Raw genomic sequence first — 56,638 nt, 5'->3', positions numbered from 1 at the left:
GCGCTTCGACCAGGTCGTTACGCGGGGTCAACAGTTGGTTATGGGTGTCGAGCATCACCACCACATCGGGGTGAGCCTGCACGAGCGCATCCAGCGTGTCGTAAACGGTCACCGACAAAAACGTGCCTTGCAACGAATTCATCAACCAGTCAATCGCCAACTCCGGGTCGGAACTGTTGACGAACGCCGCCCGGATGCGCCCATCAAGGGCATCTCTGGCGCCATTTAAGGCTGTGGCGTGGTAGCGTTCAAGGTAGCTGAGGTTGTCGACCGTGTTTTCGCTGTACAGCACCCCCACTGACTGCTCGTGCCGCAGCGAGTCTACGCTAGCGCCGAGTGACAGCAAATGGCCTGCACGCAGTTCATCGGCGATTACCGGGTTGATCATGACCACAGTGCTCATCATCAGGGTCATTAAAGCCAGTTGAATAAACGTCCTCATCGCGCGATTTCCTTGAACTGCGTCTTGATGGGGAGATTTTCCGCCTTTGTGGAAAAAACAGAACTTGCAATCTCTGATGCTGACTATTATCTGAATCAATAGTGCTTACATAAAATCTATAAGGACCACGCTATGAAACCCCACCAGAAAACCTTCGACCGCATCCGCGAAGCCGTATTGCCGGATTTTCGCGATCGGGTCGCCGATTACCTGGTTGTCTATGAAGATGTGCTGCTGGACGAGGCCGCCGACCCGGACCAGGCCTACGCCATCGCCCAGCAATTGCTCGGTTACCTGCGCGGTTTGAACACCACCCGCGTGCTGGGCATGGCGGACTGGGAAGAGCTGGACCGACGCGTCGCGCAGGAATGGCCTAAAGCGCGGGCCTTGGCAGATTGACCCATTCCTGCACCGATGGCCGCTGCCATTGGCGCTGCGCATAGCTCACCAAGTCGGCCGGCACAGGGTCGCCGTTGAGGATCAGGCGGTTGAGCATCACCGCCAGGTCCACATCGGCAATTGACCACTCCCCGAACAAGTACGCCGGATTCCCCGCCAACAGCACCTGCGCCGCACCGATCAAGCGATGGGCGGCAGCTTCGGCCAATGGCGACAACGGCGGCATCTTCTGCCCATAGAACACCACCAACGTCGAACGCTCCTGGCGAATCGGCAGCAAATCGCTGCGCAACCACGCCTGGACCTGCCGCGCCCGCGCCCGCTGCTTCGGGTCGGCCGGGTACACCGCCGTTCCGGGGTAGGCCTCGTCGAGGTATTCGCTGATCGCCGAGGACTCCGACAGGGAGAAATCGCCGTCCACCAGCGTCGGCACGCGTTGGGTCACGGACAGTTGGGCAAAGCCCGCCGTCTGGTGTTGCGCGGCGTCGAGGTCGAGGGGCACGGTGTCGAACGCCAGGCCTTTTTCGCGCAGGGTGACGAACACCGACATCGCGTAGGGGCTGGTGAACAGCGAATCAACGTAGAGGCGCAGCGCAGCTTGGTTCATGGTGGATCTCCTTGAGTGAAACCCCACGCTACGAGATCGGCGGCGATAAAGACAATGCGCAGTTTTTATGGGGGCATTCCCCGGCGGAATAGCGCCTCAACCGGCAAACCCGCCCTGCTCCAGAAACGCCCGTTCCGCCTCCGTGGTCGTCCTGGCCAGCACCTCATTGCGGTGGGGAAAGCGCCCGAACCGTTCGATGATCCGCGCGTGTTCCTTGGCCCAACGGTAAGTGTTGGCATCCAACTGCTGGTTGAGGAGCAGGGAGCGTTGCTGGTCTTGCGCGTCTTCGGAATGCTCAAACGGCAGATAGCAAAACGCACGCAATGCCGGTTCGACCAATTGATCCAGCCCAGCATCCACCATGCGCCGCGCATACAAGCGCGCCAACGGGTCCGTGGCAAACATATGCGCCGTGCCGCGAAACGCGTTGCGCGGGTACTGATCGAGCAGGATCAGCAAGGCCAGCGCACCTTGCGCCGAGTCCAGCCAGCCCTCCAGCTCACGCCGCGCCGCTTGCAAATGGGTGGTGTGGAAGGTGTCGCGAAACGCCGCGTCGAACGCTGCGTCCTTGGCGAACCAACGCTTGGGGCCGGCCTGCGTCCAGAAATCGACGACGGCGTGCGGGGTGTCGTTGTGTGGTTTGCTCATGATCAGCCTCTCCCGATGCCAGACGCGAACCTGTTCGCTCTCGATGACTTCGCGCAGCGGCGCGCGCATACGTTATAGGATAACATTCGTTTTCCATCCTGCCCTTGTGATCCACGCCCATGACCGACGCTGCTCCCGTGCGCCAACGCCTGCTTTCCATCGACGCCCTGCGCGGCCTGGTGATCCTGTTCATGCTGCTGGACCATGTGCGCGAAACCTTCCTGCTGCACCGTCAGGTCAGCGACCCGATGAGCCTCGACAGCACCGAGCCCGCGCTGTTTATCAGCCGTACCCTCGCCCACCTGTGTGCGCCGGTGTTTGTGTTGCTCACCGGGCTGTCCGCCTGGTTGTACGGGCAAAAATACCAGGGCCGTGGCGATGTGTCGGCCTTTCTGTTCAAGCGCGGGCTGTTCTTGATCGTGCTGGAGTTCAGCCTGGTCAACTTTGCCTGGACCTTCCAACTGCCGCCCAGCGTCATCTACCTGCAGGTGATCTGGGCGATTGGCCTGAGCATGATCGCCCTCGCCGCGCTGCTGTGGTTGCCGCGCCCGCTGCTGATCAGCTTGGCACTGGTGATCATGGCCGGGCATAACCTGCTGGACGCGCTGCACTTCGCTCCAGGGACAGCGCTGCAGACTGTGTGGGCGCTCCTGCATGAGCGTAGTTGGGTCGAGGTGTCCGATCACCTGCGATTGCGCATCACGTACCCGGTGTTGCCATGGATCGGTGTGATCGCGCTGGGTTACGGACTGGGCCCATGGTTTGCCACGGCCATGGCGCCTGCCCTGCGCCAGCGTTACCTGTTGCGGGCGGGGCTCGGTGCATTGCTGGGATTCGTGTTGTTGCGGGCGGCCAATGGCTATGGCGAGCAGCCGTGGCACGCGTATGACAGCGGCGTGCTGACGTTGATGAGCTTTTTCAATGTCACCAAGTATCCGCCGTCGCTGTTGTTCCTCGCGTTGACGCTGGGCATTGGCCTGTTATTGCTGCTGGCGCTTGAACGCGTGGGGCAGCGGCGCTGGATCGGCGTGCTCGCGGTATTCGGCGCAGCCCCGATGTTCTTTTATCTGTTGCACCTGTATGTGCTGAAGATGCTCTATGTCGCGTGCGTGGCGCTGTTGGGCCTCAACCATGGCGCCTACTTCGGCTTCGACGGTGTTGGCGCGGTATGGCTGGTCGCGCTGCTCTTGCCGATGGCGCTGTATTGGCCGGTGCGCTGGTTTGCCGGGCTGAAGGCGCGGCGGCGGGATGTGGCGTGGCTTAAATACCTGTGACCTGTCACTGCGCCTGCGGTGAAAGGGCGCAAGCGCCCTCCCACCTTGTCAGGCCGTGTTACGCCAGTTCGGCGCGCAGTTGCCGCGCCGCCGCGACCATATGGATCAGGGCCGCTTCCGTCTCCGGCCAGCCGCGCGTTTTCAAGCCGCAGTCGGGGTTCACCCACAAGCGTTCTGCCGGAATGCGTTTGGCGGCCTTGCGCAGCAGGTTGGCCATTTCCGAGGCGTCCGGCACCCGTGGCGAGTGGATGTCATAGACGCCCGGGCCGATGTCGTTCGGGTAGGCGAAGGCTTCGAACGCGTCCAGCAGTTCCATGTCCGAGCGCGAGGTTTCGATGGTGATCACGTCGGCATCCATCGCCGCGATGGACTCGATCACATCGTTGAACTCGCTGTAGCACATGTGCGTATGGATCTGGGTTTCGTCACGCACGCCGCAGGCGCACAGGCGGAACACTTCGGTGGCCCAGTCCAGATAGTGCTGCCACTGCGCCTGGCGCAACGGCAAGCCTTCACGGAACGCGGCTTCATCGATCTGCACGATCTGGATGCCGGCGGCTTCCAGGTCGACCACTTCGTCACGGATCGCCAGGGCGAGTTGACGCGCCTGCACTTCACGGCTCACGTCTTCACGCGGGAAGGACCACATCAGCATGGTCACCGGGCCGGTCAGCATGCCTTTCATCACCTTGCGGGTGAGGCCTTGGGCGTAGCGGATCCACGCCACGGTCATCGCCTGCGGGCGGCTCAGGTCGCCGAAAATCACCGCCGGTTTCACACAGCGTGAACCGTAGCTCTGCACCCAGCCGAAGCGGGTGAAGGCGTAGCCGTCCAATTGCTCGGCGAAGTACTCGACCATGTCATTGCGCTCGGCTTCACCATGCACCAGTACGTCCAGGCCGAGGTTTTCCTGCACCTCAACGGCGTGACGAATCTCGCTGTGCATCGCCTCGACGTATTCGGCTTCGCTCAACTTGCCTTGTTTGTAGGACTGACGCGCCAGGCGGATCGACGCGGTTTGTGGGAACGAACCGATGGTGGTGGTCGGAAACAGCGGCAACTTGAGACCGGCACGTTGTGTCTCGATGCGCTGGGCAAACGGCGATTGGCGCTGGCTGTCCTGAGCGGTGATTGCCGCCACGCGGGCTTGCACCGCCGGTTTATGAATGCGCGGCGATGCGGCACGGGCCGCCTGTACGGCGCGGCTTTCGGCGAGCGCGGCGAGCACGTTCGGCGCGTCGGGCTGGTCGACGGCCTGGGCCAGCACGGCCACTTCGGCGCACTTCTGTACGGCGAACGCCAGCCAGCTTTTCAACTCGTTATCGAGCTGGTCTTCACGGCCCAGGTCGACCGGGCTGTGCAACAACGAGCAGGACGGCGCCACCCACAGACGCTCGCCCAATTTTTCATGGGCGTGCCGCAAGGTGGCCAGGGCATTGTCCAGGTCGCAACGCCAGACGTTACGCCCGTTGACGACCCCAAGGGACAACACCTTATAGGCCGGCAGGCGGTCGAGAATGGTCGGGTACTGCTCCGGTGCGCGCACCAGGTCGATGTGCAGGCCATCCACCGGCAGGTTGGCGGCCAGGCCGAGGTTTTCTTCCAGGCCACCGAAGTAAGTCGCGACCAGCTTTTTCAGCGGGTCACGCTGGATCAGGTTGTAGGCACGCTCGAAGGCGTTTTTCCAGGCTTGCGGCAGGTCGAGTACCAGAATCGGCTCGTCGATCTGCACCCACTCCACGCCCAGGTCAGCCAGGCGCTGGAAGATCTGGCCGTACAGGGGCAGCAGGCGGTCGAGCAGCTCGAGTTTGTCGAAATCACCGCCCTTGGCCTTGCCCAGCCACAGGTAGGTCAGCGGGCCGATCACCACGGGTTTGACGGTGTGCCCCAGGTCAAGCGCCTCCTTGACCTCGTCGAAGAGCTGGTCCCAGCCGAGGTGGAAGTGCTGGTCGACGCTGAACTCAGGCACCAGGTAATGGTAATTGGTGTCGAACCATTTGGTCATTTCCTGGGCGTGCGCCCCGCCGCAGCAATTGTCACTGACGCCACGCGCCATGCCGAACAAGGTCTGCAAGGTGGCTTTGCCATCGGCCGGGCGAAAACGCTCAGGGATCACACCGAACATCAGCGAATGGGTGAGTACCTGGTCGTACCAGGCAAAATCACCGACGGGCAACAGCTCGATGCCAGCCTGTTTTTGCAAGGCCCAATGCGCCTTGCGTAAATCGCGGCCGACAGCGTGCAGGCCGGCTTCGTCGAGTTCGCCCTTCCAAAACGCTTCCTGCGCTTTTTTCAGTTCACGATCGCGTCCAATGCGCGGAAATCCGAGGGAATGAGCGACTGCCATGACTTACAACTCCACTGTAGGTAGTAATGGCAGCCATTGTCGGCAGATGACGATAGTGAGACAAACTCATTTTATTCCTGATGATCACAAGATTTACTCATGTTAATACCGCGCTCGCGGCGCCTGAACACCTGACCCTTGTAGGAGCGAGCTTGCTCGCGAAAAACCCAAGTGCGCCGCGTACCGTCAGGCAGCCCGCATGATCGTTGGCGTTCTTCGCGAGCAAACTCGCTCCTACAGGCTGTTACATCAATGGAATCGAATAGCTCACGAACAGCCGATTCTGATCCTGGTCCCGCGCGACCTCACTGCGCGACATACCGTTGCGCCAGCCGAACCCGACGTTCTTGAAAGTGCCGCTCTGCACCACATAATCCAACGAGATATCCCGTTCCCACTCGCTGGCGTTGTTCCCGCTGGCGGTGAGGATATGGTCGCCTTTCAAATACATCATCGACGCCTTCAAGCCCGGCACGCCCAACGCCGCGAAGTCATAGGCGTACTGCGCAAAGGCCGTGCGTTCGCCGGCCTGGATAAAGGTTTGCACCGTCCGGTCGGTGTAGAGGTACAGGCTGGAGCCGCCCTCCCCTTTGTTCACCAGGCCGCCCTGGTTGAGTTGGGCAAAGTTGCTGTCATCGGACACTTGCTGGTAACCGGCGGTAATCGCGTGAGACCCCAGGGAGTAGATGAAGGCCGCACTCCAGGTGTTGTTGTCGATTTCACCGCTGCCGTTTTTGGTATAGCCGCTGAACTTGTAGCCTTCGGCGCGCCCGGCGGCGCTGCTGTTTTTGCCGTCGGAGGTGGTCTTGAAGTAACGCAGGTCGGTTTTCAACGAACCGTAGTCGCCCAGCGGCAATACATGAATCAAGCCGGCAAAGTGTTGTTGGTAATAGTCTTCGAGGTTGGCGTAGTAGTACTGGACCATCAGGTCCTTGGTCAGTTGGTAGTCGGCACCGGCGTAGGTGAATTTATTGCTTTCCTGGGTGCCGCCCGCCGCCGCCAGGCCGCTGCGGTCGCTGGAGCCGCGCCCGGTGGTGTGTTGAAGCTGACCGCCGATCAGGGTCAGGTTGTCGATGTCTTTGCTGGTGACCTGCCCGCCTTCGAACGATTGCGGCAACAGGCGGCCATCGTTGCTCACCAGGATCGGCAGGTTCGGGCGCAGGTAGCCGTAGCGCGCTTCAGTCTTGGCGAAGCGTGCCTTGGCGGTGGCGCCGCCGCGAGCCCAGTTGTCCACGGCCTTGCCGTCGTCGGTAGGGATCATCGAGCTGCCCACATGGCGCCCGGCGCTGCTGTCGAGGGTCATGCCGAGCATGCCGACCGCGTCCAGGCCAAAGCCAACGGTGCCGTCGGTGAAGCCCGATTGGTAATTGAGTATGAACGCCTGGCCCCACTCTTCAGTCTTCGACGGTGCGGCGCTGCCGTCACGGTTGTCGTTGTTGAAGTAGAAGTTGCGCATGCTCAAGTTGGCTTTGCTGTCGCTCAAGAAATCGGCCGACGCCAGGGGGCTCAGGGCGATGCCCAGGCTGCCGGTCAATAGGCTTAATACATTCAAAGTAGCTTTCATCAGGACGAACTCCGGCGCGGAATCCAAGTTCCGGGCGCTAAAAATGGACAGCAGGAAGCACACGGCCACACATGAGTTGGCCGTTGCGTTAACTAACGTTCAGTTACTTGGTTGGGTGAAGTGAACCTCCGTAGAACCTCAGTCAATCAATCCATGAGCGTCATAAAACGGATATGGCCCCGGGTAGTCCCCGAATACGCCGTTGTGGCTGACCAACCCCTGTTGCGCATCCCAGCGATGCAACAAGTAACCCGCCGGTTCCAGGTTGAAATGCGCCGGCGCGGCGTCTTGCAGGTCCAGCACGATCTGATGCGACGTGCCAGGGCATACACAGCTCAAACTGCCGCCGAAACGCCGCTGCATCGACCGGTGCAAATGCCCGCACAGCAAGCGTTCCACCTGCGGGTGGCGCGCCACGACGGTTTCGAGGGCGGCGGCATTGATAAAGTGCTCGCGGTCCATATGGCCGATGCCGCTGATAAACGGCGGGTGATGCAGGATCAGCACGGTCGGCACTTGCGGACGCAGTGCCAACTGTTGGTCGAGCCACTGCAACTGGCTGTCCAGCAGTTGGCCGCCATGGCCGCCGGGGATGGTGGAATCGAGGCCGATCAGGCGCAGGGGGTGGGCGTCGACCACCCAATCCAACGGGCCCGCCGCCGAACTCGGCAAGTAGGTGTGATCGCGGAACGCATCCAGCAACGGCCCGCGCGTGTCATGGTTGCCGGGCACCAGGTAGCAAGGCATGTGCAGGCGCGCCAGTTCAGGGTGCAGCACGGCGTATTCATCGGCGCGGCCGAAGTCCACCAGGTCGCCGCTGATCACCACGATATCGGGACGCGGGTGGCTGGCGTTCAGATGGTCGACGGCACGGCGCAACGCGCCCAAGGTGTCGACCACGCCGTAAGTCAGGCGCTGGCCGGCTTTAAGGTGCAGATCGCTGATCTGCGCAACAAGAAACGGACGGTTCACAAGGCAACTCTCACGCATTCAGGGTGAACAACATGTGCGGCGCGATGGCCAAGGCAATCGGCGCGCCGACGGCGTACAGCTGGTTGTCGCTGCTGTCGACCAGCAACGGTTGCGGGCCGCCCACATCCACCAGCAGGCGGCTTTGCGCGCCCTGGAAAAACTGCGCCAGCAGATGGCCGTGCAGATGCCCTTCGTGTTCCATCACCCGCAAGTGTTCGGGGCGGCAGTACACGGTGCCGGGCAACTGCGCTGCATGCCACGGCAATTCGCCGCCGCAGACTTTCAAACCATGGGGCGACGGCTCAATGACCTGGAAGGCATTCAGGTTGCCGACAAAGCCTGCGACGAAGGCGTTGGCCGGTTTCTGGTAGATGTCCCGCGGGCTGGCCAGTTGCGCGACGCGGCCGTGTTCCATCACCAGGATGCGATCCCCCAGGGCCATGGCTTCGCCCTGGTCGTGGGTGACAAACACCGAGGTGATACCGAGGCCGCGCAACAGTTGGTTCAACTCACTGCGCAGGCGCTCACGCAATTGCGCATCGAGGGCGGCCAGGGGTTCGTCCAGCAACAGCACCTTGGGGCGCGGCGCCAACGCACGGGCCAAGGCCACGCGCTGGCGTTGCCCACCCGACAGTTCATGAATGCTGCGCTTGCCGTGGTGTTGCAAACCGACCAGTTCCAGCAGTTCCTCGCAGCGCTTGTTGCGCTCCGCTGGCGACACGCCGCGAATCTTCAGGCCATAGACGATATTCCCGGCCACATCCAGGTTGGGAAACAGCGCATAGTTCTGGAACACCATGCCCACATCGCGGCGCTCGATGGGCAGGCGCGTGACCTCCTGGTCGCCAAAGAACACCTGGCCCACGTCCGGGCGTTCCAGGCCGGCGATCAAGCGCAACGTCGTGGTTTTGCCGCAACCGGACGGGCCGAGGATGGCCAGGGTTTCGCCGCCTTCGACGGTCAGGTCCAAGTCATGCACGGCGACGGTGCCGTCGGCGAACGCCTTGCGGCAACCTTGCAGGCGGATAGTGATAGCGGTCATCGACGCTCTCCACGGGACAAACGAGCACTGATGGCCTGCAACGCAATCAGCAGCGGCACGATCATCAGCAAAAAGATAAGGGTGTAGGCGCTGGCGATTTCCAGGCGCGCCGAGGCGTAGCTGTCGGCCAGGCCCACCGGCAGGGTCTTGGTCATGGGCGTATGCAGCATCCAGGTCAGGTTGAATTCACCCAGCGACAAGGTGACCACCATCAGCACACCGGCGAGAATGCCTGCCCGGCAGTTGGGCACCACCACGCTGAAAAAGCGCTTGATGGGACCTGCCCCCAGGCTCGCCGCCGCTTCCTCCAGCACCGGCAGTTGCTGGCGTTGCATCACCGCCATCACCGGGCGCACCAGGAACGGCAAGGTGAACAGCACATGGCCGACCAAAATGAACAGCCAACTGCTGCGAAACGCGCCGAACTGGCCGTAGGTCAAGAGTAAGGCCAACGCGCTGGCCAGCCCCGGCATCGCCACCGGCAGCACCATAAGTTCCTCGAAGGCGCGACTGAAGCGATTGTTCATGCACACCAGGGCGTAGGCCGCGGGCACGCCGATCACGCAGACGCACACCGCGCAGGCTAGGGCCAGTTGCAGCGACAACCACACCGTCGGCGAATAGGCCTGCCAGACCTGAATCAACCAATCGAAGGTCAGGCCGCTGGACAGGCCCACAAAGAAATTGCGCGTGAGCCCGGCCAGCAACGACATCAACACCGGCACCAACATGAAGGCGCACACCAGCAGGGTAAACAGCAGTTGCATCACGAACAGCGATGAGCGCTTCACAGGACCGTCCCCGCGTTTTTCACCCAGCGCCGGGTGAGCAGCAACACTGCCCAGGTCAGCGCGCCCAACACCACGGAAAGCGCCGCGGCGACGGCAAAGTTGGCGTAGTTGGTGAACACGTTGTAGATCGCCACCGGGGTCACGTTCAGCCGCGTGCCCAAGGTGAACGCCGTACCGAAGGCGCCCATGGACGTGGCAAAGCAGATCGCCCCGCAGGACGCCAACGCCGGTGCCAGGCCCGGCACGATCACATCGCACACCACGCGCCAATGCCCTGCGCCCAACGAGTGCGCGGCTTCTTCCAGGCTGCGGTCGAGGCTTTCGCAGGCGGCCATCACCGTGAGGATCACCCGTGGGATCGAGAAGTACAGATAGCCGATAAACAACCCGGCCAGCGAGTAAGCGAAGATCCAGCGCTCACCGGCCAACTGCAGGCCCAGGGACGCCAGCAGGCCCTGGCGCCCGGCCAACAGGATCACCAAAAAGCCCACCACGACACCCGGGAATGCCAACGGAAACGTCAGCAACGCAACCAGCGCCGAACGCCCGAAAAACTGCTGGCGCGCCAGGAATACACCGCTGATGCCGCCGATCAGTAACGCCACGAGTGTGACGAACACCGCAAGCGCACAGGTTTGCGCCAGGCTGCCTAGATACTGCGCGCTGCTGAGGACCTGCCAGTAACCGCTGCCGTTGCTGTCGCGGCTCTCGGCGCCGAGCACCATCAGGTGCGCCAGCGGCAACAGCCAGAACGCGAGCAGCACCGCAAAGGCCGGGGCCAGGGCCCAGGCGGTATGTCTTGCCGATGCGGCCACTTACTTGACCTCGTTCAGGTAACGAGCGGCAAAGGCTTCCTGCACGGCGGCCATTTTCTGGTAGTCCACCACGCCGGCGCGGGCGTAATCGCTGTCGGGCAGGAACTGCGCGGCGACTTCGGTCGGCATCTGCACCGGGCGTATCGGGCGCAGGTAAGCCTTCGCCCACAGCGCCTGGCCGGCATCGGACAGCACGAAATCCAGCACTTTTTCGCCATTGGCGCGGTGCGGTGCGTTGGCCACCAGGCTCATCACGTAGGGCACGCTGATGCTGCCTTCCTGGGGAATCACGAACGCGACGTTGGCGTTGTCTTTGTAGCGTGCGCGGTAGGCGTTGAAGTCGTAGTCCACCAGGATCGGCAACTCACCGGACAACACCCGCGCATAGGCGGTTTGCTTGGGCACGATGGGGGCGTTTTTCGCCAGTTTCTGGAAGTAGTCGATGGCCGGGGCGAAGTTGTCCAGGTCGCCGCCCAGGGCGCGGTTGATTGCCACCGCCGACACGTAGCCGACGAAAGCGCTGGACGGGTCGAGGTAGCCGACCATGCCTTTGTATTCAGGCTTGAGCAGGTCGGCCCAGCTTTGCGGCACCGGCAAGCCACCCAGCGCATCGACGTTGACCATGATGCCCAAGGTGCCGGAGTGGATCGCGAACCAGTGGCCGGTCGGGTCTTTCAAGCCGGCGGGAATCTGCTCCCAGCCTTTGGGTTTGTAGCCATCGACCACCTCGGCCTTTTGCGCCTGCAGGCCGAAGGTCACGCCGTAATACACCACGTCGGCCACCGGAGCGGCTTTCTCCGCCACCAACTGCGCCAGGGACTGGCCGGAGTTCTTGTTGTCCAGCGGCACCTGCACGCCAGTGCTGGCGGCGATGGCCTTGAGCTGGGTGCCCCAGTCGGCCCAGTCCGGCGGGCAGTTGTAGCAAATCGCCGTGTCGGCGGCCTGGGCCAGGCTGGCCATGCCGCACAGCAGCACGGCGGCCAGGGTTTTACTGAATACGCGCATCAAGGGTCTCCTCATGGGGTTGAGTGCTTTCACCCGGCCGGATATGGCAAGGCAGGCAATGGGAAATCGGGGCGTTGCCGGCGATCTGCGCCAGCAACTGGTCAATCACGGTGCTGGCAAGCAAGGCGATGGGCTGCACCACGCTGCACAGCGTCGGGTGCATCTGGGTGCCGAGGGCGATGCCGTCGAAGCCCATCACTGACAGTTGCTCGGGTACGTTCCAGGCGTTGCGGCGCAGCTCGGCGATCAGGCTGATCGCCAGGAAGTCGTTGGAACACACCAGCGCGGTCGGTGCATCAGGGCCGTTGAGAAACGGTGCAATGACGGCGAACTCGGCCTGGGTGTGGGCCGGCATTTCGATCACCGCGCGAGGTTGGAGGCCATGCTCTTTCATCCCATCGCAATAACCGGCGTAACGCAGACGTGCGCGGTCGGACTGCAACGCGGGGCCGGCGACCATGCTGATGCGCCGGTGCCCCGCTTCGAGCAAATAGCGCGTCGCCAGGGCCATACCGGCGCGGTTGTCGACGGACACGGCGCTGTAGTCGGGGTTGCTGGGTTGGTGGTAGGCCAGCACGAACGGCGTCTGCTCGGTGGCCAGGCTGTGCAGCACGCTGTTGCTTTCGGCATCCGTCACCGTCAGCACCAGACCGTCGACGCGCTGGCGCAGCAACTCTTCCACCACAATGCTTTCGCGCTCGCTGTTGTAGTCGGTGGTTGCCAGCAACAGGCTATAGCCGCGCAAACGGGCCGCCCGCTCCATGGCCTGCAATTGCTCGGCGAAGACCGGGTTGAGCAGGTTGGGCACCACCACGCCGATCAGGTTGGTGGTTTGCAGGCGCAGTTGGCGGCCGAGCAAGTTAGGCCGAAAACCCAGCTCGCGGGCAGCGGCGAACACCTGTTCGCGGGTCGCCGGGCGTACTTGGTCGGGAGAGGCAAAGGTGCGGGCAGCGGTGGCACGGGAGACCCCGGCCAGCCGTGCAACGTCTTTCAAATCAGTCATGGTCACTCGCTTGAGATCGATCTCATTGGCGAGGACATTAGCGACGCAATGTGGCAGGAACGTGGTGGACAGATGACGGTTTGATGTCAGCGCCCTGGACACACCGCGATCCGAATGTGGGAGGGGGCTTGCCCCCGATGGCGGTGGATCAGCTGGCCTATCGGGCGTCTGACACAACGCTATCGGGGGCAAGCCCCCTCCCACATTGGGTCGATGCATGCCGTTGGAGAGTCATATTCCGGGGCTATGCTTGGAAACCCGACGCGCAAAATCCGCCCGCTAACCTTTCGATCTGCTCCAAGTGCGGGCACAATGCGTGTCCTTTTTTGGCAGGCACCGCCGCAGGCTCTCAAAAATGATCAAAACGCCGTACTACCTCATCGATAAACAGAAACTTCTGGTCAACATGCAGAAGATTGCTTACGTGCGCGAACAGTCCGGCGCCAAAGCGTTGCTGGCGCTCAAGTGCTTTGCCACCTGGTCGGTGTTTGACCTGATGCAGCAATACATGGACGGCACCACGTCGTCGTCGCTGTATGAATTGAAGCTCGGTCGCCAGAAATTCCAAGGCGAGGCGCACGCCTACAGCGTGGCCTGGGCCGACGATGAAATCGAAGAGATGCTGGAAAACTGCGACAAGATCATCTTCAACTCCATCAGCCAACTGCAGCGTTTTGCCGAACGTAGCGAAGGCAAGACCCGCGGCCTGCGCGTCAACCCGCAGGTGAGCAGTTCGGATTACCTGCTGGCCGACCCGGCGCGTCCGTTCAGCCGCCTGGGCGAATGGGACCCGGTGAAGATCGAAGGCGTGATCGAGCAGATCTCCGGTTTCATGTTCCACAACAACTGCGAAAACGACGACTTCAGCCTGTTCGACAAGATGCTCGGCACCATCGAAGAACGCTTCGGCGCGCTGCTGCACAAGGTCGAGTGGGTCAGCCTCGGCGGCGGTATCCATTTCACCGGTGAAGACTATGCCGTGGACGCATTCTGTGCGCGCTTGAAGGCGTTCTCCGAGAAGTACGGCGTGCAGGTGTACCTGGAACCCGGCGAAGCGGCGATCACCAACAGCGCCTCGCTGGAAGTCACCGTGCTCGACACGCTGTACAACGGCAAACACCTGGCCGTGGTCGACAGTTCCATCGAAGCCCACCTGCTGGACCTGCTGATCTACCGCCTCAATGCCAAGCTGGCGCCGAGCACGGGTGAACACACCTACATGGTGTGCGGCAAATCCTGCCTGGCCGGGGACATTTTCGGCGAGTATCAATTTGATCGTCCGTTGGCCATCGGCGATCGGCTGTCGTTCATCGACACCGCGGGCTACACCATGGTCAAGAAAAACTGGTTCAACGGCCTGAAAATGCCGTCCATCGTAGTGAAACAACTCGACGGTACAGTCGAGGTGGTTCGTGAATTTGGTTACGACGACTACCTGTCCAGCCTTTCGTAAGCTGGCGGATAAAGGAGAGATAAAGCAATTGAAAAAGAACGTTCTTATCATTGGTGCAGGAGGTGTCGCCAAGGTGGTGGCCCACAAGTGTGCGCAGCACAACGACGAACTCGGTCGTATTGCTATTGCGTCGCGCAACATCTCCAAATGCCAGGCCATCATCGACAGCGTCAAGGCCAAGGGTAGTCTCAAAGTACCCGCCGACATCCAAGCCTTCGCGCTGAACGCCCTGGACGTGGAAGCGACCAAGGCCCTGATCCGCGAGACACAATCGCAGATCGTCATCAACGTCGGCTCCGCCTTCCTCAACATGTCGGTGCTGCGTGCCTGCATCGATACCGGCGTGGCTTACCTCGACACCGCCATCCACGAAGAGCCGGGCAAAATCTGCGAGACCCCGCCGTGGTACGGCAACTACGAATGGAACCACCTGGAAGAGTGCAAACAGAAGAACATCACCGCCATCCTTGGCGTGGGCTTCGACCCGGGTGTCGTCAACGCGTATGCCGCGCTGGCGCAGCAACAGCATTTCGACCGCATTGATTCGATCGACATTCTCGACGTCAATGCCGGCTCCCATGGCAAATACTTCGCCACCAATTTCGACCCGGAAATCAACTTCCGCGAATTCACCGGACAGGTGTGGAGCTGGCAGAACAGCCAGTGGACCAGCAACACCATGTTCGAAGTCAAACGTACCGACGACCTACCTGTGGTCGGTTCGCAGAACCTGTACCTGACCGGCCACGATGAAGTTCACTCGCTGTCGAAAAACCTCGACGTGCCCAACGTGCGTTTCTGGATGAGCTTCGGCGAGCATTACATCAACGTGTTCACCGTGCTGAACAGCCTCGGCCTGCTCTCCGAAAAGCCGGTCACCACCGCCGAAGGCCTGCAAGTGGTGCCGTTGAAAGTGGTCAAGGCCGTGCTGCCCGACCCGTCTTCGCTCGCCCCCGGCTACACCGGCAAGACCTGCATCGGCGACCTGGTCAAAGGCACCAAGGACGGCCAGCCGCGCGAGGTGTTCATCTACAACGTGGCCGATCATGAAGAAGCCTACGCCGAGACCGACAGCCAGGGCATCTCCTACACCGCCGGCGTGCCGCCGGTCGCCGCTGCGCTACTGGTAGCGCGTGGTGAGTGGGATGTGAAGCGCATGGCCAACGTCGAGGAACTGCCGGCTGAGCCGTTCCTGAAAGCGCTGGACGTGATGGGCCTGCCGACTCGGATCAAAGACGAGCACGGCGATCGGGCCTGGGATGCGATTGCCTGATAGGCGATAGCAGACCGAACCAAAATGTGGGAGGGGGCTTGCCCCCGATAGCGGTAGATCAGTCACAGCTGTATTGACTGACACACTGTAATCGGGGGCAAGCCCCCTCCCACATGTGGATTCGTGATGCTTCCTGCACACACGGGAGCGGCCTCAAAACACCGACCACCCAATCCGCTCACTCAACAATTCCAACGCCTTGATCCCCGCCAGCGAATTCCCCGCCGCGTTCAACTCCGGCGACCACACGCACACCGTGAACTGCCCCGGAACCACCGCGACAATGCCGCCGCCGACCCCGCTCTTGCCCGGCAAACCCACGCGATAGGCGAAGTTCCCCGCCTCGTCATACAGCCCGCTGGTGGCCATGATCGAGTTGACCTGCTTGGTCTGGCGCGCAGTCAGGATCTGCTCGCCGCTGTGGGCACTCACCCCCTCGTTGGCCAGGAAACTGAACGCCCTGGCCAGGTCCCGGCAGCTCATCTGCAACGCGCAGTAGTTGAAGTAGCTGTGGAGCACCGCGTCGACGTCGTTATGGAAGTTGCCGAACGACTTCATCAGGTAGGCCATGGCCGCGTTGCGCGCGCCGTGTTGTGCTTCCGATTCGGCGACGACGCTGTTGACCAGGATCTGCGGGTTGCCCGACAGGCGCCGCACAAAGTCGCGCATCGACAGAATCGGCACGGCAAAGCGTGACTGGTTGATATCGCAGATCACCAGCGCGCCGGCATTGATAAAGGGGTTGCGCGGGCGGCCGCGTTCGAATTCCAGCTGCACCAGGGAGTTGAACGGTTGCCCCGAGGGCTCGTGGCCGAGGCGCTCCCAGATGGTTTCGCCGCCGTGGTCGATGGCTTGCACCAGGCTGAACACCTTGGAAATACTCTGCACCGAGAACAGGGTATCGGCATCCCCGGCGCAGTAGGCTGCGCCGTCGTTGCCGTACACGGCGATCCCCAGTTGATCGGCGGGTACGTCGGCCAGCGCGGGAATGTAGTCGGCGACGTTGCCGAGGCCGATCAGTGGACGAACTTCGTCGAGAATCGACTCCAACAGCGCCTGCATGTCTTGTCCTGTCATCGTTCTTTGAATCAGTGGTAAGCGGGGCGCGGAGGATACTTCAATGCGCTCGGCAGTCCCACTGGCGGGAGGCGGTGCATCGCTTAGAAATACGTCACATCCGACACCTGCTCATCCAGCACATCCCGCGCCAGCGCCCACGCCTGGTCATTGGACGCCACCATCAGCAGCGGATAACCCCAGGCATTGCCAAACGTCGCGGCGAACGGCTTGAGTGCCCGGCGCTTGGCCGCGCAGGGCTCCACCTGGATCATGCCTTTGACATACGCACGCAGGGCCTGCCGGTGTGTCTTCATCCAGTGCGAGGCGTGCTCGCGCTCTTCATAGGAATGCGCGTGATTCAGTTCGTCCAAGGCTTTTTCATACAGCAACACAAAAGATTGCTGACGTGCCAGCAGGCCTTCGAACATCACGAAGCTGTCCTGCGACCCGCCTTCATTCGGCGCATCAAAAATGATCTTCACCACGGGAAATGCTGAACTGTCGAGTCGCATGGCAGAGTTCCTTAATGAGAGGGAATCTCACTATAAGGCTGACGAAGCTGGACGGCATTGCACAGAATAGCCAGAATGTTTCGCAATTCAGCCAAGCTGCGAGCTCACCATGAAACGCCATCGCCTGGACCTGCATGATCCGTCGTTAGCCAAGGATGCCGATCTGGTCCCGCGTGCGGTGGTGGCCGTGAGCGCGACCAGTACGTCCGAGCGTTGGGAGCACGTTCAGCACACCCACCGCAAAGGCCAGTTGATGTACACGCTGCGTGGGGTGATTCATTGCGAAATCGAGGCCGGCATCTGGATTGTGCCGCGCCAGTGTGCGCTGTGGATTCCCGGCGGCATGCCCCACGCCGCGCGTGGCGCCGGCGAAGCGGAGGTGTATTGTCTGCTGATCGACCCGGAGGCTGCCGGCGCCCTGCCCTCGCAATGCTGCACCCTGTCGGTATCCGGCCTGTTGCATGAGTTGATCAGCAAGGCGGTGAGCTTCCCGCAGTTGTACGACGTGAACAGTGCGCAGGGGCGTTTGATCGACACGCTTTTGGACGAGCTGGCCCAGGCGCCCATCGAAGGCCTGCACCTGCCGATGCCCCAGGACCCGAGGCTGCGTCGCCTGGCCGACAGCCTGCTGGCCAACCCCGGCGACAAGGCCACGCTCGGCCAATGGGCGGCGCGCATCGGCATGAGCGAGCGCAGCATGACGCGCTTGTTGCTGGAGGAGTCTGGCCTGAGCTTCGGCCGCTGGCGTCGGCAGTTGCATGTGATCCTGTCGTTGCAACGACTGGCCAGGGGCGAAAGTGTGCAGCGGGTCGCCCTGGACTTGGGCTATGAAAATGCCAGCGGTTTTATCACCATGTTCCGCAAGGCCGTGGGCCAGCCGCCAGCGCGTTACCTGGCGGGCCGCGTCGGGGTGTCGACGTCAACCGAGGCCCCGGCGGCCATCGCATTGCACTCGCTCCAGGCGCTCGATCAGCGCTGAACCGGAATGCGGATATCACCGTCTCGGCACTGGGTTTTCACACTCTTGGGGCAGCCGGCAAAACGCAGTTCCTTGCTCAGGCACACGCGCACTTCGGACAGCACCTTGCCCTTGCAGATCACCGCCACGCCATGGTTACCCATGGCCGGGTTACTCTCGCGAAAGAGCGCCTCGATCTCCCGTGCCTCCAGGTGACCCGGCACGTTGAATGGCTGCAATTGCTGCGGGATCTGCACCGTGGCCAAGGCCGCATCGGTGGCCTGCAGGTAACGCGTGGCTTCCAGGCCGCTGCAGGTGCCATGTTTGGACCATTCATGCTTGAGCAGTGCCTGCGTCGGGAATATCAACGCGCCTTTGGCCAGCTCATCCGCCGACAGCCGCGACTGCGTATCGCACGACGCCGGCCAGCCACCCCGTGCGTATTGCGGCCATAGGCCATGCAATACAAACCCGTAGCCTTTGCCGCTGCATTGCTCGTTGTTCGGGTGCGCCAGGCAGAACGTTGGCGACCACGACAGCGACAGCACATAAAAATCAAAGTCCCCCGCCGGCCGTTGCTCGCGTGGCGCCGCCTGCGTCGCCATGCTTGCCAGTACCCACCCCACGGCCAGCCAGGCTGCCTTGTATTTCATCCGTCTGTTCCTTGAAAAAAATAAGCCCGCATTGTGAGTGCAGGCCAGGGTCCGGCGAAAGTGGTGAATGCAACGCCGACGCCAGGAAAACTACTCAGGATGATAGGGATTGCGTTGCAGCACCTTGTCCAGAATCCGGTCGGTCTTCAATGCCTCGATCGCCAGTGAGGGGTGCTCGGCTTCGCCGCGAATATGGGCGTTCATGCCCAGCACATGGTGCCACTGGATATGCGTGTGGCAAGGCACCTCCAGCACTTCGTCGACCGCCCCTTCAAGCCGCAACGGCTGGTCGTCGAACACCGCAAACGTGATCCGCCCCAGGGTGCCGATCAGCTCGACGCGATCTTCATGGCGGTCCGCGACAAAGTTCCAGCAGCCCATGCCCAGCGCGCCGGAGCTGAAAGTCCAGCAGGCGGTCACCGCGTCTTCCGCCGCATACTGTCCGGCCTGTCGCGCGCTAAACCCGGCAACCTCGACAATGTCGCCGGCCAGGTACTGGAACAGATCAAAGCCGTGGCTGGCCAGGTCGGCAAAGTAGCCGCCGCCGGCAATGGCCGGGTCGGTGCGCCAATTGGCGGCACTGGTGTCTTCGATGGCTGGCGGCTTGCACAGGGACCAGGTCAGGTGACGCAGTTGGCCGATGCGCCCATCGCGCAACCAGTCGCGCACTTGCTGGAAGCGCGGCAGCGAGCGGCGATAGTAGGACACAAACAAATGCAGCCCGGCACGTTCGAAGGTGCGCTGCATCAATGCGCCCTGCTCGGCATTCAGCGCCATGGGTTTTTCGACACAACAGTGCTTGCCGGCGGCCGCGACCATCAGGCTGTATTCGAGGTGGCTGTCGGGCGGTGTAGCGATGTACACCGCGTCCACCTCAGGGTCGTTGATCAGTGCCTGGGCGTCGGTATAGAAACGGCCAATGCCGTGGCGTGCCGCATAATCGCGCACAGCCTCTTCGCGGCGCCCCATCACGGCCACCAGGGCCGAACCTGGCGCTTTGTAGAAAGCAGGTCCACTCTTTAACTCAGTGACGCTGCCACAGCCGATCATGCCCCAACGTACCGTCTTCATCTGCTCCCCTCGTGCGTTGTCGTCAATCGACCAGTATCTATATCCTCACGCAGATACGCCACCACCATCCAGCATGACATTTGCATTACACTTTTATGACAGACATCTCGCTGCGGGGCACAGACGATGAAAATACGCGCAACGGTGATTTGCGAACACGAGGGGCATATCCTCTTCGTGCGCAAAGCCAGATCGAAATGGGCGTTGCCGGGCGGCAAGGTCGAACGCGATGAGCGCCCGGTCGGCGCCGCCGAACGGGAGCTGGAAGAAGAAACCGGGTTGAACGTCGACGGACTGCTGTACCTGCAGGAATTGAAGGCGCGCGACACGCTGCACCATGTGTTCGAAGCGTCGGTGGTGAACATCGCGCAAGCACGGCCGTGCAACGAAATCATCGATTGCCGCTGGCACGCCTACGGTGCGATGGACGAGCTGGACACTACCGATACCACCCGGCACATCGTCAAATCCTTTCTGCGACGCCTGTAGTTCCGCGCTCTGTCCGGCGGCCTGTGCAGATTCTGCGTCGGGGCGCTTCACTCGAATGTGCTCAGGCAGGTTATCGACTTGCTCGCCACCGAAATCGGTAATCTCGTCCAACGAGTTGGATGGAACAGTGTGATGCTCGAGCTTGTCGAGAACATCGACGATGTTGCTGTACCAAGCCAAGCACAATGGTCGGATGCGCGCGGTGCTTGTTGATGCCGACAACAAATCCCAGGCAAAAAAAATCCCAAGTAGCTGATGGAAACTTGGGATTTAAAAAATGCATAAACCGTGGGAGGTGAACGCCCGGCTATAGTACCGATTGCCTAATTCCGTAACAAGATGGTTTTAATCCTTTCGTCGGAATAAAACAATCGTAAGTCCTTCAATAACCACACATTTATCAAGGTAGAGAGGTATATAAGTGCCACTTTTTGGTGCAAATACCATCGCGACTTTTAAGTACTATTTCCCTTTATAAAGAAGGGTTATCAATCGATTTCGGCGTCAGACTTTTCGATGACTGTCCGCTCAACTGTTTGCACGTATCGCTAAGTTCAATCCTGTTTGCCGAGGCGGCACTGGCCACGCGCTCCACTTGCCTGCAGAGAGCCAGGTACTCGACGGTCTGTTCACGCTGGCGGTCGACTTTGGCATTGAGTTGTACGAAATAGATCCCCAGCAACACCGCAACACACAACACCGCGACTGCGAAGTAGCGCAAGCTGTCGGGCGACCGGGGCTCCGGAGGGGTCATCATTTTAGTGCGCCCTGCTCTTCTGGCAGCGAACGTCGGCGATCAGGAACAGCGCGGCGACATCATCCGACGTCGCCCCGGGAAAAAGCGTTTGCATACCAGTCTCCTCAATGACGGGGGCAATTGTATGCAAATAGAAACACTGAGATTGTCGTGGATTTGTAAACCGCGCTGCTCAACCAGCAAGAAGCGCCTTATTTGCGCGCCACTTTGTAGCGCACACAATCCTGATAGAAACTCTGGCGAATCGCCTCGGGCTTGAGCCGTGAACGGCTGTCATAGGTCTGCTCGGTGATGCCCATGGCCATCATCCGCATCCATGACTTGTTGAACTTGATGGTCTGGATCTTCTGCCGCGCGGCATACAGTGAAACGCCCGACAGCTTGAGTTCCTGTGCCCTGGCGGCCGTACCCGCGCCCCAACTGCACATGTACTTGTCACCCTCGCGCAACTCCCGTGCCTGTACGGCAGCCGCGCCGCCGGCCAGGGAACAGGCGATCAGCATGATTCCTACATTGCGCATTTGCTTCCTCACCTAACCAGCTGAAAATAAAAGCGATTCTGGCGAGAATTTTGTTACAAAGGGGCCACTAAATTGCCTTATCGCACGGATTGAAGGATCGCCACAATGCGCGCTCAACTCGCCGGCCGATATCTGGAAACCGGGCAGCAAGACGAGTGGTTTTATTTGCGTGAACAATGACGGGCGGCCTCGCAATCGGTCGGATCGACTTTTTGGGTAGCCCTTTCAATTGCTTTTTCGCGGGATTTTCCCTGGGCGTGTCAGCCCCTTCTGATTTTTCCAGCCGTTCGTCCAGCGTCTTTTTTCAGCGGCAGACTCCGACGTCTTACCCTTTGCCGAGACGTCACGGATGACTAACGCTTCCCACATTGCCTTTATCACACCTGAGCTGGATGGCGTGCATCAACGCCGGGCCGAGTATCCCCAGCAGGTCAACGCCGGGTATGGCGCACTGGATTCGCTGAGGCTGACCGATGCCGCACTGGACGGGCTCCTGCCGTTCGAATGGACGCGGTGCTATCACCCCCGTGCGGTGGATGTGGACTGCGGATTGGGGGTTGGCTGGAGCCACTCGCTGGCGCATCGCCTGACGCTGACGGACGCCTCGGCGGTGTGGATCGACCATGAGCACCGATCGACCGCCCTGCCCTTGCCGACCGAGACGCGACCGACAACCGGCAATCGCCAGGCCGACGCCGCGATCTACCTGGGGGCGCGGTCGGATGAGCTGGTGCTGTGCCAGGCATCGCGCTTCTACCACTTCTGCCACGGTGTGCTGACCGCGATCAGCGATGCCTACGGCAACCGGCTGCGAATTGTCCGCGATGTGTTGGGGCACATTGAACGCCTGGACAACAGTGTCGGTCGCTCGCTATTTTTCCGTTATGAGCGCGGCCACTTGGTGGCGCTCGATTACCAGGTTCAGCGGCCCGAGGGCGGTGCGGCCGGGGATTGGATGACCGAACAGACCGTGGTTTCCTACACCTATGACGACATTGGAAGACTGGTTTCGGCGACCAATGCCGTAGGGGAAAGCGAGACCTATCGGTACGACAAGCAACACTTGATCCTTGAACGCCAGTTAGCCGGCGGCGCGCGCTTCTTTTGGGCTTGGGAACGGGCTGGCAAGGCGGCGCGATGTGTCCGGCATTGGGCGAGTTTCTTGCAGATCGACACGCGGTATGCCTGGGGGGACGACGGCAGCGTGACCCTTCACAACGCCGATGGGAGCCAGGAAACCTATGTTCGGGCACGGCGGGTGCAGCGGGTGGGTCCGGATGGCGCCAAGCATTTCAGATCCTATGACGACAAAGGTCATCTGACAGTCGAGCAAGACCCCCTCGGCGCGGTAACGGCGTATCAGTACGACGACGCTGGATGCTTGGTCGCGTTTTTTCCGGGGGAAGATGAGCCAACGTCCTACGAGTATGACAATGGATTCTTAAGAGTTGTACGTCGTGGCCAGGCAGTTTGGAACTACGCGCATAACGACCAAGGCAATGTCATTCGTCAGACCGACCCCGATGGCAACGTTACCGACTATAGCTACAACCAGTATGGCCAACTGATCGGGGTTTGGTTTCCCGACCATAGCTGCCTGCGGCGGTGGTGGAATGAGCGTGGGCAGTTGCTTGAAGAACACTGGCCAAACGGCAGTGTGAAGCGCTATCGCTATGACGATCTCGGTCGGAGGGTGGCGCAAGAGGACAAGCATGGGGTGGCGACCCAGTACCAGTGGGACGGTGTCGGACGATTGGTTCGTGTGGTCATGCCCGGCGGTGGCACGCGGGAATACAGCTACAACCCCTACGGAAGAATCACCGCCGAACGCGATGAACTGGGGCACGTCACTCGCTACGAATACACCGACGGTCTGCCCCTGATCAGCCGCCGCATCAATGCGGACGGTAGCCAGGTCAACTACCGCTACGACCACGTGCGATTGTTGCTCGCCGAAATCGAAAACGAAGTCGGCGAAATCTACCGCTTCGACTATCACCCCAACGGCCTGCTCCAGCAGGAAATCGACTTCGACGGCCGACGCACCGCCTATGCCTACGACCTCAACGGTAAGCTGCTGGAAAAAACCGCACACGGCACCGACGGCTGTCAGCTCGTCACCCGCTACCGGCGAGACCACGCCGGCCGGTTGGTCAGGAAAACCCTGCCCGATGGCGGCATTATTGAATATACCTACGACCGCCAGGGCAACCTCCTCAGCGTCGACGACGGCTACCGCCCGCTTACCTACGAATACGACCCGCAAAACCGCCTGATCGCCGAACACCAGGGCTGGGGCACACTCCGTTATGGCTACGACGCCTGCGGCCGACTCAAATACCTGCGCCTGCCGGACAACAACCAGCTAGGGTTCAACCATGACAAGGGCGGCCACCTTGCGACCGTTGAACTCAATGGCGCGCTGTTGACGTCTCACCTGTTCGACGCCGGCCGAGAACACCAACGCGCCCAAGGCAAACTGCTCAGCAGTTACCAATACGATGAGCATGCACGCCTGTTCAACCATGGCATCTGCGATATCGAAGGCACTCGCTACCGCCGCCAGTACAGCTACGACAAAGCCGGTAACCTCAGGTACTTGCTCGACACCCGCAAAGGCGAGCACCGCTACCACTACGACACGCTAAACCGCCTGGTCCGCGCTGATCATTCCCAGGCCGCACAGGAACGTTTCGCCTACACGCCAGCGGGTAACCGTCTGACGCTCCAGGATGGCCGCCACTACGACTATGACGCCTTTGGCAATCTCATCCGCGAACGGCGTGGCCAGGCCCACTCTGTCGTTACCGAATACCGCTACGACTGCCAGCAGCGTCTGATCGGCCTCACCCGCCCCAACGGCCAAACCGTCCACTACCGCTACGACCCGTTTGGTCGCCGCATCAGCAAAACCGTCGCCGGCACGACCACCGAGTTTTTCTGGCAAGGCGACAGACTGATCGCCGAGCACCACGCGCAACGGCATCGCAGCTACGTCTACGAACCCGACAGTGTCCGCCCACTGGCCCTGCTGGAAGGCTTCGGCCCACAGCACACCACGCCTTTCCACTACCAACTGGATCACCTTGGCACCGCGCAGGAACTCACCACGCCCGACGGCGAAATCGTGTGGTCCGCGCACTACCGCGCCGATGGCCGGACTACGCGATTGGACGTCGAAAAAGTCGAAAACCCGCTGCGCTCCCAAGGTCAATACTTCGACCGGGAAAGCGGGCTGCACTACCATCGCCACCGCTACTACGATCCGGATAACGGTCGCTGCCTGGCGGGTGGGCAGGATCAACGCCTATCGGTAAGCGCCCAAATCCACGGGGCGGGTCTGCAGGCGGATGAAAGCTCGCGGCGCGATCAGACGATCAACTCCACGCCACCACCAACAACCCGGCGCCCAACAACAGGCACAACGGCGAATAAAAATACGTATCCCACCGTGCAAACCGCGAACCACCGACCTTTTTGAAAAAACCCACCAGCTCCGAATCGCCGATTGCCCTGGCAAACATGATCACGGCAATCGCGCTGATGCCCCATTGCAATGCGCCATGGGACACCGGCGAAAAATACAGCCCGGCCCGCAGGCAAACAAGCAAGGCAATTGCCACCAGGCCCATCGCCACCAGCAAGGTGCCCAATGCCGAAGGCTTGAACGCCAGGCGGGGGCCGCTGGCGAATTCGCCGGGAAGTTGAGGAATGGCGGCGAGGCTGCCGAGCTTGCCACCGGCGGCCCAGTACAAATGCACCATGCTGACAAAGGTGAAAATACCGACGATCCATCGTGCGACGATAAAGCTCATGGCGGCCTCTCCCGGAATTTGTGCGAAGTAGGATAGTCCCCCTGAGATTTTTTGCAGGCATTTCGTCGGCGGCCGATGGTAAAGTGCCACCCCATGAAAATCACCCGTGCCGACCGCTCGCTCATTGCCTGGATGCTCTACTGCAGCGTCCTGTTCAATGTGTTCGCGTGCAGCATCGGTCATGGGCAGATGGCGGGCATGCAGCTCAACGGCATCGGCGGGCAGTTCTGTACCGTCGACCCGCGCACCCAGGCGCCCAAGCCGTCCACCCCCGTCGAGGAAAGCCTGCCGACGCTGTCCAAGGCGTTTGGTTGCCCGCTGTGCTCGACCGGCGGCATGGGCCCGGCGCTGAACTCCAGCCTCAACGTCGCGGTGTTGCCGCAACCCCACGCACCGCCGCCGGCTATCGTACTGGCGGCTGACATTCCTGCCCGCTTCACCTGGCCCACGGCCCACCCACGGGCGCCGCCCGCCCTCGCCTGATCCTCGCGCTTTCTGATCTGCACTGACACCGTTTCCGTAAGGAAGTACGGGCGACTGTGCGTTGTTTTCAAGCAGGTTTTTCAGGATTCAAGCATGAAACATTTACCTCTGTTGGCAGGCCTGTTCGGCTGCCTGCCAGTCTGTGCCTGGGCGCTCGAACTGGCCCCGACCACCATCGATGGCGAACCCTCCCACGAACCCGGCCTGGCCCTGGACCAGTCCAGCGGCGTGGCGTCGCGGCTGGGGTTGAGCGTGCGCGAAACGCCCGCCTCGGTGGCGATCGCCAACCGCAATGACATCGAGCGCCATGGCGCCAAGACGTTCCGGGATGCAGCCAATACCTTGCCCGGTGTCAACGCCAGCGCACCGCCGGGGTTTGGAGGTTTTGTCTCGTATCGTGGGTTTACCAGCAGCCAGATCACCCAGATGTTCAACGGCATCAACGTCGCCACCGGCCTGGCCCGGCCGGTGGATGCGTGGATCTATGATCGGGTGGAACTGGTCGGCGGCCCCTCGTCCTTGATCAACGGCGCCGGCTCCGTGGGCGGTTCGCTGAACTACGTGACCAAGCTGGCCACCCGCGAAGAACAGGCCGCCGAAGGCCAACTGACCTACGGCAGCTACGACACCGCCGGCATGGCATTCGGCCTGAACCACGCGCTGACCGACCCCAGCGCCGACGTGCAGCATTACGCACGCCTGGACGTCAGCCGCAACACCAACCACAGCTACATCGACCGCGACCAGCGCGACGCCTGGAGCGTAGCGTTTTCCCTGCTCAGCGACCTTACCCCCAACCTGTCCCATACCCTGGCCCTGGAATACCAGGACGAACATGAAGACAGCCCGTACTGGGGCACGCCGGTGCTGAACCCCAAGGCCGGCGAGCTGAAGATCGATAAACACAACCGTTTCAACAATTACAACGTCGCCGACGGCCGTTACGAACAGCGCACGCTCTGGGCGCGTTCGATCATCGACTACCGGATCAACGACAGCACCACGCTGAAAAACACCCTGTATCACCTGGAGAGCCAGCGCGATTACCGCAACCTGGAGACCTACCAATACAACGCCGACAACAGCGCGGTGAACCGCTCGACCGCGTACCAGGTGCGTCATCAGGGTGAGCAGAATGGCAACCAGTTCGAGCTGCGCCACGACGACCGCGTCTTCGGTCTCGCCACCACCTGGTCCGGCGGCTTCGAATACAAGGTCAACAGCACGACCAATAGCCCGCTGAGAGCCGCAGGCAACAGCACGGTCGATCCTGACCATTACGACCCGGGGTACTTTTACGACATCCCAGGCACCCGACCGGGCTTTATCAGCGACAAGACCAACGAGGTCACCACCAAAGCGCTGTTCGTGGAAAATCGCCTGGGCCTGACCGATAAACTGACATTGCTGACGGGCCTGCGCTACGACGCCATCGACCTGGATGTCACCAACCATGGCGCGATAACCGCCAGCAGTCCACGGCACTTCACGCGCAGTTGGGAGCCGGTGACCGGGCGCGCGGGCCTGACCTACCAGTTCATCCCGACGGCCAATGTGTACGTGCAATACAGCACGGCCGCCGAACAGCCGAGTACCACCACCCAGGTATTCGACGTATCGACCGGCAAACAGTGGGAGGTGGGCAGTAAATTCGATTACCTGGACGGTCGCGGTTCGGCCACCGTCGCGGCTTACAAAATCGAGCGCAAGGACTTTGCCGTCACCGACCCGCTGGACCCCACCAACAGCATCCCGGTAGGCGCACAGTCGTCCAAGGGCATTGAGTTGGCCAGTTCGTTGCGCATCACGCCGCGACTACTCGCCGAAGGCAACTTCGCCTGGGTGGACGCCGAGTACGACGAGTTCAACGAAAAAATCGCCAGCGGCGCGGTGGTCTCGCGCAAGGGCAATACGCCGACCAATGTGCCCAAGCGCGTCGGCAACCTGTGGCTGACCTATGATTTTTCCGAGGATTGGCAAGGCGGCGTGGATGCGCGGTATGTGGCCCAGGTGTATGCGGATAACGCCAACACCCAGAAAGTGCCGGCCTACACCCTGTTCGGCACATTCCTGCGCTACAAGGTGGACGCCCACACCTCGGTGACCGGCCGCGTGCGCAACCTGACCAACGAGGTGTATGCCGAGTTTGCCCATGTGTCGCCGGCGTATTACCTGGGGTCGCCGCGCACGTTTGAAGTGGCGGTGCAAACCCGCTTCTGAGCCTGGAATGCTAGCCAATGTGAAAGCGGGCACACGCTGACAAGCCCGCTTCCACATTCTTGCCCCGCGTTCTGCCGCAGGATGGGACGCTATTTCAGGCTGGCTTCAACCTTCTGCGCCACATCCTCCGTCAACCAGGCCTTCCACACATCAGGATGCGCCTTGAGAAACGCCAGCGCGACGTCCCGTGGCGCGGTGTGATTCTCGCTCATGGTCGCCAAGGCTTTGTTCAGCGGCTCGATCGGGAACTCGACTTTCTCGAAGAACCCGACAATCTGCGGATGTTCTTTCTGGAACGGCGTGGACACGCCGATACTCAACTTGGACGCCAAAGACCGTGTCGGCTTCGGATCGGGATTGTCCGCATCCGTCAGCGTCTTCCACGCCTCGGCATCGAACGCCGGCTCTTCCAGCTGGATCAATTTGTAGCGCCCCATCAAGGGCGTCGGCGACCAGTAATAGAACAGCACTGGCTTACCGCGACGAATCGAGGAAGTTATCTCGGCATCCAACGCCGCCCCCGAGCCACTGCGGAAGTTCACATAGCTGTCGTCCAGGCCGTAGGCCTTGAGTTTCTGCTTGTTGACCACTTCCGAGGTCCAGCCAATGGGGCTGTTGAGAAAGCGCCCTTTGCCTGGGGATTCGGGGTCCTTGAACACGTCCTTGTAACGCGCCAGGTCCGCGACACTTTTGAGGTCTGGCGCCAGGGGCTTAAGGCCTTTGGCAGGGTCGCCCTTAACCACGTACTCCGGCACCCACCAGCCTTCGGTGGCGCCCTTGACCGTATCGCCCACCCCGGCCACCTTGCCTTCGGCCTCGGCCTTGACCCACACCGGACTGCGGCCTGCCCATTCTTCGCCGATCACCTGGATGTCATTCTTCGCCAGGGCGGTTTCCAGGGTGATGGTGGTGCCGGGCAAGGTGTCGGTGGGCAGGTCATAGCCCTTCTCGACGATATAGCGCAGCACTTCGGTGATCAGACTGCCGCTTTCCCAGTTCAGGTCGGCGAAATGCACAGGCGCCTGTGCAGCCGAAACCGGCAACGAAGCCACCGACAGACTCAGGCTCGCCAGGGACGCCGCCAACAGGGATCTCAATCCTTTCATGCCTTTGCACCTCACGTGTTCGCTGCAATAACAGACGGCTTGGCCGCCACTGCGCGAAGCCTCTGAATAGTTAAGTCAACTCAACTGTAGTAGAGGTTCCGGGAGATAAAGGCTGTTTGCTGTACGAGCGGGTTATTCGCTGGCCTTGAAGGTCACCAGTTCACCCTTGCGCCACTTGGCGGCCTTGCCGGTCACGGCCTTGAGGGTTTTGGTCAAGCCTTCCTGCAATTGTTCGTTGGCGGCAAACACCAGCATCACGCTGTGACCTTCCTTGAACACAATGCCCTGGCCTTCGGCCGAGGAAACAAAGGCATAGTCGCCCAAGCCATACACCGTCAACTTGATATCGCGGAACTTCAATTCAAACTTGCCACCTTCGCGACTGGGCAATACCGCGGCACGAAAATGATCACCGACCTTGAGTTCAAGGCGTTGTTTGTCATCCACGACCAATGCCGATTCAGTATCGATCTCGGCGATATAGATGCCTTCCGGTGTCTGTTCAGTGATGTAAACAAAACGGGATTGAAACTGCTTGACCAACTTTGCGCGCAAATCACCCAGCACGAATAACGCGTGCATATCCAGATTACTGACTGCCAAGGAAACGCCCCCAGATCAAAAAAAGCACTGTCCGCCGTAACGGGCAGCACAAAAAAGCGGCCATACCGGCACGCTGACACAACGCATTGATTAAAAACCCTGAAAAAACGCCCCTGCGGTGCCGTAAGACTAATACAGGCATACACGACGAGCCTTATGCAGGCCATCGATCTTCACAGCAAATCACAGGTTTAACAGCCCGAGAAGACGGGTCGACCAGCTTCAGAGAATAACCCAATTAAAAAGCGCAGTTTCCGACAACCTGCACAAAACAAAACACCTGGAATGGAACCGAGTACCGATCGCCGACGACAATATTAAAACAGCAACACGGGTCAAAACCACCCGTTCCGCTGCTGGCGGGCCAACCAGATCGATCGACAGGAGCTGACCATGCAACGACGTCAACACAACGCTACGTCTTCCAGCACTCACTCATCCTATCAAGACGAGCGCCAATACTACTGCTTGCACAGCCATGATGGGTACTCAAACTCCGTGCTTTATCAAGTTGTACCGGCCGGGCGCAACTTCTTTCATATTCTGGAAGTCACCAGCGGCAGGATCAAAGGCTTTCGCAGCAATCATATCCGCGCCTGCGAACTGGCAAAAACCCTCGAGGCCGCCCTGCACGCCCCGCACGGCGGGATCGTTTCGTCACCTGGATGACTTTACCGCGCCGTCGCCCCTCAACAACTGCCATACTGGCCCGTCCATTGAAGTTTGCCCCGTGCGGGTCAGGTTTCATCAGTGCAGTTACCTTGAAGGGAAGGTTATACGTGACGGAATTTGATATTGGCGAATTTTTTATCCATGGCGAAGCCAAGGAAGTAGACGGAGAATTCCAAGCAGTTATCGTAATGCGTGCCAAGCCTCCCTTGACCACGATCACAATGCACCAAGTGGAAAAAGATCGTTGGTTCAAGACCGCGGACGCCGCCGCCGTCGCGGCAAAAGAAGCCGCCAGGGCCCTCAAGACAGCGGTGGACTCAGGGGCGTTGACCTCCTGAGAATCCGATAGAACTCTACTGCGCGACAAGCCTCCGATGCATACCCCCCCAAAAACCGGCATGGAGAACGATATGGATGCGCCAGTACCAACCCTTGAAACCCTGTTTGATCAACTGGGCCTGGATTCCACCCCGAAGGACATCGACGCGTTTATCGCTGCCCATCCTTTGGCCGACGACGTCAAGCTGATCGACGCGCCCTTCTGGACGCCCCAGCAGGCTCAGTTTCTCAAGGAAGAACTTCGGGAAGACGCTGAATGGGCGATGGCCGTGGATGAACTGAACCAGCGTCTGCACCAAGCGCAATAACGCCCCTCAATGCAGGCTGTCTGACTGTTCCATGCGCAACAGCGCTTGCCAGGCGGCCCTGCACTCCTCCGCTTCATCACGGCTGGCGAAGACGGTGCCACGCTGCTCACCGTTGAGCAGCACGACCCAACAAGCCTTCTGACCCAACGCACGCAGGGTTTCGGGTACGCCACTGCCAATCATCACAGCAACATCGACTTTGTTTTGCATGGAGCTTCTCCGCAACAATCGTTAGCTAACTAACAACGGCGACCATGCTACGTTTTTCCTACCCTCAGAAAAAGCTATCCCCTGGATAGCTCTATTGCGCAAACAGCAACAATCTCTAGTGCCTGGCGTTCGTGCCTTCGGGTTTATAGCCCAGGCGCAACCCGCCCCAATGCTGGCCCTTGACCATGATCGGCACCGACAAGTCGTGCATCAACTCACCGGTATCGCGGGTGTAAGTCTGCAACAGTACCGCTTGCTGATGGCTGCCACAGCGAATCCCGGTACGGTCGTCGAACTTGCGCTTGGTGCGATTCTGTAACGCATCCACCTGTACATCGCCGGTCAAGGGTTGGGAAAACGCTTTGTTGTGTGTCGGCACATACCCCTGTTGCGTACAGGCGATGGCAAATACCAAACCTTCGTGTCGTGGCAGCAGCGCCTCTTGAATCGCCGGCAACACCTGATCGGTGTAGCTGTCAAAACGCGTGTGGTACTTGCTGGGGTGGGTGTTGGGGATCGCCGCGTAGTTGCGGTCGAACAGATCCTCCAGGCTGACACGGTTTTGCAGCACATCGGCCTCGAACTGTTCGGCGATGCGGCTCGCGCCTTCGCGGGCGAGGTCGTAGACGCGCTGGTGATAGTCATCCAGCCCGACGGCGGCCAGGCGTTCGCTGATGGTTTCGGCCTGCCCTTCCATTTGCACGGCGGCATCGGCCAGTTGACGGGTTTGCTCGTCGCTCACCGTCAGGTCGCTGCGCATTTGCTCCACGGCATGGAACAGGCTGTCGAGTTGCGCCCGATTGGTCTCGGTGCCTTGGGCGATTTCGTTGACCTGCCCTTCGACATCCGCGGCCAGACTGGCGATGTTCTGCAGTTGCTCACCGGCGTGTTCCACCTGCTCCACGCCGGTGTGCAGGTCCGCCGACAGTTGGCGAATCTGCTCCACCACCTGGCCGGTGCGTTGCTGGATATCGGCCACCATCACCCCGACTTCCTCGGTGGCGGTGGCGGTACGGCCGGCCAGCCCGCGGACTTCATCGGCCACCACGGCAAACCCGCGCCCATGCTCGCCGGCACGCGCGGCTTCGATGGCGGCGTTCAAGGCCAGCAGGTTGGTCTGGCTGGCGATGGACTGGATCACCAGGGTCACCCGCTGGATTTCCTCGCTGCGCTGGCTCAGGGCTTCAATCATCTCGCGGCTGGCATTCGCGCGCTGGCTGAGTTGGTGCATGCGGGTGATCGACTGGGCCAGCACTTCGCGGCCCTCGGTACTGCGCTGATGCGCCTGGCTGGCGGCGCCCAGCGCCTGGTGACTGAGTTGGGAGGTGACTTGTTCGGTGCCGATCATCACTTCGGCGCTGTTGACGATCTGCTGGGCAGCGCTCAACTGCGACTGCAGGCGCGCAGCCAGTTGCTTGACCGAATAGGCCACGCCGGCCGCCGACAATGCGTTATGGCTGGTGGTATAGGACAGGTCGCGGGTCAAGTCGCCAATCGCATCGACCGCTTCGGACGGCGCCGCGCTGGGTGTGCGTTTTTTCAGACGAGGCAGCCAGATCACCAGCAAGGCCAGTGTCAGGCAGAGATAAATCGGCAGGCTGGCAAACGCAAGGCCGAGCAGGACCAGCACCACGGCGGTGCTCTGCAAAAGCGGCGTCAGCCAGCCGGGCAACCCGCGCACCACCGCGTGCGGTGGCACTGCTGCGCCCATCAGAGATCCGTCTCCAGCCATCTTCGTCACCCCACTGCTTGTCATTATTGTCTCTGCATTAAACGCCACTATCAGGCCATTATCCATGGGCCTTTAGTGGGGGAGCTTGCAACAGATCAATATAGCGGGCGTAACGGGTATTTTCCCTGGGGAGCGCAGTACTCGCCCCCCAGCTTCAGCGCATCAGGCTTGACGCTGGTGCTTGTCGATCTGCTCGTGGCGCTCTTGCGCTTCGATGCAGTACTTGGTGGTCGGACTGATCAGCAGGCGCTTGAGGCCGATAGGCTCGCCGCTGTCATCGCACCAGCCAAAGGAATCTTCCTTGATGCGCTCCAGTGCGCGCTCCAGTTGCGGCAGCATGCGCTGGTCGCGATCAATGGCATTCACCAACCAGGTGCGCTCTTCTTCCACGGAGGCGGCATCCGCCGGGTCGGCCGGGGTGTCCAGGCTCTCAATGGCGATGCGGTTCTGTTCAATGCGCTCGTGGTGTTCCACTTTCATGTCTTGCAGCAACTGCTCGAAAAAAGCGTGCTGTTCGGCATTCATGTAGTCATCCGCCGGCATGGCCAGCAACTTTTCCTTTGTCATTGATTTCTCTATAAAAAATACGTGCATTAAGGCGAATAAGGGAGCGTTCCGGTCAACCTCTGCAGGTCTCGGAAAGGCGCCATCCATTCCAAGCGCCACCCGGCACTCAATTTACGAGGGGCGGCAGTCTAAGGCCGACTTGAGGGCGCAGCAACTGAAAAGACAGGCATTTTTTCCAAGATAACCCCCAAAGGCACCAGGACGGGCTTGGCGAATGGTCATCGGAGTGTGTTTATAGCAAGAAATTCAGTGTTGTGGAGCTATATAGAAGACAAACGGTTGGATCTGACGAATGCAGGTCTGAATGTGGGAGGAGGCAAGCCCCTCCCACATTTTGCACTGCGTCAGCGTTTTAGCTTGCGCTTGTTGCGATATTGGTCGATCACCACCGCCGCCACGATAATCAGGCCCTTGATGATGTCCTGGATATACGCGTCGACCCCGACAAAGGTAAACCCGCTGGCCATCACCCCAAGGATCAGCGCGCCGATCACGGTGCCGGTGATGCGCCCTACTCCGCCGGCCAGGCTGGTGCCGCCGATCACCGCGGCGGCAATCGCATCCAGTTCGTAGGACATGCCCATGCCGGCCTGGCCGGTGGCGGCACGCGCCGAGGCCACCACACCGGCCAGGCCAGCGAGGAGCCCGGCGATGCTGTAGACGATGATCAGGTGGCGCTTGACGTTGATCCCCGAGGTGCGCGCCGCCTGCATATTGCCGCCGATGGCGTAGGTGTACTTACCGTACTTGGTGTAGCGCAGGGCGATATGGAAGATCACCGCCACCACCAGAAAGATGATCACCGGCATCGCGCCATGCCCGATGGCCGTGTAGGAATCCGAGAGCATGCTCACCGGCTGGCCTTCGGTGTAGTAACGCGCCAGGCCACGGGCCGACACCATCATCCCCAGCGTTGCGATAAACGGCGGGATACCGGTCACCGCGATAATACTGCCGTTGATCGCGCCCGCCAGCAGCCCCACGCCGAGCCCCGCCACCACCGGAATCCACACCGGCAGGTCGGTCAGGGACGGAAACACCGCACGGGAAAAATCAGATGTTTGCGCAAGACTGGCAGCGATCATCGCCGATAACGCCAAGACCGAGCCGGAAGACAAGTCGATCCCGGTGGTGATGATCACCTGGGTCACACCGATGGCCAGCAGGCCGATGATCGACACTTGCAGGATCATCAGCACCAGACGCTGGGAGTTCATCAGGAAGCTCTGGTCTCGCACGATCCAGCCAAACAGCTCAAACACCAGGCCGATGCCGATCAGCACCAGGAAGATGCTCAGCTCGGTGGGCAAGCGCCGACGGTGCTTGACCGCTGCCGTGGCAGGCTTGTTGTCTGTTATTGCGTTCATAGCCAATCACCTTTTTATTCTATGGCGCAGGCCAACCGCAGGCCCGCGCGGCTGTTCGTCAGTGGACCGCGGTCATACCGGAGGCCAGCTGCATGACTTTTTCCTGGGTCGCGTCTGCACGGTCCAGGGTGCCCATCAGTTCGCCTTCATGCATCACCATCACCCGGTCGCTCATACCCAGCACTTCAGGCAGCTCCGAGGAAATCATGATCACCGCCATGCCCTCGCTGGCGAGGAACGCAATCAAACGGTAGATCTCGGCCTTGGCGCCGACATCGATGCCACGGGTCGGCTCGTCGAGGATCAGCAGGCGCGGGTTGGTCATCAGCCAGCGCGCCAGCAGGGCTTTCTGCTGATTGCCGCCGGACAAGGTGTCGATGCATTGCTCCAGGGACGGGGTTTTCACCCGCAGCTTCTTGCACATGTCTTCGCACAGCGCACGCAGGGCTTTCTGCTGGATAAACCCGTTGCCCGAGTAATGCGGCAACACGGCCATTTCCATGTTTTCCAGGACCGACAGGCACGGGAACAGCCCGCTGAGCTTGCGGTCTTCGGTCAACAGCGCAAAGCCTTTGTCGATGGCCATGTGCGGGTCGGTGATACGCAGCGCCTTGCCATCGAGGGTTATCTGCCCGCGAGTGCTTGGGCTGATGCCAAAAAGGGCTTCCGCCACGTTGGTGCGGCCCGAGCCCATCAGCCCGGCGATGCCAAGGATCTCGCCGGCATGCAGGTCGAACGAGACGTTGTTGAACACGCCGTCCAGGCCCAGGTCGCGCACCGACAGCAGCAACTCGCCGATGGGCGTTTCGCGCACCGGGAACAACTGGCTCAGTTCACGGCCGACCATCATCGAGATCAGGCTGTCGCTGTTCATGCTGTCGGCGCGCTGCAGGCCGATGTACTGGCCGTCGCGAAACACCGCCACTTCATCGGCGATGGCGAACACTTCATTCATCTTGTGCGTGATGTAGACGATGCCTTTGCCCTGGGCCTTGAGGTCGGCAATGATCGAAAACAGGTGGGCGACTTCCTTCTCGGTGATGGCGGACGTCGGCTCATCCATGATCAGGATGTCGGAATCGTAGGACACCGCCTTGGCAATCTCGACCATCTGCCGCTCGGCGATGCTCAGGTTGCCCACCTGCTCCTCGGGGTCGAGGTTGATGCGCAGGCGGGCGAGCAATTGGGCGGTGCAGCGGTGCATTTCGCGGTGGTTGACCATGCGCAGGCTGTTGAGCTGCTCGCGGCCGATCCAGATATTCTCGGCGATGCTCATGTGCGGCATCAGGTTGAGTTCCTGGTGGATCATCGCGATCCCGGCCTTTTGCGCGGCCAGCGGCGTCTCAAACACAATCGGCTTGCCGCGCAGGCGGATTTCCCCGGTGTCGGGCTGGTAGATGCCGGCGATGATTTTCATCAGGGTCGACTTGCCCGCGCCGTTCTCGCCCATCAGCGCCAGCACCGAGCCTGGGCGCACACGCAGTTGTACATCGGCCAGGGCCACCACACCGGGAAAGCCTTTGCTGATGTTGAGGATTTCCAGCAGGTACGGTTCTTCCAGCAGCGACGGCTGGATACCGGGCGGCTGCGAGACAGTGGCTTGAGCAAGCATAGGGCGGTACTCCATCGACAGGGCGGGCACGACCGCCCTGCCGGCTTATTGTTGTGATGTAAGGGCTACTTGAAGTCTTTGACGTTGTCCGGGGTGATCAGCTTGAACGGGATGACAATGTTCTGCTCGATCGCTTCCTTCTTCGCCATCTTGCGCGCCGCCTCCACCGAGCCGACTGCCTGGCCCTTGGCATCCTGGAACACCGACACGGTCATTTCGCCCTTGGTGATCGCATTCAAGCCGTCCGGCGTGCCATCGACCCCCGCAATCAAGACGCTGCCCGGCTTGGTGCCGGCCGACTTCAACGCCATAGCCGCGCCAATCGCCATTTCATCGTTGTTGGCCAGCACGGCATTGAATTCGCGGCCCTGGGTCAACCAGTCGTTGACCAGGGTCATCCCGCGGTCACGCAGCCAGATGCCGGTCTGTTCCTGCTCGATCTTGATCTGCGGGTACTTGGCCAGGACTTCTTTGATGCCCTTGGTCCGGTTGGTGGTGGAGTTGTTCGCCAAGTCACCGAGCAGGATCACCACCTTGCCCTTGCCCCCCAGTTTTTCGGCGATGTACTGCATTTGCAGCCTGCCGGCCTCTTCATCATCGGAGGTCACGGCCGCCACGCCTTTGGGCAGGTCTTTCTGGTCAGGTCGGCGGTTGACATAGACCAGCGGAATACCCGCTTCGAGCGCTGACTTGCTGATCCGCGCCGTGGACGCCGTGTCCACCGGGTTGACGATGATCGCGTCGACCTTCTGGCTGATGAAGTTCTCGACCTGGCTCAATTGCTTGACCACGTCGGCGCGCGCGTCTTCGAACTGCAGTTGCACACCATCGCCCTTGGGGTAGGCCTTGGCTTGCTTGTCCATGAATTCACGCACATTGGTCAGGTAGGTGTCATCGAACTGCGACATGCTCACGCCGATCTTCAGATCGGCAGCCATGGCAAAACCGCTGGCCAGCAGCAGGGACAACGCCAGCGCGGTAAAACGGATCGGGGTCTTCATGAACGGTCTGTCTCCACTTTCTTGTTGGTTTTTTGGACGTTGCGTTTTTCAGAGCGAGGATGACGGCAGGCGGACGAGCGGTGCTCCCGGAATGCAGCACACCAGGGCGCCTTGGTTTTCGACGCACAGCACGTTGAGGAAGGAGAAGTAAAACGGCCGGGTGCGGGGCAGACCGCGTGGCGCAAGGGCTGGGCGTAAAACTCGCAGTACAGCGTTGAAGATTTTCATCTGACGGTACCTGGTTGTTTTTGATCTTGTTTTTGTTGAGTCGTCGGGATCGAGTCCAGAACGTACTTTATGCAACCTGGAAAAGACTTTATTGGAAAATAATTTCTATATCAACCTGTTTTAGAATTTTATTCTATTTTTGTCGAAACCACTTGCTGGCGCTCGGCGCTCAGGCGTGCGGCGTCCAATATCCTTGTGGTTTCCAACACCTCGTAGGCGTCCACCGGCAGCGGCCCCTGCCCTTGCACGGCGGCCTGCCACTGGCGATAGAACTGGGTCCAGCAGCCTTTTTCCGACGGCACACGCTCGCGCTCGGGGCCTTGTTCGAACCAGCCCCAGCGGCGGTGCTCCTCAGAGCCCCAGTGCTCGCCCTCGGTTTTGGGCGACTTGCCGGCTATCAGTGCGTCTTCCTGGCCGTCCAATCCGTCGACGGTGTAGCAACCCAGGGTGCCGCTGACCCGCAAGCGCGGTGCGGGGCTGTTCTGCAAGGCGTTGCCCCACAGGTGGGAAATCACCCCGTTGGCGTGGGTCAGGGAGACAAAGAAGCCGTGGTCGATGCTGGGGTGTTCGGCGCTGTAGTGCAGTTGCGCGAAAACCCGATCCACCGGGCCGAACAGTTGCAGCGCCTGATCCACCAGATGGCTGCCCAGGTCGCGCAGCCAGCCGCCGCCGCTGGCATTGCCCACCGATTGCGGGCTGAAACGCTCGACGCGGGATTCAAACCGGGTGACAGCGCCGAGGGCGCCGGCGTCGATCAGTTTGCGCAAGGTCAGGAAATCCGAATCCCAGCGCCGGTTCTGGTAGACGCTGAGCAACACGCCCTGGCGTTCAGCCGCGGTGATCAGCACCCGGGCCTGCTCGGCGTTGGCGGCGAAAGGTTTATCGCTGACCACGGCGACGCCGTGCTCGATGGCCTCCAGCACCAGCGCCGGGCGACCTTTAAGCGTGGTGGAAATCACCAGGGCGTCAACGCCGGCCTCGACGATCTGGCCGATGCTGTCAAAGGCTTTAACCCCTGGAAGATCAGTGCTCAATTGCTGACGGCGCTCGGGTGAACGAGTCACCACACCAACAAAAGTAGCGCCGGGCAGGGTTGCAATCAGTGGCGCATGAAAGAAGCGCCCTCCGTGGCCATAGCCGACTAGTCCAATTCGCATACATTCACTCCTTCATTGAAGTGCAAACCCAATCCAACTGTGGGAGGGGGCAAGCCCCCTCCCACATTGACCGCGTGTCAGCCGTAGAAGCGCGGACGCTCAGGCAGGCTGACTTGGACAATTTGCCCACTGCCTTGGGCCTCGATACATGCATCCGCCGCGACCGCCGCTGCAAACCCATCCCACGCCGACGGCCCGCCCACTTGCCCGGCGCGCACGCTGTCGATGAACGCCTGCAACTCGACGTCATAGGCGCCGATAAAGCGGTCTTTCCAGTCCATCAGAATCGCATTGGACAGCTTGGCCTCGCTGCGCAATTGCACCTGCGACGGCTCCGGCAGCTTGGCGATACCGGTCTCCCCCACCACTTCGCACTGAATGTCGTAGCCGTACTGGCAGTTCACAAACACTTCCACATCGATGCGCGTGCCCTTGGCGGTTTCCAGCAGCACGATCTGCGGATCGCGCAGATGGGCCAGGGCCTTGCTGGTCTTGCGCGGGAACACCACTTGCACCGACACATAGTCGTCGTCGAGCAGCCAACGCAACACATCCAGCTCGTGGATCAGGGTGTCGGTGATCGCCATGTCGGTCTTGTAGTTCTCGCCCACCCGCGGGTTGCGGTGCGCGCAGTGCAGCATCAGCGGCTCGCCGATCCGGCCGCTGTCGATCACCGCTTTGAGGGCGCGATAACCTTCGTCATAGGGGCGCATGAAGCCCACTTGCACCAGGCGCTTGCCGTGCGCCACTTCAGCCTCGACGATCCTGCGACAGCCTTCGGCGGTGACCGCCAGGGGTTTTTCGCAGAACACCGGTTTGCCCGCCTCGATGGCGGCGAGCACGAATGCCTCATGGCTCGGGCCCCAGGAAGTGACGAGAATGGCTTCGACCTGAGGCGAACGGATCAGCGCATGGCCGTCCGGATACACCTCGGCGTCCAGTTTCAGATCCGCCACCACCTTGGCGGCCTGCTCCAGGTCGATGTCGGTCACCGCCACCACCTGGCTGTTGAGCAAGGTCTGGCTGCAACGACGAATATGGTCCCGGCCGATAGCGCCCGTACCGATAACACCCAGCTTCAACGACATACATTCACTCCTCTTGTTATTAGTACTGCCGGGCCTTGGCCAGCTGTTCATTGAGTTTTTTCGCCGCCGCGTTGGTGCGTTCGCTGGTGGAGACCTGCGCCACACCCACCCGCCACCACGACAGGTAGCCGTGGATCATGGTCTTGGGCAGCACCTTGATATCGATCAGCGTCGACACCGTTTGCGTGCGCGCATCGGCCAGCGCCGCTTCGAGCTGTTCGACGCTGCTGACCTTGTAAGTCTTGCAACCGTAGGCCGCCGCACTCATGGCGAAATCCACCGGCACCAGGCCGCCGTCGAGCTTGCCGCTCTCGGGGTTGCGGTAGCGGAACTCGGTGCCGAAGCTGTCCATGCCGTTGCCGATCTGCAGGTTGTTGATGCAACCGAAAGCCATGTTGTCCAGCAGCACCACGTTGATCTTGCGGCGCTCCTGGATCGAGGTGGCCAGCTCCGAGTGCAGCATCATGTAGGAGCCATCACCGACCAGCGCATAGACCTCGCGCGTCGGCTCGGCGAGTTTCACGCCGAGGGCGGCGTTGATCTCGTAGCCCATGCACGAATAACCGTACTCGACGTGGTAAGTGTTGACGCCCTTGCTGCGCCAGCTGCGCTGCAGGTCGCCGGGCAGGCTGCCGGCGGCGGCGACGATGATCGCGTCGTCGGCCAGCACCTGGTTGAGCACGCCGAGGACCCGGCTTTGGGTCAGGCACGAACCGGTCAGCTCGATAAATTCGCGTAGCACGCCGCGGTCGAGGTGGTCGTCGACCTCGGGGACGAAGTCGTCGCCGGCGTATTCCAACTGATGCACCCGGTCGACTTCAGCATCCAGTTGCGCCCTGGCATCGCGCACCTGCTCGCCCCAACCGGCGCGATAATCGCCCAGCGCTGCGGCCAATGCATCAAGGGCGACTCGTGCATCCGCCAGCACTTGCACGCCATCGAGTTTCAACGCATCGCCGGAGCTGATGTTGAGGTTGAGGAACCGCACCTCGGCGTGCTTGAACAACGACTTCGACGACGTGGTGAAATCGGTGTAGCGCGTGCCGATCCCGATGATCAGGTCGGCCTCGGCGGCCAACAGGTTCGCGGCCAGGCAGCCGGTTTCGCCGATCCCGCCGACGTTCAGCGGATGGCTGGACAGCACCGCACTCTTGCCCGCCTGGGTTTCGGCGAAGGGAATCGCGAAGCGTTCGGCAAATGCCTGCAGGGCCGCATTCGCCCCGGAGTACTTGACCCCGCCGCCGCAGATGATCAACGGCTTGCGCTTGCCCTCGAAGGCCGCCACGGCATCGCCGATCATCGCCTCGGTGGGCGGGCGCCGGTCGAGGCGATGGACACGTTTTTGCAGGAAGTAATCCGGGTAATCCCAGGCCTCGGCTTGCACGTCCTGCGGCAGCGCCAGGGTGACGGCACCGGTTTCGGCCGGGTCGGTGAGCACGCGCATGGCGTGGATCGCCGCGCTCATCAATTGCTCGGGGCGGTTGATGCGGTCCCAGTATTTGCTCACCGAACGGAAGGCGTCGTTGGTGCTGATGCTCAGGTCATGGAACTGCTCGATCTGTTGCAGCACCGGGTCGGGCTGGCGGCTGGCGTAGACATCGCCAGGCAATAGCAGCAACGGAATGCGGTTGGCCGTGGCGGTCGCGGCAGCGGTCAGCATATTCGCCGCCCCCGGGCCGACCGACGCGGTACACGCGTAGATCTTGCGGCGCAGGTGCTGTTTGGCAAAACCGATGGCAGCGTGGGCCATGCCTTGCTCGTTGCGGCCCTGATGCACCACCAGGTCGCCGCTGTCCTGCTCCAGCGCCTGGCCCAGGCCGAGCACGTTGCCGTGGCCGAAAATGGTGAACACCCCGGCCACGAACTTGCTCTGCACACCATCGACTTCGATGTATTGGTTATCCAGAAATTTCACCAGGGCCTGGGCCATGGTCAAACGAGTGGTGGTCATGTCGCGCCCCTTAAAGGTCCAGCAGCCAGCTGTGCTGCGGGTCGTTATGAAAATGCCAGGCGCGCTTGGGGCCGGCCATTACGTTGAGGTAGTAGGACTCGTAGCCATACGGCACGCTCACCGGGTGGTACCCCTTGGGCACCACCACCAGGTCGCTGTTTTCCACGGCCATGGCCTCATCGATGCTGCGATCGTCGGTGTACACCCGCTGGAACACGAAGCCCTGGGGCGGGTTGACCTGGTGGTAATAGGTTTCTTCGAGAAAGCTCTGGTGCGGCAGGTCGTCGGTGTCGTGCTTGTGCGGCGGGTAGCTCGACGAATGCCCGGACGGCGTGCGGACTTCCACCACCAGCAGGGAGTGGGCGGGCTCGCTGTCGGGCAGGATGTCGCACACGTAACGGGTGTTGGCGCCTTTGCCGCGCACGCTGCGCTTGCACTGTTCGGGGCGGATCAAGCGTGGCGCGAAACCCGTCGCGCCAGGCGCGGCGCAGACCGCGAGCTGCACGTCGCTCAATGCCGTCACCTGGGCGTCGGTGCCCGGCGGCAGGTAAGCGGCAAAGGGCGATTTGTCTTCAAACACCGACTGACGATCGCCGAGGTTCTGCCAGCTAAAACCGTCGCCTTCGATCGTCACCCGGCCGCTGAGCAGCACCAGGCACAGCTCCTGGTCGCCGGCGGTGACTGGCAGGGTTTCGCCCAGGCTCAGGCGGTAGGCGGCAAAGCCGACGTAGGCCAGGCGGCCCGCTTCGAGGGCGACCATGGTTTGCCCGCGCTTATTGCTCTTGACCAGCAAGCTCATTGCCCCGTCCTCTCGTTCAGCAGCGCACGCAAGGTGTCGTAACCTTTTTTCGCATAGATATAGCTCGGCGCGACAGCCGGGTCCTGCTCGGCTTCGACCACCAGCCAGCCTCGGTAATGCGCGGCCAGCAGCACATCGAGCAACGCGGCAAAGTCGATATCGCCGTCACCCGGCACGGTGAAGGTGCCGTTGACGATGCAGTCGGGGAAGCTCCACATCTGGTTGCGCGCCAGTTGCACCACTGCTTTGCGCACGTCCTTGAAATGCACATGGCACACGCGGTCGATGTGCTTGCGCAGTACGTCGAGGGGTTCACCGCCACCCATGTAGCAATGGCCCGAATCGAACAGCAGGCCGACTTCGGGGCCGGTGCGGCGCATCAGTTGATCAATGTCCTCCGGCGATTCGACATAGGCGCCCATATGGTGGTGGTAGGCCAGGCGCACGCCCTGGGACAGGGTAAAGCGCGCCAGTTCGGTGAGCTTGTCGGCGTAGTCCTGCCAGGCCTGCTCACTGTGGAAACGCGGGCGTTCGATCAGGCGGATGCGGGAGCCCTGGATCGAATCGGCCACTTCGCCGTAGACCAACACCGTGGCGCCATTGTGTTTGAGCAACTCGACGTGAGCGGCGATGGCTTCGATTTCCTGCGCGACCGACCGCTGGGCCAGGCGGCTGGAGTACCAACCGGAGACCAGCGCCAGGTCGTAGGGGCGCAACACATCGGCGACGCCCTTGGCGTCCTTGGGGAATTTGCCGTTGAGTTCAAAACCTTCGTAGCCGATCTGCTTGCCTTCGCTCAACGCCGTGCTCAGGGGCGTTTCGCCGCCCAGGGCCGGCAGGTCGTCGTTGCTCCAGGAGATCGGGTTGATGCCAATTCGGATTGCGGGCATGGCTGCACCTTTATTATTTTCAGGTATCACTGAGATCTGCATTATGTGGGAGGGAGCTTGCTCCCGATGGCAGTGTGTCAGGCAACACTTCTGTAACTGCACCACCGCCTTCGGGAGCAAGCTCCCTCCCACATTGGATTACATTTCAAATTAAGAACTACGTTCAGCCTCTGGCACTGCACCAGGCACTGATCAATTGCTCGAAAGTGGCCCGGACTTGGCGGATCAGGGTCTCGTCATCAATCTCCCCCACCATCCACGCGCGACTCGGCTCCTGGAAGATCGTGCGTCCCACGGCAAAACCACGGCAGGTACGACTCTGGCTGGCTTGGCGGAAGCCCTCGGCCAGGCACTCGGCCGAGGCATTCAGGCCCAGCAGCACCACGCCGCGGCAGTACGGGTCGCGTTCCTCGATCAGTTCGTCGAGTTTTGTCCAGTCCTCGGCCGACTGTGCCTCGATTTTCCACCACGCCGGGTAGATACCCAGGTTGTACAGGCGCTTGAGGCTGCGGTAGAGCACATCGGGGTAGGTCGAGGGGTGATCCTTGGGCGGGATGACTTCCAGCAACAGTTCATGCCCGCTGACCAGCGAAGCCTCGTACACCGCCTTGAGTTGCGCTTCCTGTTCCAGACGCAGCAGCGGTTCGTCATCGGGGTGGTATTGCACCAGGCATTTGATGATTTGCTCCTGGGGCCAGGCGATCAGGTTGCTGCCGATCGAGCGGCCGTGTTCGAAGGCCAGGGGCCGCGAGTTCTGCACCTCCACCGGGCGTGCGATCCACCAGCCGCGACCGCTGGCGGCGTTGAGCGCGTCCTGGCCGAAGCGCTGGTCGGCGAGCAAACCGACATCGGCCTCGATGCCCTGCCCGCGCAGCTTCTTCTCCACGCGTTCGACGGCCTGGATAAACAGCTGCTTGATCGTGCTGATGCGGCTCGGGTCCTGGCCGCCGCGTTGCGCCAGGTCGACCAATTGCCAGCGGTGGTCGAAGGCGAACACGAACAGTTGCTTCCAGGCCTTGCGTGGCACCGTGACCCGATGCAGGCGCTGCAGGGTCACGTCTTGATCGGGACGGGTGATCGGCACCGGGCTGTTGAACAGGTAATCCAGTTCGGCCGGCGTCGGCATGGCCGGTGCGCAGGCGTGGCGCGACACCACCAGGCCGCCGCAGGCATTGGCCAACTGGCTGCATCGCGCGTCGCTGGCATCGTTCAGCCAGCCGCTGAGAAAGCCCGCCATGAACGCATCGCCGGCGCCCAGCACGTTAAGCACTTCAACGCGCACGCCGGGGTAGATCGCCCCCTCGTCCAAACGGGCCGGGATCGCGCCGTGGATCACCGTGCAGCCCTGCGGGCCGAGCTTGACCACCAGGGTCGCCGGGGTCAGTTCACGGACGGTGCGCAGGGCGCTGAGCAAATCTTCACTGCCGCCGGCGATCAGGAACTCTTCTTCAGTACCGACGATCAGGTCGAAGCGCGGCAGGATGCTCTGCACGTGCTGGCTGACGCTCTGGTCGGCGACAAACCGGGTTTCGCCATCGGCCTTACCCGCCAGGCCCCACAGCACCGGGCGGTAGTCGATGTCGAGCACGCGCTGGACGTTGTGTTTGGCCGCGTAATCCAGGGCCTGGACGCTGGCCTTGTACACAGCGTCGGTGGAGAAATGCGTGCCGGTGATCAGCAGGGCCTTGCTCGAGGCGATAAAGGCTTCGCTGATGTCTTCGGCGCGCAGGGCCATGTCGGCGCAGTTTTCGCGGTAGAACACCAGGGGGAAGGTTTCGCGGTCCTTGAGGCCCAGCAGCACCAGCGCGGTAAGGCGTTGCGGGTCGACCTTGATGCCGCTGACATCGCAGCCTTCACGGGCCAGGGATTCCGTCAGGAACCGGCCCATATGGTCGTCCCCTACCCGGCTCAACATCGCCGACTTGAGGCCCAGGCGCGCGGTGCCGAAGGCAATGTTGGCGGAAGAACCGCCGAGGTACTTGGCAAAGCTGGACACATCCTCAAGCCGCGCACCGACTTGCTGCGCATAGAGGTCGACGCCCAGGCGCCCGAGGCAAATCAGATCCAATTGACGCCCACTGGCAAAACGAGTCTGGCCCATGCTGGCTCCTGTTATTTTTATCAGCCTGCGTTGTACCGCCGTGGCGACGGCACACGCTCTTGGTGGGAGCAGACTAGAACGTTCAGCGAGCCCAATCAATATTTATTCCATAATTATTTTTGGTAGAATATTTTTTCCAATACGTCAGCATAGGGGCACGCCAGCGACAGTGCATCGTTTCAGCCGCCCACTCGCTGGCGCATGCCGGGGTATTTTTTTGCGCCTACCCTGTAGACTTGCACCCACCATCAGCGCACCAGATGAACCCGCCAGAAGGATTGCCCATGTCCCGCACCGATCAGCCGGCCACGCCCGAGACCGCTTCCCAAGACACTCTCGCCAGCCCTGCGATCAATGCCGAACGCCTGTTGCAGCTGATCACCGACGAATACGAAAGCCTGCCACGCCAGCTCAAGCGCATCGCCAGCTACATGAGCCAGCAGAGCGACCGGATCATGGTCGACCGCATCAGCGACATCGCCCGCGAATGCGAAGTGCATCCGTCGGCCATCGTGCGGTTCTCCCAGCGTTTCGGCTTCAGCGGGTTCAGTGAGATGCAGGCGCTGTTTCGCGAGGCGTACACCCACAAGACCACGCCGGTGCAGAACTATCAGCAGCGCATCCGCAGCATGATCGCCAACAAGTCGCAGAAGGCCAGCGGCGGCGACCTGGCGCGCGAGTGTGTCAATGCCACGCTTTCGGGCATCGAGCGCCTGGGCCTGGAACTGGATGACGCGGCGTTCGAAAAAGCCGTCGACCTGGTGGTCAACGCCGACAACATCTACGTGGTTGGCGTGCGCCGTTCGTTTGCAGTGGCCGATTACCTGGTCTACAACCTGCAGCACACCAACAAGCGCATCCACCTGATCTCAGGCCTGGGCGGCAGCTACCGCGAGCAGATGCGCAGCGTGCGCGCCAATGACCTGGTGATCGCCATCAGCTTCACGCCCTACGGCAAAGAAACCCAGCACTGCCTGCGTATCGCCCAGCACCACCAGGCCAAGACCCTGATCATTACTGACAGCAACCTGTCGCCCCTGGCCAAGCGCGCGAACGCAGTGCTGTTGGTCAATGAAGGCTCGTCGTTTGCCTTCCGCTCCTTGAGCGCCACGTTGTGCCTGTGCCAGGCGCTGTTCATTGCGGTGGCGTATCGCCTGGAGTTGAAGGTGGATGAGATTCATGAGCAGGTGGGCTTCGACGACTGACGGAGGATCCGTCACCGTAGCCGCCGATTGACACGCCTTCATCGCAGGCAAGCCCGCACATCGGAGTAGGCGGGGTTTATGAAAACTGTGTCAGTTTTGCCAACATGAAGTTTTATTTAGGAAGCGTTCAGCCATTTCTTGGCAAAATGCCCACACTTCTAGTGTGAATCGCTCACCAGGTAATCCTATGACCCGCATTTTGACCATTGAGGATGACGCCGTAACGGCCCGCGAGATCGTCGCCGAGCTGAGTAGCCATGGACTGGACGTAGATTGGGTGGACAACGGCCGCGAAGGCCTGGTCCGCGCCGTGAGTGGTGATTACGATCTGATCACCCTCGACCGTATGTTGCCGGAACTCGATGGCCTGGCCATCGTCACCACCCTGCGCACCATCGGCGTGTCGACGCCGATCCTGATGATCAGCGCACTCTCCGATGTCGACGAGCGGGTGCGCGGCCTGCGCGCCGGTGGGGATGACTACCTGACCAAACCGTTCGCCTCCGATGAAATGGCCGCCCGCGTCGAAGTGCTGCTGCGGCGCAAAAGCACGGTCAAGGAATTCGAAACCGCCCTGCGCGTGGCCGACCTTGAGCTGAACCTGATCAGCCGTGAAGCCAGCCGCGCCGAGCAGCCGCTGAGCCTGCTGCCCACTGAATACAAACTGCTGGAATTCCTGATGCGCAACACCGGGCAGATCCTGTCGCGGATGATGATCTTCGAGGAAGTCTGGGGTTATCACTTCGACCCCGGGACCAACCTGATCGATGTCCACATCGGTCGCCTGCGCAAGAAGATCGATCCACCGGGCCTCACGCCGCTGATCCGCACGGTACGAGGTTCCGGGTATGTCATTGCTGAACCCCTCTAAGGGCTGGCGTTCCTCCAGCAGCCGCTTGCTGGCGCTGTACAGTTCACTGTTCGTGGCCTGGAGCTGCATCCTCATGGGGGTGCTGTATTACGAGGTGTCCGGTTACCTCAGCGACCTCTCGCGCCATTCGCTGATGCAGCGCCAGCACCTGTTCCAGCGGTTCGACGGCGAAGAACTGTTGGAAGCCCTGACCACCAGCATGACCTTCGACATGAAGGGCGTGGACGCCTATGGCCTGTTCGATGAGCAATTTCGCCCATTGAACGGACCGATCCAGGCGATACCGCACGACTTGCCCCTGGACGGCAAGATCCACGCCCTGGCCAATTGCGTCGACTCCGACGACCCGAAACTGCCCAAAGACAGCTGCGACGCCGTGGTCACCCACACCGCCGATGGCCGCTGGCTGGTGCTGGTGCGCGCCAACGGTTCGCTGTTCGGCGTAACCCGGATCATCTGGCACGCGCTGCTGTGGGCGGTGTCGCTGACCATCATCCCCGGCGCCGCCGGCTGGCATTTGCTGCGCCGCCGCCCATTGCGACGGATTCGCGGGATCCAGGCCAGCGCCGAGGCCATCGTCGCCGGCGACCTCACCCATCGCCTGCCGCTGTCGAATCGGCGTGACGAACTGGACATGCTCGCCGCCATCGTCAACGCCATGCTCGACCGCATCGAGAAGCTGATGAACGAGGTCAAAGGCGTGTGCGACAACATCGCCCACGACCTGCGCACCCCGCTCACCCGCTTGCGCGCGCAGCTCTATCGCATCAAGCAACAAGCCGAAGACGACTCGGCCCACGCGGTGCAGCTGGACGACGCCATCGCGGAAACCGACACGCTGATGGCGCGCTTTCGCGGGTTGTTGCGGATCTCGGAACTGGAAGACCACCAACGCCGCTCGGGCTTCCTGGTGATGGACCCACTGCCGCTGCTGCGCGAACTGCACGACTTCTACCTGCCCCTGGCCGAGGAAGGCGAACTGCAACTGGTGCTCGACACCCCGCCATCCCTGCCCTGGATCACCGGCGACCGGGCCTTGCTGTTCGAGGCCCTGGCCAACCTGCTGAGCAACTCGATCAAGTTCACCCCTGCGGGCGGCGAAGTGATTTTGCGCGCGGTCAACGATGCGGGCAGCACGCGTATCGAAGTCCACGACTCCGGCCCCGGCATCCCAACAGCGGAACGCAAGGCGGTGTTCCAGCGGTTCTATCGCGTGGATGAAAGCGACCAGCAAGGTGGGTTTGGGCTGGGCTTGTCGATTGTCGCGGCGATCATCAACCTGCACGGTTTCAATCTGGACGTTGGCACCAGCCAACGCGGCGGTGCGCGGTTGGTGCTGGAGTGTCGCCAGCAACTGATGCCCAAATAAACCAGACACGACACCGATCGAAACGGTGGGAGGGGGCTTGCTCCCTCCCTCATTGGGTGTCGGTTGCCCGATCGATCAGGTCAAGCCGGGAAGTTGGCGCGCAGCGCCTCAAGCCCACCGCGGTACACGCCGGCAAACAAAGCCTCCACCGCCTCGTCGGTGGTGTCCGGCACCGGGGTGAACACGCCCGACCACGTCACCTTCGCCGACGACTCCGTCAGGGCTTCGACCCGCAACGTCGCCAGGTAGGCACTCACCGGAAACGGCGACTCCTCGATGCTGTAGCTGTAAGTGCGGGCCACGTTATCAAAGGTCTGCAAGCGCTCCACCACCACGCCGCCATCGGCGGTCTTCAGGTGACGCAGGCGCCCGCCGTCGCCCGGCTTGCTCTCGACGATCAATGGCAGCCAGTCCGGCAGCGCGTCAAAACCGCCGACCAATTGCCACACCTGATCGGCCGAAACCGGAACTTCAATGACAGAAGAAGCTGTAGGCACAATCAATACTCCAGACAATAAACAATTCAGATCGCCAGATCTGTCGCACCGACAGTTGCTGGCGACCGGGGTTGAACAATGTACGCCAGCCGATTCGTCACTTCACCCCCTATTCGTGGCGCGATGGATGCTCGAGATTGAAGCCATGCCGTCCCGGACCACTGAAATCATCTGCGTGCCTGGACGGCCCGCAGGGCACAAAAACACCGATGCTAACGCACAGCCACTCGTTCTGTACCTGTTAGAAATGACAGTTGTAACGCCCCCATCTCCAGCGTTTACTGGTACGCAACCGGCGCCTGCCCATACGGCACCGACAGGTAAAACACTCCAGGGAGGGACTCATCATGCCGCGTTATTTCAAAACCTCGATCACTGCGCTGACACTGCTCGGCGCCTCGCTGCTGTACGGCTATGGTGTAACCGCCAGTGCCGCCACATACGTCGACTCGGGCAGTGCGGCCGGGGCGCAATGTTCAACCAGTAGCGTCAACGATAGCGCGCAGGCCGTGGGCAATTGTTCATCCGCTACGGTCAGCGCCAACAGCAATCCTTGGTACGCCGCATCGCTGAGCGGCCCTCAACAGGTCTTGCCGCCGCTGGTGAACGGGCAACCGTGCAGCGTCGAGGCAATCGCTAACAGTGGCTGGATGCTGGGAAGTTGCGCCAACGCCGCCAATCTCAGTTTTGCCGTGTTCTGGAATGCAGCGACGCCCAGTGGCCTGCCGACGGCGACGGCCCCCTTGCCTGGCACCTTGCTATTTCCCCTGCTGCGACCCGCCGATGTCCAGACCGTACCCACCGCCCTGAACCCGCTAGGCGCTGCCCTGGCTCAAAGCATCAGCGCCACGTTACAGGCAACCGTGGTGCTGTATACCCCGGGCAATGCCACGCCGCAGCGCGTTTCCAGTTATGGCGACAACTGTGCCGGGGTCGACGTGAACAACACCTTGATCAACGGCTATCCCAGTGTCGTCATGAACTGTCCGGGGGCCAATGCCACGCCCAAACCCACCGTCGCCACCTGGAACGGCAGCAGCTACGTGTTGACCGCGCTGGCCAGCCCCTCCGGCGCCAGCTATTGCTGGGCGGTGGGCATGAACGATCAGCTTCAGGTGGTCGGTACCTGCGTGTTCAGCGGCGCTACCGGCGATGTGCCGCAAACGGCATTCTGGGGAACACCCAGCAGCGCGCCCCTGCTGCTGACCATGCCCCTCAATGCGCAGAATTACGCGGTGTCGATCAACAACCCCGGGCATATACTCGCGTATGGCAGGGACCCGTCGGGTTTCGAGAAAGCACTCTTTTGGCCAGACCCCACCAACTCGTTCAGCGTGCAGTCGATCCAGCCGCTGCCTGGCAGCGCCCAGACCAACGCGGTGGGTTTGGCGGATAACGACACCGTCGCCTTGAACAGTTTCGATGCCAACCAATATCCCAGCGGCGCCTACTGGGACGGCGTCAACAGCACCGTAGCGATCGCCCCGCTTTTGGGCGGACGGATGAGCCGGCTAGAGGGCATTACGCGCTCCGGGGCGATCGTGTATGGCACAGCAACCGATTCCACGCTCAACTACAGGGCCGTAGGTGCAACCTTGCCATGACGAGGAAAAGCGGTTTTTCTTGCGGCCTTAGGTGCGGCTCAATCCAACCGCCCCCATGCGGCGGCAGCTCATCGCTGCAGGGTCTCCCGCAACCGATACCACAGCATGCCCAACGCCAACAACGGCGAGCGCAACAGTTTGCCGCCCGGAAAGGTCATGTGCGGCACCTGGCTGAACACCTCCAGGCCCTGGCTGTGCCCGGCATGGATGGCTTCAGCCAGCAGCCGCGCACACCAATGGCTCACGTTCAGCCCATGGCCGGAATAGCCCTGGGCATACAACACGTTCGGGTACTGTTTTAGCCGTCCGACCTGGGGAAAGCGGTTGGCGGTGATGCCGATCTTGCCGCCCCACTGGAACTCGATCGCGGTATTGGCCAGTTGCGGGAATACCGTGAGCATCTTCGGTTGCATATACGCGGCAATGTCCTGCGGATCACGCCCCGAATAATGGCAGGCGCCGCCGAACAACAGGCGTCGGTCGGCGGTCAGTCGGTAGTAGTCCAAGCCGACTTTCTGGTCGCACAGCGCCAGGTTCTGCGGGATCAATTGCTCGGCCAGCCCTTTCGTTAACGGTTCGGTGGCGATGATGTAGCTGCCGGCAGGCAGTACTTTGCCGCTCAAGCGCGGCTCCAACGCCTCCAAGTGTGCATTGCAGGCCAGCACCAGGTTGCTGGCACGCACCGTGCCGCCGGCGCAGCGTACCTGTACGGTGTCGCCGTGGAGCAGTTCCAACGCTGGGGTGTGCTCGAAAATCCGCACCCCCAGGGACTCGGCGACCCGCGCCTCGCCCAACACCAGATTCAATGGGTGCAGGTGCCCGGACCCCATGTCCACCAGGCCGCCGGCATAGACCTGCGAGCCGACGACCTGGTGCATATCCTGCGGACCCACCACACGGACCTCATGGTTGTAGCCCTGCGCCAATAGGCGCTCCTGCTCGCCCTTGAACGCGGCGAACTGCGCCGCGGTATTGGCCAGTTCGCAAAAGCCCCAGCGCAGGTCGCAGTCAATACCCTGCGTGCGAACGCGTTCACCCACCAACGTGACCGAATCAATCCCGGCCCGCTCCAGATAACGCACGCCCTCCTCGCCCACATACTTGGCAAAGCCCGACACATCGTGGCCGATGCCGCGAATCAATTGCCCGCCGTTGCGCCCGCTGGCGCCCCAACCGATGCGCCGCGCCTCCAGCAGGATCACCGACAGCCCGCGCTGGGCCAGTTCGATGGCGGTATTGACCCCGGTGAACCCACCGCCGATCACACACACATCCGCGCTCAAGTCGGCGGCCAAGGCCGGACGCTCGGGCATGGCATTGGCCGAGGCCCGGTAATAGGACCGGGCGTGGTCGTTCGATTGGATCATTTGTCGGTCTTCACTTTGCTCCAGGCGCGGGTCATCAGGCGCATGGTCGCCGGGGTCGGCGTGGTGGAAATATAGAGTTTGTCGAGCACGGCCTGGGACGGGTACACCTCAGGGTTGTTCACCAGTTCCGGGTCCATAAAGGCATTGGCTGCCGGGTTGGCGTTGGCATAGCCGACCGAGGCGCTGACTTTGGCGATGACTTCAGGGTCGAGCAGGTAGTTGATAAACGCGTGGGCTGCTTTTGGGTTGCTCGCATCGGCGGGGATCGCCAGCAGGTCGAACCACAGGTTGGAGCCTTCCTTGGGAATCGAATAGGCAATGTTCACCCCGTTCTTGGCTTCCTTGGCGCGGTTGGCGGCCTGGAACACGTCGCCGGAATAACCGAACGCCACGCAGATATCGCCGTTGGCCAAATCCGAGATGTACTTGGAGGAATGGAAGTAGGTGATGTAAGGCCGCAGCGTCAACAGCTTGGCTTGCGCCTGTTTGTAGTCTTCAGGGTTCTCGCTGCGCGGGTCCTTACCCATGTAGTTGAGGATCGCCGGGAACAACTCATCCGCCGAGTCGAGGAAGGCCACGCCGCACTGGTTGAGCTTCTTGAGGTTCTCCGGCTCGAACAGCACCGCCCACGAATCGACATGGTCGATGCCGAGCACCTGCTTGACCTTGTCGACGTTGTAGCCGATGCCGTTGGTGCCCCACAGGTACGGCACCGAGTGCGCGTTGCCCGGGTCGTTTTTCTCAAGCAGCTTGAGCAGCTTGGGGTCGAGGTTCTTGAAATTGGGCAACTGCGCGCGGTCGAGCTTGAGGAACGCGCCGGCCTTGACCTGGCGCGCCAGGAAGTGGTTGGACGGCACCACCACGTCATACCCGGTGCGCCCCGCCAGCAACTTGCCCTCCAGGGTTTCGTTGGAGTCGAACACGTCGTAGATCACCTTGATCCCCGTCTTGGCCTGGAAGTCGGCCAAGGTGGTTTCGCCAATGTAATCGGTCCAGTTGTAGACACTGACCGTCGGCTCCGCCTGCGCGGCGCTGCTGAATGCTGCCACCAGGGCCAGCGGGAGAAGTTTTTTCATCAGACGCATATCGACACCCCTTTATGATTGTTTAGACGCTCAACAGCAGGAACTCACGCTCCCAGGAACTGATCACCCGCTTGAAATTCTCATGCTCGGCACGTTTGACCGCGACGTAGCCGCGCACGAACTTGTCGCCCAGGTATTGCTTGACCGTCGCACACTCCTCCATACGCACCAGCGCATCCTCGAGCGTGATCGGCAGGCGCAGGTTGCGCCGTTCATAGGCGCGGCCTTCCACCGGCGCGCTCGGCTCAATCTTTTCGATCATGCCCAGGTAGCCACACAACAGGCTAGCGGCGATCGCCAGGTACGGGTTGGCATCCGCGCCGGGCAGGCGGTTTTCCACGCGCATGGCGTCGGGGTTCGATGTCGGCACGCGCAGGCCGACAGTGCGGTTTTCTTCGCCCCATTCCACGTTGACCGGCGCCGAGGTGTCCGGCAGGAAGCGGCGGAACGAATTCACGTTGGGCGCAAACATTGGCAGCAGCTTGGGGATGTACCTCTGCAGGCCGCCGATGTGGTGCAGGAACAGCGTGCTCATCTGGCCGTCGGCGTCGACGAACACCGGCTTGCCCGTGGCGATGTCGACCACGCTCTGGTGCAGGTGCATGGCGCTGCCCGGTTCGTCGGCCACCGGCTTGGCCATGAAGGTCGCGGCCACATTGTGCTTGAGCGCGGCTTCGCGCAGGGTGCGTTTGAACACGGTGATCTGGTCGGCAAGATCCAGGGCGTCACCGTGGCGGAAGTTGATTTCCATCTGCGCCGGGCCGTCTTCGTGGATCAGCGTGTCGAGGTCCAGGCCCTGGGCTTCGCACCAGTCGTAGACGTCTTCGAACAGCGGGTCGAACTCGTTGGCGGCGTCGATGGAGAACGACTGGCGACCGGTTTCGGCCCGCCCGGAGCGGCCGACCGGGGTTTTCAGCGGCAGGTCCGGGTCATCGCAGCGCTGGGTCAGGTAGAACTCCATTTCCGGCGCGACAATCGGCTGCCAGCCCTGCTCGGCGTAGAGCTGCAACACCTTTTTCAGCACGTTGCGCGGCGACAGTTCGATGGGGTTACCCTGCTTGTCGAAGGTGTCGTGGATCACGATGGCGGTCGGTTCAATCGCCCATGGCACCACGTAGGTGGCGTGGGCCACCGGGCGGCAGACCATGTCGATGTCGGCCGGGTCGAGCAGGTCGTAGTAGACATCGTCGTCGACAAAGTCCCCGGTTACCGTTTGCAGCAACACACTTTCCGGCAGGCGCATGCCTCGCTCATGCAGGAACTTGTTGGTGGGCGCAATCTTGCCGCGTGCGATGCCAGTCAAATCACTGATCACGCATTCGACCTCGGTAATCTTGTGTTCTTTCAGCCAGGCGGACAGCTGATCGAAGGGGGCGTTCATAAGGACCTCGTCATGGGTGGGAGACTGCACCGGCTTGTACTCCTGGCGCATTGAGGTCTATCTTGGGCTCGCCGCGCCACGGCATCTATCCACTTTGCTCCGAACACAACGCACCAATAGAGTGCGAGCAGGTTCCCCCCATGACACAGGCAACCGCTTTGCGCGTACAGGCCTTCACCACCGGTGATGTGGCCGCTCAATGCCGTGCAACACCCGGCTGGGTGCAGCACTACCAGCAGATGTCCCCCGGGCATTTTGCCGGGCAGATTCGCTACCTCGACCTGCACGGCGTGGAGGTCTACGAAGAGAGCATGAACACCCGGGTGGAGCAGCATTTCAACGCGCCGCCGGGGGCCCTGGCGTTCTGTTTCGACGGCAGCGACAACACGCTGTACCTGCTCAATGGCGAGAGCCGCAACACCTGGATCACCCCGGAGAACTACCGTGAAGTGGCGGTGGTATTCGGGCCGCAGTTCGTGCAGCGCCATCGGTTGGATGTGGCGAAACTCGAAGGGTTGTTCATGGCGCCGCTGACCTGCCAGCAGAATGCGTTATTCAGCCGCTGGCTCAGTGGCACGCTCACACGGTTGTCCGGCACCACCGACCCGATCAGCCGCGATGCCCTCACCCAGCAGTTGCTCGACGATTGCCTGTTCATTCTCGACAACGCCTGCGTATGCCTGGACCGCCAGTCATTGCAGCGCCGCAGCGAAGAGCGCCGGCTGATGACGCGCATCGGCGAATGGGCGGTCGATGCACCGGATGACACCGTCAACCTGCTGGAACTGGCGCAGATCGCCGGCGTGCCGTTGCGCCAGTTGCAACAAGGCTTCAAGACCTACACCGGAATGAGCCCGGCGCAGTGGTTGCGTTTGCGCCGCTTGAACGGGGCGCGGCGGGAGTTGTTGAGTTCAGCCGCGGCCACAGTGGCGCAAGTGGCGATGAACTGGTCGTTCTGGCATTTGGGGCGGTTTTCCAATAGCTACCGGGCGTTGTTCAAGGAGCTGCCGAGCGAAACCCTCAAGCGCGCCGTTTGAAATGCACTCTAAATGGTGGGAGGGAGCTTGCCGCCGATGGCAATGGCCATCAACGGGTTGACCCGCTCCGCCGCCTCCAACTTTTGAAATGCACTCTAAATGGTGGGAGGGGGCTTGCCCCCGATGACAATGGGTCAGTCACTAGGAATATTGACTGAGACACCGCTATCGGGGGCAAGTCGAATCGTCGCACCGCCCCTCCCACATTGGATTGCATCAAGGCTGGGCGTTGAGGAAGGTTGCCATCAACGTGTTGACCCGCTCCGCCGCCTCCAACTTTTGAAAGGCACTCTAAATGGTGGGAGGGGGCAAGCCCCC

Annotated in this window: 53 protein-coding genes and 2 pseudogenes (1 of these 55 cut by a window edge); 17 read left to right on the top strand and 38 right to left on the bottom strand. The window is 61.3% G+C overall.

The genetic code is table 11. The features are described from left to right. Positions 1-442, bottom strand: partial view of a hypothetical protein gene (locus tag AC07W0_RS13425; RefSeq protein ID WP_026139963.1) — the 5' portion only. 203 nt of this gene lie to the left of the window's left edge; 442 of the gene's 645 nt are visible here — the first part of the coding sequence; it begins with the start codon at positions 440-442; its stop codon lies beyond the left edge, outside the window. A gap of 132 nt (positions 443-574) precedes the next feature. On the opposite strand from AC07W0_RS13425, the gene AC07W0_RS13420 reads away from it, so the two are divergent. After that, a complete protein-coding gene (locus AC07W0_RS13420) occupies positions 575-841 on the top strand; it encodes a hypothetical protein (protein WP_017846521.1) in 267 nt (88 codons plus the stop codon). Here AC07W0_RS13420 and yfcF read toward each other — a convergent pair. Then, the gene (yfcF, locus tag AC07W0_RS13415; protein WP_102617585.1) at positions 816-1,448 is read right to left on the bottom strand and encodes a glutathione transferase; all 633 of its coding nucleotides are present in this window, start codon (positions 1,446-1,448) and stop codon (positions 816-818) included. The two genes, AC07W0_RS13420 and yfcF, sit on opposite strands and share 26 nt — an antisense overlap. A 96-nt stretch (positions 1,449-1,544) precedes the next feature. After that, positions 1,545-2,096 (bottom strand): DUF924 family protein, encoded by a 552-nt coding sequence (locus tag AC07W0_RS13410; protein WP_046484530.1) that lies wholly within the window; start codon positions 2,094-2,096, stop codon positions 1,545-1,547. A 119-nt stretch (positions 2,097-2,215) separates the two neighbouring features. Between AC07W0_RS13410 and AC07W0_RS13405 the strand changes: the two genes are divergently transcribed. Next, on the top strand, positions 2,216-3,370 hold the full coding sequence (locus AC07W0_RS13405) for an acetyltransferase domain-containing protein (protein WP_102617586.1): 1,155 nt from the start codon (positions 2,216-2,218) through the stop codon (positions 3,368-3,370). A 58-nt stretch (positions 3,371-3,428) separates the two neighbouring features. Here the strand turns inward: AC07W0_RS13405 and metE are convergent, their stop codons facing one another. The 9 genes and pseudogenes from metE to AC07W0_RS13360 form a co-directional block, all read right to left on the bottom strand. After that, positions 3,429-5,717 (bottom strand): 5-methyltetrahydropteroyltriglutamate--homocysteine S-methyltransferase, encoded by a 2,289-nt coding sequence (gene metE, locus AC07W0_RS13400; protein WP_017846525.1) that lies wholly within the window; start codon positions 5,715-5,717, stop codon positions 3,429-3,431. A 139-nt stretch (positions 5,718-5,856) separates the two neighbouring features. Then, a pseudogene (locus AC07W0_RS13395) lies at positions 5,857-5,943 on the bottom strand (outer membrane lipoprotein carrier protein LolA); the annotation flags it as partial. An 18-nt stretch (positions 5,944-5,961) separates the two neighbouring features. Then, the gene (locus AC07W0_RS13390) at positions 5,962-7,281 is read right to left on the bottom strand and encodes an OprD family porin (RefSeq protein WP_046383684.1); all 1,320 of its coding nucleotides are present in this window, start codon (positions 7,279-7,281) and stop codon (positions 5,962-5,964) included. Between the two features lie 138 nt (positions 7,282-7,419). Continuing rightward, positions 7,420-8,253: a phosphodiesterase gene (locus AC07W0_RS13385; protein ID WP_017846527.1), complete on the bottom strand. Its 834-nt coding sequence runs from the start codon at positions 8,251-8,253 to the stop codon at positions 7,420-7,422. A 10-nt stretch (positions 8,254-8,263) separates the two neighbouring features. Further along, the gene (locus AC07W0_RS13380; protein ID WP_057004682.1) at positions 8,264-9,295 is read right to left on the bottom strand and encodes an ABC transporter ATP-binding protein; all 1,032 of its coding nucleotides are present in this window, start codon (positions 9,293-9,295) and stop codon (positions 8,264-8,266) included. Next, positions 9,292-10,086 carry an ABC transporter permease gene (locus tag AC07W0_RS13375; RefSeq protein WP_017846529.1) on the bottom strand — a complete coding sequence of 265 codons (795 nt, stop codon included), beginning with the start codon at positions 10,084-10,086 and terminating at the stop codon, positions 9,292-9,294. Before AC07W0_RS13375 ends, AC07W0_RS13380 begins: the two co-directional genes overlap by 4 nt. Further along, positions 10,083-10,901: an ABC transporter permease gene (locus AC07W0_RS13370; RefSeq protein WP_017846530.1), complete on the bottom strand. Its 819-nt coding sequence runs from the start codon at positions 10,899-10,901 to the stop codon at positions 10,083-10,085. Before AC07W0_RS13370 ends, AC07W0_RS13375 begins: the two co-directional genes overlap by 4 nt. Further along, positions 10,902-11,906 carry an ABC transporter substrate-binding protein gene (locus AC07W0_RS13365; RefSeq protein ID WP_046484480.1) on the bottom strand — a complete coding sequence of 335 codons (1,005 nt, stop codon included), beginning with the start codon at positions 11,904-11,906 and terminating at the stop codon, positions 10,902-10,904. It abuts the gene before it with no gap. Continuing rightward, positions 11,890-12,909 (bottom strand): LacI family DNA-binding transcriptional regulator, encoded by a 1,020-nt coding sequence (locus AC07W0_RS13360; protein WP_102617587.1) that lies wholly within the window; start codon positions 12,907-12,909, stop codon positions 11,890-11,892. Before AC07W0_RS13360 ends, AC07W0_RS13365 begins: the two co-directional genes overlap by 17 nt. 355 nt (positions 12,910-13,264) lie before the next feature. Here AC07W0_RS13360 and AC07W0_RS13355 point away from each other — a divergent pair, with 355 nt between their 5' ends. Together AC07W0_RS13355 and AC07W0_RS13350 are read left to right on the top strand one after the other, a co-directional pair. Next, positions 13,265-14,362 carry a carboxynorspermidine decarboxylase gene (locus AC07W0_RS13355; protein ID WP_017846533.1) on the top strand — a complete coding sequence of 366 codons (1,098 nt, stop codon included), beginning with the start codon at positions 13,265-13,267 and terminating at the stop codon, positions 14,360-14,362. 28 nt (positions 14,363-14,390) lie between these two features. Beyond that, a complete protein-coding gene (locus tag AC07W0_RS13350) occupies positions 14,391-15,635 on the top strand; it encodes a saccharopine dehydrogenase family protein (protein ID WP_017846534.1) in 1,245 nt (414 codons plus the stop codon). Positions 15,636-15,788: 153 nt separating this feature from the next. Here the strand turns inward: AC07W0_RS13350 and glsB are convergent, their stop codons facing one another. Next, a complete protein-coding gene (gene glsB, locus AC07W0_RS13345) occupies positions 15,789-16,697 on the bottom strand; it encodes a glutaminase B (protein WP_102617589.1) in 909 nt (302 codons plus the stop codon). 98 nt (positions 16,698-16,795) lie between these two features. Continuing rightward, positions 16,796-17,206, bottom strand: a complete 411-nt coding sequence (locus AC07W0_RS13340; RefSeq protein WP_046383689.1) for a hypothetical protein — start codon at positions 17,204-17,206, stop codon at positions 16,796-16,798. Positions 17,207-17,315: 109 nt separating this feature from the next. Here AC07W0_RS13340 and AC07W0_RS13335 point away from each other — a divergent pair, with 109 nt between their 5' ends. After that, entirely contained in the window at positions 17,316-18,185 is an 870-nt protein-coding gene (locus tag AC07W0_RS13335; protein WP_102617590.1) for an AraC family transcriptional regulator, read from the top strand. On the opposite strand, the gene AC07W0_RS13330 is transcribed toward AC07W0_RS13335, so the two are convergent. Together AC07W0_RS13330 and AC07W0_RS13325 are read right to left on the bottom strand one after the other, a co-directional pair. Next, entirely contained in the window at positions 18,176-18,817 is a 642-nt protein-coding gene (locus AC07W0_RS13330; RefSeq protein ID WP_017846538.1) for a ribonuclease T2 family protein, read from the bottom strand. The two genes, AC07W0_RS13335 and AC07W0_RS13330, sit on opposite strands and share 10 nt — an antisense overlap. A 90-nt stretch (positions 18,818-18,907) precedes the next feature. Then, positions 18,908-19,888 (bottom strand): Gfo/Idh/MocA family protein, encoded by a 981-nt coding sequence (locus AC07W0_RS13325; RefSeq protein ID WP_017846539.1) that lies wholly within the window; start codon positions 19,886-19,888, stop codon positions 18,908-18,910. 126 nt (positions 19,889-20,014) lie between these two features. On the opposite strand from AC07W0_RS13325, the gene AC07W0_RS13320 reads away from it, so the two are divergent. Next, positions 20,015-20,377 (top strand): NUDIX hydrolase, encoded by a 363-nt coding sequence (locus tag AC07W0_RS13320; protein ID WP_017846540.1) that lies wholly within the window; start codon positions 20,015-20,017, stop codon positions 20,375-20,377. A gap of 472 nt (positions 20,378-20,849) precedes the next feature. On the opposite strand, the gene AC07W0_RS13315 is transcribed toward AC07W0_RS13320, so the two are convergent. Together AC07W0_RS13315 and AC07W0_RS13310 are read right to left on the bottom strand one after the other, a co-directional pair. Beyond that, entirely contained in the window at positions 20,850-21,134 is a 285-nt protein-coding gene (locus AC07W0_RS13315; RefSeq protein ID WP_102617591.1) for a hypothetical protein, read from the bottom strand. A 191-nt stretch (positions 21,135-21,325) separates the two neighbouring features. Further along, the gene (locus AC07W0_RS13310; RefSeq protein WP_026139966.1) at positions 21,326-21,655 is read right to left on the bottom strand and encodes a hypothetical protein; all 330 of its coding nucleotides are present in this window, start codon (positions 21,653-21,655) and stop codon (positions 21,326-21,328) included. Between the two features lie 460 nt (positions 21,656-22,115). Here AC07W0_RS13310 and AC07W0_RS13305 point away from each other — a divergent pair. Beyond that, positions 22,116-24,941 (top strand): annotated as a pseudogene (locus tag AC07W0_RS13305) (DUF6531 domain-containing protein); the annotation flags it as partial. 91 nt (positions 24,942-25,032) lie between these two features. Here AC07W0_RS13305 and AC07W0_RS13300 read toward each other — a convergent pair. Next, positions 25,033-25,470: a DUF3995 domain-containing protein gene (locus tag AC07W0_RS13300; RefSeq protein WP_046383694.1), complete on the bottom strand. Its 438-nt coding sequence runs from the start codon at positions 25,468-25,470 to the stop codon at positions 25,033-25,035. Between the two features lie 93 nt (positions 25,471-25,563). Here AC07W0_RS13300 and AC07W0_RS13295 point away from each other — a divergent pair, with 93 nt between their 5' ends. Then, positions 25,564-25,953: a DUF2946 domain-containing protein gene (locus AC07W0_RS13295; protein WP_046484472.1), complete on the top strand. Its 390-nt coding sequence runs from the start codon at positions 25,564-25,566 to the stop codon at positions 25,951-25,953. A gap of 93 nt (positions 25,954-26,046) precedes the next feature. After that, entirely contained in the window at positions 26,047-28,173 is a 2,127-nt protein-coding gene (locus tag AC07W0_RS13290) for a TonB-dependent receptor (RefSeq protein ID WP_102617593.1), read from the top strand. An 89-nt stretch (positions 28,174-28,262) separates the two neighbouring features. On the opposite strand, the gene AC07W0_RS13285 is transcribed toward AC07W0_RS13290, so the two are convergent. Continuing rightward, positions 28,263-29,279, bottom strand: a complete 1,017-nt coding sequence (locus tag AC07W0_RS13285; RefSeq protein WP_046383697.1) for an ABC transporter substrate-binding protein — start codon at positions 29,277-29,279, stop codon at positions 28,263-28,265. Positions 29,280-29,411: 132 nt separating this feature from the next. Continuing rightward, positions 29,412-29,861, bottom strand: coding sequence for a hypothetical protein (locus AC07W0_RS13280; protein ID WP_017846547.1), 450 nt, complete (start codon positions 29,859-29,861; stop codon positions 29,412-29,414). Positions 29,862-30,275: 414 nt separating this feature from the next. On the opposite strand from AC07W0_RS13280, the gene AC07W0_RS13275 reads away from it, so the two are divergent. The 3 genes from AC07W0_RS13275 to AC07W0_RS13265 all read left to right on the top strand — a co-directional run bounded on the left by AC07W0_RS13275 (position 30,276) and on the right by AC07W0_RS13265 (position 31,201). After that, positions 30,276-30,551: a hypothetical protein gene (locus tag AC07W0_RS13275; RefSeq protein WP_081610137.1), complete on the top strand. Its 276-nt coding sequence runs from the start codon at positions 30,276-30,278 to the stop codon at positions 30,549-30,551. Positions 30,552-30,661: 110 nt separating this feature from the next. Continuing rightward, the gene (locus AC07W0_RS13270) at positions 30,662-30,892 is read left to right on the top strand and encodes a hypothetical protein (RefSeq protein ID WP_017846549.1); all 231 of its coding nucleotides are present in this window, start codon (positions 30,662-30,664) and stop codon (positions 30,890-30,892) included. A 72-nt stretch (positions 30,893-30,964) separates the two neighbouring features. After that, positions 30,965-31,201: a DUF2789 domain-containing protein gene (locus AC07W0_RS13265; protein ID WP_017846550.1), complete on the top strand. Its 237-nt coding sequence runs from the start codon at positions 30,965-30,967 to the stop codon at positions 31,199-31,201. A 6-nt stretch (positions 31,202-31,207) separates the two neighbouring features. On the opposite strand, the gene AC07W0_RS13260 is transcribed toward AC07W0_RS13265, so the two are convergent. The 13 genes from AC07W0_RS13260 to AC07W0_RS13200 form a co-directional block, all read right to left on the bottom strand. Continuing rightward, on the bottom strand, positions 31,208-31,411 hold the full coding sequence (locus AC07W0_RS13260) for a hypothetical protein (protein WP_017846551.1): 204 nt from the start codon (positions 31,409-31,411) through the stop codon (positions 31,208-31,210). 115 nt (positions 31,412-31,526) lie between these two features. Beyond that, positions 31,527-32,759 (bottom strand): methyl-accepting chemotaxis protein, encoded by a 1,233-nt coding sequence (locus AC07W0_RS13255; protein WP_371918419.1) that lies wholly within the window; start codon positions 32,757-32,759, stop codon positions 31,527-31,529. Positions 32,760-33,305: 546 nt separating this feature from the next. Further along, positions 33,306-33,710, bottom strand: a complete 405-nt coding sequence (locus tag AC07W0_RS13250; protein ID WP_010564800.1) for a TraR/DksA family transcriptional regulator — start codon at positions 33,708-33,710, stop codon at positions 33,306-33,308. 344 nt (positions 33,711-34,054) lie between these two features. After that, positions 34,055-35,077, bottom strand: a complete 1,023-nt coding sequence (locus AC07W0_RS13245) for an ABC transporter permease (RefSeq protein ID WP_017846553.1) — start codon at positions 35,075-35,077, stop codon at positions 34,055-34,057. A gap of 58 nt (positions 35,078-35,135) precedes the next feature. Beyond that, positions 35,136-36,689, bottom strand: a complete 1,554-nt coding sequence (locus AC07W0_RS13240; protein ID WP_102617596.1) for a sugar ABC transporter ATP-binding protein — start codon at positions 36,687-36,689, stop codon at positions 35,136-35,138. Between the two features lie 65 nt (positions 36,690-36,754). Further along, a complete protein-coding gene (locus tag AC07W0_RS13235; protein WP_057004687.1) occupies positions 36,755-37,690 on the bottom strand; it encodes a sugar ABC transporter substrate-binding protein in 936 nt (311 codons plus the stop codon). A gap of 48 nt (positions 37,691-37,738) precedes the next feature. Then, entirely contained in the window at positions 37,739-37,918 is a 180-nt protein-coding gene (locus tag AC07W0_RS13230) for a hypothetical protein (RefSeq protein ID WP_079444050.1), read from the bottom strand. 128 nt (positions 37,919-38,046) lie between these two features. Beyond that, positions 38,047-39,075 carry a Gfo/Idh/MocA family protein gene (locus AC07W0_RS13225; RefSeq protein ID WP_198865592.1) on the bottom strand — a complete coding sequence of 343 codons (1,029 nt, stop codon included), beginning with the start codon at positions 39,073-39,075 and terminating at the stop codon, positions 38,047-38,049. Between the two features lie 77 nt (positions 39,076-39,152). After that, complete coding sequence (iolG, locus tag AC07W0_RS13220; protein ID WP_017846557.1) at positions 39,153-40,163, bottom strand: bifunctional inositol 2-dehydrogenase/D-chiro-inositol 1-dehydrogenase; 1,011 nt, start codon at positions 40,161-40,163, stop codon at positions 39,153-39,155. A 19-nt stretch (positions 40,164-40,182) separates the two neighbouring features. Next, positions 40,183-42,114 (bottom strand): 3D-(3,5/4)-trihydroxycyclohexane-1,2-dione acylhydrolase (decyclizing), encoded by a 1,932-nt coding sequence (iolD, locus tag AC07W0_RS13215; RefSeq protein WP_046489002.1) that lies wholly within the window; start codon positions 42,112-42,114, stop codon positions 40,183-40,185. 10 nt (positions 42,115-42,124) lie between these two features. Continuing rightward, positions 42,125-42,913 (bottom strand): 5-deoxy-glucuronate isomerase, encoded by a 789-nt coding sequence (gene iolB / locus AC07W0_RS13210; protein ID WP_046489003.1) that lies wholly within the window; start codon positions 42,911-42,913, stop codon positions 42,125-42,127. Next, positions 42,910-43,803: a myo-inosose-2 dehydratase gene (gene iolE, locus AC07W0_RS13205; RefSeq protein ID WP_017846560.1), complete on the bottom strand. Its 894-nt coding sequence runs from the start codon at positions 43,801-43,803 to the stop codon at positions 42,910-42,912. The genes iolB and iolE overlap by 4 nt, the downstream gene beginning before the upstream one ends. A 163-nt stretch (positions 43,804-43,966) precedes the next feature. Beyond that, positions 43,967-45,904 carry a bifunctional 5-dehydro-2-deoxygluconokinase/5-dehydro-2-deoxyphosphogluconate aldolase gene (locus AC07W0_RS13200; RefSeq protein WP_102617599.1) on the bottom strand — a complete coding sequence of 646 codons (1,938 nt, stop codon included), beginning with the start codon at positions 45,902-45,904 and terminating at the stop codon, positions 43,967-43,969. 284 nt (positions 45,905-46,188) lie between these two features. Between AC07W0_RS13200 and AC07W0_RS13195 the strand changes: the two genes are divergently transcribed. The 3 genes from AC07W0_RS13195 (at position 46,189) to AC07W0_RS13185 (ending at position 49,349) form a co-directional block, all read left to right on the top strand. Further along, a complete protein-coding gene (locus tag AC07W0_RS13195; protein ID WP_017846562.1) occupies positions 46,189-47,109 on the top strand; it encodes a MurR/RpiR family transcriptional regulator in 921 nt (306 codons plus the stop codon). 187 nt (positions 47,110-47,296) lie between these two features. Continuing rightward, positions 47,297-47,980 (top strand): response regulator transcription factor, encoded by a 684-nt coding sequence (locus AC07W0_RS13190; RefSeq protein ID WP_003219726.1) that lies wholly within the window; start codon positions 47,297-47,299, stop codon positions 47,978-47,980. Next, a complete protein-coding gene (locus AC07W0_RS13185) occupies positions 47,958-49,349 on the top strand; it encodes a sensor histidine kinase (RefSeq protein ID WP_102617600.1) in 1,392 nt (463 codons plus the stop codon). The genes AC07W0_RS13190 and AC07W0_RS13185 overlap by 23 nt, the downstream gene beginning before the upstream one ends. Positions 49,350-49,429: 80 nt before the next feature. Here AC07W0_RS13185 and AC07W0_RS13180 read toward each other — a convergent pair whose 3' ends face one another. Beyond that, positions 49,430-49,846 (bottom strand): SRPBCC family protein, encoded by a 417-nt coding sequence (locus tag AC07W0_RS13180; RefSeq protein WP_102617601.1) that lies wholly within the window; start codon positions 49,844-49,846, stop codon positions 49,430-49,432. A gap of 347 nt (positions 49,847-50,193) precedes the next feature. On the opposite strand from AC07W0_RS13180, the gene AC07W0_RS13175 reads away from it, so the two are divergent. Continuing rightward, on the top strand, positions 50,194-51,450 hold the full coding sequence (locus AC07W0_RS13175) for a hypothetical protein (protein ID WP_102617602.1): 1,257 nt from the start codon (positions 50,194-50,196) through the stop codon (positions 51,448-51,450). A gap of 68 nt (positions 51,451-51,518) precedes the next feature. On the opposite strand, the gene AC07W0_RS13170 is transcribed toward AC07W0_RS13175, so the two are convergent. From AC07W0_RS13170 to AC07W0_RS13160, 3 genes are read right to left on the bottom strand one after another with little or no spacing between them, the layout of a single operon-like run. Beyond that, on the bottom strand, positions 51,519-52,817 hold the full coding sequence (locus tag AC07W0_RS13170) for an NAD(P)/FAD-dependent oxidoreductase (protein WP_102617603.1): 1,299 nt from the start codon (positions 52,815-52,817) through the stop codon (positions 51,519-51,521). Further along, positions 52,814-53,902: a polyamine ABC transporter substrate-binding protein gene (locus AC07W0_RS13165; protein ID WP_017846567.1), complete on the bottom strand. Its 1,089-nt coding sequence runs from the start codon at positions 53,900-53,902 to the stop codon at positions 52,814-52,816. Before AC07W0_RS13165 ends, AC07W0_RS13170 begins: the two co-directional genes overlap by 4 nt. A 22-nt stretch (positions 53,903-53,924) precedes the next feature. Further along, on the bottom strand, positions 53,925-55,283 hold the full coding sequence (locus tag AC07W0_RS13160; protein WP_026139969.1) for a glutamine synthetase family protein: 1,359 nt from the start codon (positions 55,281-55,283) through the stop codon (positions 53,925-53,927). Between the two features lie 140 nt (positions 55,284-55,423). Here AC07W0_RS13160 and AC07W0_RS13155 point away from each other — a divergent pair, with 140 nt between their 5' ends. Further along, positions 55,424-56,320: a helix-turn-helix domain-containing protein gene (locus AC07W0_RS13155; RefSeq protein ID WP_017846569.1), complete on the top strand. Its 897-nt coding sequence runs from the start codon at positions 55,424-55,426 to the stop codon at positions 56,318-56,320. Positions 56,321-56,638: the final 318 nt, after the last annotated feature.

The organism is Pseudomonas sp. GW704-F2, from assembly GCF_059423025.1.
This window is presented reverse-complemented; position numbering and strand designations above follow the sequence as displayed.

Coding starts and splice junctions, on each gene's coding strand:
- yfcF (WP_102617585.1), bottom strand. CDS start 1,448: ATGAACCAAGCTGCGCTGCGCCTCTACGTTGATTCGCTGTTCACCAGC.
- AC07W0_RS13170 (WP_102617603.1), bottom strand. CDS start 52,817: ATGATCCAATCGAACGACCACGCCCGGTCCTATTACCGGGCCTCGGCC.
- AC07W0_RS13160 (WP_026139969.1), bottom strand. CDS start 55,283: ATGAACGCCCCCTTCGATCAGCTGTCCGCCTGGCTGAAAGAACACAAG.
- AC07W0_RS13200 (WP_102617599.1), bottom strand. CDS start 45,904: ATGGGCCAGACTCGTTTTGCCAGTGGGCGTCAATTGGATCTGATTTGC.
- AC07W0_RS13365 (WP_046484480.1), bottom strand. CDS start 11,906: ATGCGCGTATTCAGTAAAACCCTGGCCGCCGTGCTGCTGTGCGGCATG.
- metE (WP_017846525.1), bottom strand. CDS start 5,717: ATGGCAGTCGCTCATTCCCTCGGATTTCCGCGCATTGGACGCGATCGT.
- AC07W0_RS13325 (WP_017846539.1), bottom strand. CDS start 19,888: ATGAAGACGGTACGTTGGGGCATGATCGGCTGTGGCAGCGTCACTGAG.
- iolD (WP_046489002.1), bottom strand. CDS start 42,114: ATGACCACCACTCGTTTGACCATGGCCCAGGCCCTGGTGAAATTTCTG.
- AC07W0_RS13195 (WP_017846562.1), top strand. CDS start 46,189: ATGTCCCGCACCGATCAGCCGGCCACGCCCGAGACCGCTTCCCAAGAC.
- iolB (WP_046489003.1), bottom strand. CDS start 42,913: ATGAGCTTGCTGGTCAAGAGCAATAAGCGCGGGCAAACCATGGTCGCC.
- iolE (WP_017846560.1), bottom strand. CDS start 43,803: ATGCCCGCAATCCGAATTGGCATCAACCCGATCTCCTGGAGCAACGAC.
- AC07W0_RS13330 (WP_017846538.1), bottom strand. CDS start 18,817: ATGAAATACAAGGCAGCCTGGCTGGCCGTGGGGTGGGTACTGGCAAGC.
- AC07W0_RS13310 (WP_026139966.1), bottom strand. CDS start 21,655: ATGCGCAATGTAGGAATCATGCTGATCGCCTGTTCCCTGGCCGGCGGC.
- AC07W0_RS13190 (WP_003219726.1), top strand. CDS start 47,297: ATGACCCGCATTTTGACCATTGAGGATGACGCCGTAACGGCCCGCGAG.
- glsB (WP_102617589.1), bottom strand. CDS start 16,697: ATGCAGGCGCTGTTGGAGTCGATTCTCGACGAAGTTCGTCCACTGATC.
- AC07W0_RS13295 (WP_046484472.1), top strand. CDS start 25,564: ATGAAAATCACCCGTGCCGACCGCTCGCTCATTGCCTGGATGCTCTAC.
- AC07W0_RS13355 (WP_017846533.1), top strand. CDS start 13,265: ATGATCAAAACGCCGTACTACCTCATCGATAAACAGAAACTTCTGGTC.
- AC07W0_RS13275 (WP_081610137.1), top strand. CDS start 30,276: ATGCAACGACGTCAACACAACGCTACGTCTTCCAGCACTCACTCATCC.
- AC07W0_RS13405 (WP_102617586.1), top strand. CDS start 2,216: ATGACCGACGCTGCTCCCGTGCGCCAACGCCTGCTTTCCATCGACGCC.
- AC07W0_RS13300 (WP_046383694.1), bottom strand. CDS start 25,470: ATGAGCTTTATCGTCGCACGATGGATCGTCGGTATTTTCACCTTTGTC.
- AC07W0_RS13185 (WP_102617600.1), top strand. CDS start 47,958: ATGTCATTGCTGAACCCCTCTAAGGGCTGGCGTTCCTCCAGCAGCCGC.
- AC07W0_RS13230 (WP_079444050.1), bottom strand. CDS start 37,918: ATGAAAATCTTCAACGCTGTACTGCGAGTTTTACGCCCAGCCCTTGCG.
- AC07W0_RS13380 (WP_057004682.1), bottom strand. CDS start 9,295: ATGACCGCTATCACTATCCGCCTGCAAGGTTGCCGCAAGGCGTTCGCC.
- AC07W0_RS13175 (WP_102617602.1), top strand. CDS start 50,194: ATGCCGCGTTATTTCAAAACCTCGATCACTGCGCTGACACTGCTCGGC.
- AC07W0_RS13420 (WP_017846521.1), top strand. CDS start 575: ATGAAACCCCACCAGAAAACCTTCGACCGCATCCGCGAAGCCGTATTG.
- AC07W0_RS13225 (WP_198865592.1), bottom strand. CDS start 39,075: ATGCGAATTGGACTAGTCGGCTATGGCCACGGAGGGCGCTTCTTTCAT.
- AC07W0_RS13280 (WP_017846547.1), bottom strand. CDS start 29,861: ATGCACGCGTTATTCGTGCTGGGTGATTTGCGCGCAAAGTTGGTCAAG.
- AC07W0_RS13320 (WP_017846540.1), top strand. CDS start 20,015: ATGAAAATACGCGCAACGGTGATTTGCGAACACGAGGGGCATATCCTC.
- AC07W0_RS13390 (WP_046383684.1), bottom strand. CDS start 7,281: ATGAAAGCTACTTTGAATGTATTAAGCCTATTGACCGGCAGCCTGGGC.
- AC07W0_RS13290 (WP_102617593.1), top strand. CDS start 26,047: ATGAAACATTTACCTCTGTTGGCAGGCCTGTTCGGCTGCCTGCCAGTC.
- AC07W0_RS13360 (WP_102617587.1), bottom strand. CDS start 12,909: ATGACTGATTTGAAAGACGTTGCACGGCTGGCCGGGGTCTCCCGTGCC.
- AC07W0_RS13235 (WP_057004687.1), bottom strand. CDS start 37,690: ATGAAGACCCCGATCCGTTTTACCGCGCTGGCGTTGTCCCTGCTGCTG.
- AC07W0_RS13265 (WP_017846550.1), top strand. CDS start 30,965: ATGGATGCGCCAGTACCAACCCTTGAAACCCTGTTTGATCAACTGGGC.
- iolG (WP_017846557.1), bottom strand. CDS start 40,163: ATGTCGTTGAAGCTGGGTGTTATCGGTACGGGCGCTATCGGCCGGGAC.
- AC07W0_RS13155 (WP_017846569.1), top strand. CDS start 55,424: ATGACACAGGCAACCGCTTTGCGCGTACAGGCCTTCACCACCGGTGAT.
- AC07W0_RS13240 (WP_102617596.1), bottom strand. CDS start 36,689: ATGCTTGCTCAAGCCACTGTCTCGCAGCCGCCCGGTATCCAGCCGTCG.
- AC07W0_RS13335 (WP_102617590.1), top strand. CDS start 17,316: ATGAAACGCCATCGCCTGGACCTGCATGATCCGTCGTTAGCCAAGGAT.
- AC07W0_RS13165 (WP_017846567.1), bottom strand. CDS start 53,902: ATGCGTCTGATGAAAAAACTTCTCCCGCTGGCCCTGGTGGCAGCATTC.
- AC07W0_RS13340 (WP_046383689.1), bottom strand. CDS start 17,206: ATGCGACTCGACAGTTCAGCATTTCCCGTGGTGAAGATCATTTTTGAT.
- AC07W0_RS13410 (WP_046484530.1), bottom strand. CDS start 2,096: ATGAGCAAACCACACAACGACACCCCGCACGCCGTCGTCGATTTCTGG.
- AC07W0_RS13250 (WP_010564800.1), bottom strand. CDS start 33,710: ATGACAAAGGAAAAGTTGCTGGCCATGCCGGCGGATGACTACATGAAT.
- AC07W0_RS13255 (WP_371918419.1), bottom strand. CDS start 32,759: ATGATCGGCACCGAACAAGTCACCTCCCAACTCAGTCACCAGGCGCTG.
- AC07W0_RS13285 (WP_046383697.1), bottom strand. CDS start 29,279: ATGAAAGGATTGAGATCCCTGTTGGCGGCGTCCCTGGCGAGCCTGAGT.
- AC07W0_RS13245 (WP_017846553.1), bottom strand. CDS start 35,077: ATGAACGCAATAACAGACAACAAGCCTGCCACGGCAGCGGTCAAGCAC.
- AC07W0_RS13315 (WP_102617591.1), bottom strand. CDS start 21,134: ATGATGACCCCTCCGGAGCCCCGGTCGCCCGACAGCTTGCGCTACTTC.
- AC07W0_RS13260 (WP_017846551.1), bottom strand. CDS start 31,411: ATGCAAAACAAAGTCGATGTTGCTGTGATGATTGGCAGTGGCGTACCC.